Raw genomic sequence first — 57,466 nt, 5'->3', positions numbered from 1 at the left:
ATGAAGAGAATAAAGCCGCTTTGGAAACTGATGCGGCCCGTGAGCATAAGGGCCAGCAGCGCCACCAGCAGCACCGTGAAGCCCAGCCACAGGTAGCCCAGCAGGTCGTCGAGGTAAGTAGGAACGGTGGTGCGCCGTTCGCGCCGGAAGTTGTGCACGGCGGCCACCACGCCACCCAGCGGCATAAGCACGGCCCACGGCAGCCAGGGCTGCGCCGTGTGCCCCCAGAGCAGCGCGTAGTGGCCCAAAGCCGCCACCAGCACCAGCCAGCCCCAGAGCAAAAAATCAAAAGAGTTGTCTCCGAGGTTGGCTTTGGTGGTGTCAATCATGCGCTGCACCACCCGGTAGCTGGCGGCGCGTTCCGGCTCGGCAGCCTGCAGTTCCTGCTCGGAGCGCATGGGAGCCAGGGAAAAAGGATTGGGCAGTTGCATGGCACGGCGGTTTGAGGGCTCAAGTTAGGCCCGACAGGCGGTGGCGCAAGGCGCGGGGCGGGTGCGCCGGAGCGGTTATGCGCTTTCGGAATTTACTTATATTTGAAGCCCTCTGCCCGGCGCTGCCGGGCATTGGCGTTTCTGTTGCTTCTTCTTGCGTAGGGCGAGGGGCTGTGGGGTTGGCCGCTGGGCTCCACTGCGCCGCGTTCCTGGCTCAGGCGGAGGCACAGAAACCATGACCTTGGGCAAAGACGGCCGCAACCCCAACTGGCCGGCCTTTGCCCCGCTATTCTGCCCTTTTTTCCCTTTTCCCCAACCATTTCCCCGGACCGAAATCCTGTATCTTTAGGATTGGGATTTCAACCTCCGCCCTAACAACTGGCCCGCATGAGCACAAAGCTGCGCCTTACTGTACTAAGTTTCCTCCAGTTCTTTATCTGGGGTTCCTGGCTGATAACGATTGGCGCGTACTGGTTTCAAACCAAGCAATGGTCGGGTGGCGAATTTGGCGCCATCTTCTCCACCATGGGCATTGCGTCCATCTTCATGCCCTCGCTCATGGGCATTGTGGCCGACAAGTGGGTAAATGCCGAGAAGCTCTACGGTGTGCTGCACATTCTGGGCGGCGCGGTGCTGTGTGCGGTGCCGCTCGTCGACAACCCCAGCACCATGTTCTGGGTGATGCTGCTAAACATGATTTTCTACATGCCCACGCTGGCGCTGTCCATTGCCGTGTCGTACTCGGTGCTGAAACGCGAGGGGCTGGACGTGGTGAAAGACTACCCGCCCATCCGCGTATGGGGCACCATCGGCTTCATTGCCGCCATGTGGACGGTGAGTTTGCTGGGCATCGAGAAGTCGGCCAACCAGTTCTACGTAGCCGCCGGCGCGGCCTTCCTGCTGGGTATCTACTCCTTCACGCTGCCCAAGTGCCCGCCCACCGCGCGCGACACCCCGAGCCGCTCTTTGGTTGATGTGCTGGGCCTGAAATCCTTCGCCCTGCTGCGCGACAGAAAGATGCTCACCTTCTTCCTGTTTGCCATGCTGCTGGGCGCGGCGCTGCAGCTCACCAATGCCTACGGCGACACCTTTCTGCACGATTTCGCTGGCAACCCGGCCTACCAAGACACCTTGGCAGTGAAGTACCCGGCCATCATCATGTCGATTTCCCAGATTTCGGAAACGCTGTTTATCCTGGCCATTCCGTTTTTCCTGCGCCGCTTCGGCATCAAGCAGGTGATGCTGTTCAGCATGATTGCCTGGGTGCTGCGCTTCGGTTTGTTCGCCTACGGCAACCCCGGCGGTGGCCTGTGGATGATCATCCTGTCCTGCATCGTGTACGGCATGGCCTTCGACTTCTTCAACATCTCCGGGTCGTTGTTCGTCGAGACGCAAACGGCTCCTTCTATCCGCGCCAGTGCGCAGGGCCTGTTTATGATGATGACCAACGGCTTCGGGGCCGTGCTGGGTAGCTTGGTAAGCGGCGAAGTCATCGAGCGTTTTTTCACCAACGCCGACCAAAGCAAGGACTGGCACAACATCTGGTTGACGTTTGCCCTGTACGCTTTGGGAATTGCCGTGCTCTTTGTTCTTTTGTTCCGCCACAAGCACAACCCGCAGGAGGTGCGCAACGCCGAACATACCGAGCCGGTGCTGTCGGTTGAGCAAGCTTAGGCCGACGTTACTCGCCAGCGGCACACCGCTTATGGCAAGCTCGGCAGTATAAAACCAGTACAAAAACAGCATAAATAAAAACCCGCTTTGCACAGTGCAAAGCGGGTTTTTCTGCATTTAGTGCGGCCGAGCAGCGGCCGGCAGCTAGAATTGCTCGTTGGCGGGGAAGTAGAAGTCGCCTTCGATCTGGGCGTTTTCGTCGGAGTCGGAGCCGTGTACGGCGTTGGCTTCGATGCTCTTGGCATACTTCTTCCGGATGGTGCCTTCGGCGGCCTGGGCCGGGTTGGTGGCACCGATCAGCTCGCGGAATGCAGCTACGGCGTTGTCTTTCTCCAGAATGGCAGCGTAGATGGGTCCCGACGACATGTACTTCACCAGGTCGCCGTAGAACGGGCGCTCCTTGTGCACGGCGTAGAACTCGCCGGCGCGCTCGGGCGTCAGCAGGGTTTTCTTGAGGGCAACGATGCGGAAGCCGGCTTTCTCGATGTCGGCGAGGATGGCGCCGGCGTGGCCGTCTTGCACAGCGTCGGGCTTAATCATGGTGAACGTGCGGTTCGTGGCCATGGGGATAAGGGGGGTTATGTGAAGATTGGCCGGCAGTGGCCAATCGGCTTCAGGAAAAAAGTTTTGCGGCCGCAAAAGTAGCAGCTACGCCCGAAAGCGCCACGCAACGGCTCAAATAGCCGCCGCGTCGAACCAAGCGTAGCCGGCGCGGTGTTCACCCAACACAACTTTGCAAATCATTCCCGAAATTTACCCCCTTGCGCGTCATTTAAGACCCGCAAAGTCAGTCAACTATCAGCCGACAATGCACGACGTCACGGCGCTGAAAGAGCTTCTGCGGGAGCCGAAGCACGTTTTCATCACTACCCATCACAAGCCCGACGCCGATGCCCTGGGCTCGTCGCTGGGCTTGGCAGGCTACCTGCGCAAGAAGGGCCACCACGTGACGGTGGTCACGCCTTCGGACTACCCCGATTTTCTGAGCTGGATGCCCGGCAACGAGGACGTGGTGGTGTACGACCCACGCCGCAACGACCGGCAGGTGCGCGAAATCATTGGCACGGCCGAGGTGCTGTTCTGCCTCGATTTCTCGGCCCTGAGCCGGATTCACGAGCTGGGCGAATACGTGCGCCAGGCACCGGGAACCAAGGTGCTCGTCGACCACCACGAGCAGCCCGAGCCTTTCGCCGACATTGCCTTTTCGTTTCCGACGGCGGCAGCCACGGCCGAGCTGATCTTCGAAATTATCCGCGACCTGGGCGACCAGGCGCTGATTACGCCGGCCATTGGGGAATGCCTCTACGCGGGCATCATGACGGATACGGGCTCGTTCCGGCACCCGAGCACCTCGCGCAACGTGCACCTGATTATTGCCGAGCTGCTCGACGCGGGCATTGACCTCTCGTCGGTGCACCGCCGCATCTACGACTCGCACTCCGAGGAGCGGCTGCGCTTCCTGGGCTTTGTGCTGAAGGACAAGCTGCGGGTGCTGCGCGAGTACAACACGGCCTACATTGCCATTACGGCCGACGAGCTGAAGCAGTATCACTCCAAAACCGGCGACACCGAGGGGCTGGTAAACTTCGCCCTGAGCATCGAGGGCATTGTGTTTGCCGCCATCCTCATCGACCGGGTGCAGGCCGTCAAGATTTCCTTCCGCTCGGTGGGCTCGTTCTCGGTGAGCGAGTTTTCGCGCCGCCACTTCAACGGCGGCGGGCACCACAACGCCGCCGGTGGCATCAGCCACGAGCCGCTGGAAGCCACCGTGCAGAAATTCCTGAGCTTGCTGCCCGACTACCAGGCCGACCTGGTGACGGCGCCGCTGGCCGTGGCCCCGCCCCAGTAAGCACGGCGGGAGTCGTTGGCCGGGGAAACGCCCCGTAGGGCACTCGGCCCGCCAACTCACCGCTTGCTACCTTCGCCTCCGCTTTTTTTCATCCCTTCTCTTTTTCATGCTCCGCACATCCCTTCTGTTGTGGCCCGCCTTGGTGGCCGGTGCCCTTAGCCTGCAGTCCTGCGACAACGCCGGCGGCGCCAACTTCGCCAAAACCAAATCGGGCATCGAGTACAAAGTCTTCAAAAACGAAGGCGGCAAGTACACCAGCCGCACCATTGCGGCCGACGGCGACACGGCGGGCTACCGCAAGCGCCTGGGCCAGATTATTGCCCTGCACGTGGAGTACCGCACGGCCAAGGACTCGGTCTTGTTCCAGTCGCGCAAGCAGCAGATGGGCTACCCGGTGCGCGTGCCGCTGCAGGCTGTAGCCCGCAAAGGCGGCCTGGAAGAGGCTATTTCGCTGCTGCAAGCCGGCGACTCGGCCGTGTTCCGCTTCAACGCCGACTCGCTCTCGATTAAGACCACCGGCCAGCCGGCTCCCGCGCCCATCAAAAAGCACGGCAACACCATGACGCTCTACGTGAAAGTAGACGCCATTCAGAGCCAGGCCGACGCCATGGCCGCGCAGCAGAAAGCCATGCAGGAAATGCAGGTGAAGCAGCAGCAGCACGGCGAAGCCCAGAAGCCCAAAGACGACGCCATCATTCAGGAATACCTGAAGAAAAACAACCTGACGGCGCAAAAAACTGCTTCGGGCCTGTACTACGCCGTGACGCAGCCCGGCACCGGTGCCAAGCCCACCCAGGGCCAGACGGTGGCCGTGGGCTACCGCGGTACGCTGCTCAGCGGCAAGGAGTTCGACTCGTCGGCCAAAGGCAACGGCGGCAAGCCCATTGAATTCCCGCTGGGCGTGGGCGCCGTAATTCCCGGCTGGGACGAAGGCATTGCCCTGCTCAATAAAGGCTCCAAAGCCGTGCTGCTGGTTCCCTCGGGCCTGGCTTACGGCCAGCGCGGTGCCGGGGCCGATATTCCGGCCGATGCCGTGCTGCGCTTCGACGTGGAGCTGGTAGACGTGAAGGCTGCGCCGGCCCCCGCGCCCGGCATGCCGCAAGGCGCTCCTCAAGGCAACCCGGCCAACTAACCGGCGTTGCATGCAACCAATAGGCGGGCGGCCGGCTCTTCTGGCCAGCCGCCCGCTTTTTTTCTTACTCTCATGCGTACGCTTTTCCCATTTCCTTTCCCGTCCCTCAGCCGCTCACTTTGTGGGTTGCTGGCCTTGCTGCTGCCGCTGGCTCTGCTGACGGCCTCCTGCAAAAAAGACGATGACACCTACACCAAGCTTATCGAGGAGCACAAAGCCCTCGACGAGCAGGCGTTCAAGGATTACCTGGCCAAGCAGAACTACTCGCCGGCCGATGTGGTGCGCCGCGAATCGGGCCTGTACATCATCTACACCAAGCGCAACCCCAACGCCGTGCAGGTGCAGGTAGGCAACAAAGTGAAGGCCCAGTACGTGGGGCAGTTTCTCAACGGCAACACCTTCGACTCGTCCTACGACAACTCCATTTGCCAGTGCTACGGGTTCCAGGTAGGAGCCGGCACCGTCATCAAAGGCTGGGAAGAAGCTTTTCCGCAGCTGCGCAAGGGCGAGGAAGCCAAACTCCTGGTGCCCTCGCACCTGGCCTACGGTCCCTCGGGCACCGGTAGCATTCCGCCCTACACGCCCATCATGTTCGACGTGGTGGTGGCCGACGTAGTGAAATAGCCGCTGTGAGGCCGTTTTTCCTGCTGGGGCTGTGGCTGCTGCCGTTGCTGGCTTCTGCCCAAGCCTTGGTTTCGCTACCCGATACCCTGCGCACGCCCAACGGTGTGCGCTACGTGCTGCACCACCCCGGCATTGGTCCGGCTGCGGGCCCCGGGGCCCGCGTGGTGGTGCACTACTCCGCGTTCATGCCCGACGGCCGGCTGTTCGATTCGTCGGCTACCGACGGGCGGCCCCTGCGCCTGCGGCTGGGGCGGGGCGAAGTCATTCCGGGTTGGGAAGAACTCCTGCCCCTGCTGTCGGCCGGCGCGCGGGTGTGGGCGCGGGTACCGGCCGCGCTGGCCTACGGCCCGCTCGGCCAGCGCGACCCCGACAACGACCGGGAATACCGCGTGCCGCCCAACACCGATTTGCTGTTTGAGCTGGAAATAGTGCGCGTGAACTAACTGCCGGCCGGAATGCTACTTAGCGTTCCGGCCGGTGGCTTTTGGGGGCAATGCCGGCCGTTGGTTGGCCGCCCGAGTGCGGCCGATAGTTGCCGCCGCGTTTGCCAAACCCGGCCGGGCGGGTGTAACTTAGTCCGTTGAACCCGCCCTGCATTTTCGCTTTCCATGTTTATAGAACCCCGCGTTGGCAACGGCCGCGACGCCGCTCGCCGCGGCTGGATTGAAGTGGTCGTCGGCTCGATGTTTTCGGGCAAGACCGAAGAGCTGATCCGGCGCCTGAACCGGGCCAAAATTGCCCGGCAGCGCGTCGAAATCTTCAAACCGGCCCTCGATACCCGCTACCACGAGCTGGACGTGGTGTCGCACAACGCCACCAGCATCCGCTCCACGCCCGTCACGTTTCCGAACGAAATTCTGCTGCCGGCCAGCAGCTGCGACGTGGTGGGCATCGACGAAGGCCAGTTTTTCGACGAGTCGTTGGTGGAAGTGTGCAACCAGCTGGCCGACCACGGGGTGCGCGTCATCGTGGCCGGGCTCGACATGGACTACCGCGGCAAGCCCTTCGGGCCCATGCCCGCCCTCATGGCCGTGGCCGAATACGTGACCAAGGTGCACGCCGTGTGCGTGTGCTGCGGCGAAATTGCCACGTACTCGTTCCGCAAGGCCGCCTCGGCCGAGCAGGTGCTGCTGGGCGAAACCGACTCCTACGAAGCGCGCTGCCGCCACTGCTTTCTGGAAGGGCAGCAGGAAAAAACCGAGCTGCACGCCGCCGACGCCCTCAAGCACTAATTGCGGCCCGGCGACGTTATGCGCGGGCTACTTCTCTCGTCGCCGTCTTTCTTCGACTTATGATTTCTCCGCTACGCGCGCTCCTGTTGGTTCTGGTGGCCATGGCGAGTTTGCTGGCCCTGCCCGCCCGGGCACAGCGCACCGCCGGCTTTGGCGACTGGCAGTTGCACCTGCCCACCACGGCCAGCCGCACCATTGCCGACGCCGGCGACCGGCTCTACGTGGCTGCCGACAATTCCTTCTACGTCTTCGACAAAGACCTGAAGACCGTGCAGCTGCTCTCGCGGCGCGACGGCCTGAGCGACGTGGGCGTGAGCACCGTGGCCTACGATTCGGTGAGCAAGCTGGTGGTGGTGGGCTACCGCACCGGCACCGTCGATATTTTGCGGCCCGACGGCCGCTTGGTTACCAGCATTTCCGACATTCAGCGCAAGCCCATTCAGGGGGGCAAGGAAATTTCGGAGGTAAATTTCAGCGGCCGCTTGGCGTACTTGGTTACGCCGTTTGGCTTGGTGGCGCTGGACATGCAACGCCTCGAAATCCGCGACACGTACATCAACATTGGGCCGGGTGGCACCATTCCGCGCGTGTTTGCCACTGCCGTAGTGGGCGACACCCTGTTTGCCGCCACCAGTGTCGGCGTGCTGGGCGGCCGCCTCAACACCAACCTGCTCGACTTCAAGCAGTGGCGCCGCACCACGCCCACCCAGCTGCGGTGGCTGGTGACGCACGCCGGCCGCGTGTACGGCACCGTCAACGGGGAAGTATACCAGCGCAGCACCACGGGCCGCTGGACGCGCATGAGCTACAGCACGGACGACATTCGGCGGCTGCGGTCGTCGGCGGCGGGTTTGCTGCTTACCGAGCCAGCCAAGCTGACCGTACTCGACGGCAACACCGGCGCCGTGCGCTACCAAGTGCAAGGGCCAGCCGTTACCAATGCCTTTGATGCCGTGCGGGCCCGGAGCGGGCCGGCTTATGTGGCAAACCTGGGCAGTGGGCTGGTGCAGGTAGACCTCAACGGTCAGAACGCAGCTACGTACGCCGCCAACGCCCCAGCCAGCACCAGTGCTTTTGGCATTTCCACCGACGGCGGCCTGGTGGACATTTTCACCGGCGGCTACAAGCTCAGCCTGGAGCAACTGGACAGCTACGCCGGTTTCTACGAGTTTGACGCCGACGGACGCTGGACCACGTACGACCCCGCGCGGCTGCCGCCCGCGCAGTTTCCCCGCGTGCAGGACCTGCTGCACGGCACCCGCACGCCCGACGGCACCCTCTACGTGGCCAGCTACGGCAACGGGCTGCTGGAGTGGAAAGGCCCCGGCGAGTTTCGGCAATTTACCCAAGGCACCCCCGGTGTGCCGCTGCTCAGCACCATCCCCTCGAACCCCAACTACACCCGCGTAACCGACGTGGCCAGCGACGCCGACGGCAACGTGTGGGTGCTCAACCGCCACCAGCTGGCGGGCAGCGTGTCGGGCCTGTTCCGGTTCACGCCCAGCACCAACACCTGGCGCACCGTTCCGTACTTCAGCGGCTCGCAGAGCCTGGGCCGCATTGCCGTCGACGATTACGGCCAAGCCTGGGTGGCCTCGGACCGCCGCGCCGACGTGCCCCGCGTGACGGTGGTGAACCTAGATGGCAACGCCCGCTCCTTCGGCACCACCGAGGGGCTGCCCAATACCACGTTCTACGACATTGCGAAGGACCGCCGCGGCTACATTTGGGTGGCTACCGAAGCCGGGGTGGCCTATTATAACGAAGACCCGTCCGACGTATTCAACAGCACTTCGGGCTTCACCACGCCCACCGTGCTGCGCGGCGAAGGCAGCGGTTTTCAGCTCTTGTATTCCGATGTGGTAAACGCCATTGCCGTGGACGGCGGCAACCGCAAGTGGTTCGGCACCAACAACGGCCTGTGGCTGTTCAACGAAAACGGCGACGAAGGCCTGCTGCATTTCACCACCGCCAACAGCCCCTTGCCCTCCAACAAAGTGCTGGACGTGGCCGTGAACGACCGCACCGGCGAAGTGTGGGTGGCCACCGACGGCGGCGTGGTGGTGTACCGCGGCTCGGCCACCGTTACCGAGGGCAAAGTGAGCTGCGCCAAGGTATTCCCGAACCCCGTGCGGCAGGATTTTGCCGGCCAGGTGGGCATCACCGGTATTGCCAACAACGCCGAGGTCAAAATCACCGACGTGAGCGGCACGCTGGTGTACCAAACGCGCGCCACCGGCGGCACCGTCACCTGGAACCTGGCTGACTACAACGGCCGCAAAGTGCAGTCGGGCGTGTACTTGGTCATGACCTCCGACGCGGAAGGCGAAAACGGCTGCATTGCCAAGGTGGCCGTGGTGAACGGCCGCTAATAGCCCGCAATACCGCCCAAAAAAGCGCCGGCAGCTTTGGTTGCCGGCGCTTTTTTGCCGTTTGCATTGTTGAGTGTTTTCCGCCTTTCCTAGCTTTCGGCTATGCTGATAAAAACCCGGGGCATCGTCCTGAACTACCTGAAGTACCGCGAAACCAGCATCATTGCCCGCGTGTACACCGAGCGGCGCGGGGTGCAGTCGTACATCGTGAACGGGGTGCGGCGGGCCAAACCGCCGGGCCGCATCGCGCTGTTTCAGCCGTTTACCTTGCTTGATCTGGTGGCGTACGTGTCGCCGCGCGGCGGCCTGACGCGCCTCTCCGAGTTCCGTTGCGCCCACCCCTACCGCACCATTCCCTACGATTTCAGCAAGAGCAGCGTGCTGCTGTTTCTCTCCGAAGTGGTGGGCCGCTCGTTGCGCGAGGAGGAGGAAAACCCCGAGCTATTCGCCTTCCTGCACGACTCGCTGCTGGCCTACGACGCGCAACAGGAGCACTACGAGAACTTCGCCCTGCTCTTTTTGCTGCACCTGGCCAGCTACCTGGGCTTCGGCCCCGAGTCGGGCCGCGAAATTACCGAGCAGGTAGCCTTTGCCACCGACATCAACCAGTCGACCACGGCCCGCAGCACGGTGCTGCGTTTCCAGGAGTTCGAGCACCACTTCGACGAGCTGCTGAGCAAGACGCCCAGCCCGACTATTCCGAACGGCCGCGTGCGCCGCGACCTCCTGAACATTCTGCTGCGCTACTACCAGCTGCACGTCGAGGGCCTCGGTGACATTCGTTCGTTGGACGTGCTGTCGGACGTGCTGGCGGAATAACACCCCACTGTTCAACAGTACCGCACGTGCGGCAGCTTGGTGGCTTCGGGCACGCGGCCCACTACGTCGCCGCTAGGTAGCTGGGCCTGGCAGGTGAGGCGCGCGGTGAGGGCGAGGCGGCCGCGTTCGTGGTAGCGCTGTTCGGCGGCCGTGGGCGGGGCCAGGCTTTCGGCGCCGCCGAGCACGTCGAGGCGGCAGGTGGTGCAGCGGCCGCGGGCCCCGCAGGCGTGCATCCAATCGTGACCGGCTGCGTGTAAGGCTTGCAGGAGCGTCTGGCCGGCTTGAACCGGAATGGGCGCACCGGGCAGATTTTGAACCGTCAATGAAGCCATTTGGCGTAAATTGCCTGCTAAAGCAGGTTTTTCAGGAGTGATGCAAGATACATACAGCAGCGCGCAGCTGCAGGATTACGGCCGCCGCCTCGCGGCCCGCGTGTGCGACGCCCACTTTTCGGCCCAGCCCGTGGGCGCGACGCTCGACGGCCCGGCCGTGCTGCGGCTGACGCCCGTGCGCCAGCTCAACCTCTTTGTGGTGCAGCAGTTGCTGGCCCAGTGGACGCGCGAAATGGCCCAGCTGCGCAGCCCCTACTTCGATTTTGAGGACGCCGCCGTGCGCCAGGCCCTCACCCAGCTGATGAACCTGTTGTCGCGCCGCATCCGGCTCACGCGTGCCACCTACGAGCCGCTGCTGGCCCAGGCCGCTACCGACACGCTGCGAGCCGTGCTCGACCCCGCCGCCACGTTTGCCGACAAGCTCTTCCCGGTCGAGCAGCCGTCGGCCACGCCTACGCAACTGCGCGACGCACTGCGCTACGTGGACATCAACAAGCCGCTGTTCGAGTCGTTTATCGAGAGCCTGCCCGCCGACGTAGCCCAGGAGCGCGACTACCTTCTGAACCGCTTCCGCTTGCACACCGAAGCGCACTACAAAGAGCTGCAGAGCGTCGACCAGGTGTTGCACGAGCTGAGCGCCCTGCTGCCCGTGTACGCCGCCGATCTGCGCGAACCCGCCGCGGCACCGGCCAAGGCCACTGAAGCCTCCGCCCCGAAACCAGCTCAGGTTCCAGCAGCCCCAGCGCCGGCAGCGGCACCTGCGCCCGTTGCCGCTGCTCCCGAACCGGCAGCTGCCCCTGCGCCAGCTGCCAAGCCAGCGGAAGTACCAGAAGCACAGCCTGCTGAGCCCGTGGTAGCCGAAGTTGCACCCGCGCCGGCGCCAGTGCCAACGCCCGTCGCAACGACCGAAGCTGCTCCCGCCAAACCGGTGGAGCGTGTTTTCTCAGCCGAACCGGCGGCACCGGTGCCCACGCTGGCCGAGAAGCTGGCGGCTACGGCCAAAACCAGTACGCTGGCCGACAAGCTGGCGCAATCGGCTCCGGCGGCCTCCACGCTGGCCGATGTGCAGCCCAAGGTGGAATCGTTGCGCAACGCCATTTCCATCAACCAGCGTTTCAGCTTTATCAACGAGCTGTTCAATGGCGAAAACATGGAATACCACGCCGCCATCGAGCACCTCGACACGCTGCCCACGGCCGACGCAGCCCGCCGCTACGTGCAGGAAGACCTGACCAACCGCTACCAGTGGGTGCGCAAAGACGAGCACTTGAACAAGCTCCTTCGCCTCATCGACCGGAAGTTTGCTTAAGCCAAGCGGGTGCCTACCAAATTTGCCCCCCCCGGAGCTCGGGCGCGCCTGACGTGGCGGCAGCTGGTGCTGGTGTACACGCTGGCCGTGGGCTTGCTGGCCGGCAGCGCCTACACCATGTACGTGCATTTCGACTTCTCCCACTCGCCCGACACGCGCAGCTACCTGCGCATGGCCCGCGGCGAATTCAAGAGTGTGCGCATTACGCACCGCTACCGCGTGCTGGTGCCGCTGGCTGCTGCCGCCGTTGCTGCGCCCGTGGAGATGGTATACGCCCGCCTGTGGCCGCAGCGGGCCGCCACCGAGTGGCCGGTGCGGTTGGGCTTTTACCTCGTGAATACCCTGCTGCTGGCCGGCGCCGGCCTGCTCATGTTCCGCACCTGCCTGCTGGGTGGCGCTTCGCCGGGCGCAGCGGCTTTGGCGCTGGCGGCCGTGCTCAGCAGCCGCTGGGCCGTGTACATTGCCGGCCTGCCCCTCGTCGACAGCCTTTACATGCTGGTGTTTGCGTTGGCGCTGTATGCCAGTGTCAGCGGCTCGGCGGTGGCGCTGGTGGCGTGCATCGTGCTCGGTCCGCACGCCAAGGAGTCGTTTGTGTTTCTGATTCCGTGGCTGCTGGTTTTTGGCCGCGGCGCGGTGCGCTGGCCGGTGCAGCTGGCGTGGCTGGCTGGGTCGTTGGCCGTGGCGTATGGGGTGCGGAACTACATCGACGCGCAGGTGGGTGCGCCGCCGCAGGAAAGCGTGACCAATGCGCTGGCGCACCTCGAAAACCTGGGCTACTCACTGCGGCGCCTGTTTTCACCGAAAGGTGCAGGTGAGCTGTTCAGCATCTTCGGCTTCTTCAGCCTGGCGCTGGTGGCCGGTCTGCAAGGTGGCAGGGCCGCGTGGCGGCGCTGGCCGCAGCCGCTCACGTGGGCGTGCCTGGGCTTGGTGGCGGTGGTGCTGGTGCACATGCTGCTTTCCGGCGACCTAGCCCGCATGGGCTACCTGGCGGCCCCGGCGTTTACCGTAGCCTTCAGCCGCTTGCTCACCTACCATCCGTGGTTTGCGTGGCTGCGGCTGGGCGCGGCTACTGAGCCTGCCATGTAGCTGGTTTCTCGGTGCGCTTTACCGAAGACGCAGGCTTTTGCAACGGTCTAAGGCAAACGGCACGGCGAGCAGCAGCAGCGGAAAGACGGGAACGGCGAAGCGGGCTGCCCCCAGCGGGCCGGTCAGAAACGCCACGTAGAATACCAAAGCCCCCGCGGTAATACGAAGCGTTCGGGGCGCCGCACTACTCGTCAGAAACGCCAGGAAAGCGCCCAGTCGCACCAAATTGGCAACGGCCACCGCCAACAGCAGCGCCAAAAGCCCCACCGGTGCCGTGCGCAGGAAGTGCCAGATAGCGGCGTAGCCTTCGGCATTGAAACGCGCCAGCAAGCCTTGGCCGGGCGGCTCGGGCACGGCCAGAAAATGCACCACATCGAAACGGCCGGGGTCGAGGAAGAAGTTGGCCATACCCTGCGCGTGCAGTACACCGTAAGCCACCGGATGCTCGCGCAGCACCGCCAGGCTTTGCTCTTTGATGTAGCGCTGCTGCGCGGCAAAACCAAGTTGGTTTTCCGCCGCCCGGATTATGCCCAGCACTACCCGCTCGGCCACTTCCGGGCCTTCGGCTTTGCGCAGGGCACCCCGCACGTTGTAACGCAGCAGGTTGATTTCGGCGATGCTGGAGAAGTGGAAGTAGCCCGTGCGCTGCCAATTCCAGCCTTGGTAGAGCAAGGCCAGCACCAGCGGCACGGCCGCCACCGCGGCCAGGGCCACGCGCCGCTGCTGCCAAGCGGCATACAGCCCAGCCAGCAGCACGACCAAGCAAAACGGATAAAATACCGGCTTGATGAGCATGGCAGCCGTTGCCCACGCAGCTACGCCTGCCAGTTGAGGCCAGCGGCGCGTTTGCCAAAAGGCGAAGCCGCTGCTGCACAGCCCCACCACGGCCGTTTGCAGCAGCATTTCGCTCATCAGCACGTTGGCGTATATCAGTTGAGCTGGAAAGGTAACCACTAAGGCCAGCCACCAGCCCCAGCGCGGCGGGGTATAGCGTGCCGCCAGCCGCGCCACCGCCGCCAGATTGAGCAAGCTGAGCAGGTTTTGCGCCAGCAGCATCCACACCACGTAGCCCTGCGGCGTACCCAACGCGGCCAGCAACAGCGGGTATGCCGGCGTCCGAATGGTGTATTCTTGCGCCCGAATGGGCTCGGTGAGCGGCGAAGCATAGAACTCGCCGTGGCGCGTAATATTGGCTGCCTCGGCGAGGTAACGGTCGGAATCGGGGAATAGATAGTGGTGCTGCTGCAACTGATAGAGCAGACCCGCGGCGTGCAGCAGCACCAGTACCATACATACCCAACGCGGTACCGGTGCCGCGATAGTGCGGGCGGCGGGAGCGGGTACGGAAAATGGCGCGGCAGACATCGGCGGCGAAGGTACGCTACGGCCTCAACCCGATGCTAGCGTACCAAGTCCTGCTTGCGGTAGGCGTCGATGGCCAGCAGGATGAAGAGCAGGATGGTGAATGACCACAACGACGAGCCGCCGTAGCTGAAAAACGGCAGCGGAATGCCCACCACGGGCGCCAGGCCGATGGTCATGCCCACGTTCACCACAAAGTGAAAGAAAATGATGCTGGCCACACAGTAGCCGTACGTGCGGCCAAAAACGGATTTCTGGCGCTCCGCCACGAAAATGATGCGGCCCAGCAGCGTCATAAAGAGGATGATAAGCGTCATGGTGCCCAGCCAGCCCCACTCCTCGCCCACGGTGCAGAAAATGAAGTCGGTGCTTTGTTCGGGTACGAAATCGAAGCGCGTTTGGGTGCCTTCGAGGAAGCCCTTGCCCAGCAAGCCGCCCGAGCCGATGGCAATTTTCGACTGCGTGACGTTCCAGCCCACGCCCAAGGGGTCGGCCGAGGGGTTCAGCAGCACCTCGATGCGCTTGCGCTGGTGGGGCTGCAGCACGCTGTTGTAGAAGAAATCGACGCCGAAAACCATGCCCAGCACCACGGCCCACACGCTCACGGCCAAGGGCAAATGGTGGCGCAGCACGCGGGTGTTGAACACGAACACCAGCACCAGAATGATGGTGAAGGCGCCCACGAGCCAGACTTTGGGCACCAGCAGCGACAGGATAAGCACCACGCCGGCGGCAGCCAGAATCAGCAGAATGAGCGGCGACATGCCTTCGCGGAAGTACGCCAGCAGGAAGGCGCCGAACACTAGGGCTTGGCCGGTTTCGTTGGAAGCAATGATGAGCAGCGGCGGCAAGAGCGTGAGGCCCGCCAGCACCAGCTGCTGCTGAAAAGCCTGCTGGCGCAGGTTGATGCCTGCCATGAAGCGCGAGGCCGCCAGCGCCGTGGTGAACTTGGCAAACTCGGCCGGCTGCAGGCGCATGGGCCCCAGCTCCAGCCACGAGCGGGAGCCCGCAATGGGCCGGGCCACGACCAGCGTAACGAGCAGCAGCACAATCATACCCCCGTAGAGCACGTAGGCAAATGTGTCGTAGGCCTTGTAGTCGATGACGAGCAGTACGCCGATGAGCAGCACGCTGACGCCGATCCAGACCAACTGCTTAAACCAGTTGAAGGCCATCAGCCCGCTCCAGTCGGCGGCAAACACGCGCGAAAACGGCACCTCGGCCGAATACGAAGCCGCGTATACGTTGAGCAGGCCCAGCCCTACCAACAGGACGTAGAGCCCGAGGGTAAACCAGTCGATGCTGCGGCTGTAGCGAGCGGGAGAAGCGGGCATGGGGTGGTAGCGGTGGTAAGGGCGCGGCGGCTTAGCGGCGGTGCGTGATAAAGCGGCTGGCGGGGCCGGGCAGCCAGTACTCCCAGCGTTTGCGCCACGGTGCAATGTGGCCGCGTAGGTATTTCTCCATCATCAGGCCGGCCAGCGGCGCGGCCGAGCTGCCCCCGAACCCGGCGTTTTCGATGAACACGGCAATGGCAATTTTGGGGTCTTCGGCCGGGGCAAAGGCGGCGAAGGTGGCGTGGTCGTCGCCGTGGGCGTTTTGCACGGTGCCGGTTTTGCCCGCTACCGAAATGCCCACGTCGAGCAGGCTGGCGAGGTTGCCGGTGCCGCCGCGCCCGTCCACCACGGCCTGCATGCCGGGCACGATGGCGTTGAAGTGGCTGGAATCGACGGAAGTGTAGTGCTTTTGCAGGTACTGCGGCAGCGGGCCGCCGTTGCCGATACCGCGCACAAAATGAGGCGCGTAGTACCAGCCGCGGTTGGCAAAAATGGCCATCAGGTTGGCCATTTGCAGGCCCGTAATGCCGATTTCGCCCTGCCCGATGCTGAGCGAATAGATGGTTTTGTAGCTCCAGCGGTTTTTGCCGTAGCGCTTGTCGTAGAAATTGGGCGAAGGTATCAGCCCCATCCGCTCGCCCGGCAAATCGACGCCCAGGTGCTGGGCCAGCCCAAACGTGACGACGTGCCTGCGCCAGTCTTCCAGGCCCAAGGCCACGTCGCGGAACTTGCTGGTGGAGCGCCCGCGCCGCACCGTGGCAAACATCACCTGGTAGAAGTAGGGGTTGCAGCTGTTCTTGATGGCCAGTGTGGAGTTGGCCGGGTACTCGTGGCGGTGGGTACAGCGCACCAGCTTCCAGTTACACGGAAAACCGGTGTAGGGCGTCACCACGCCTTCCTGCAGCGCAATGGCTTCGTTGACGAGCTTGAACACCGAGCCCGGCGGGTAGGTAGCGGCCAGTGGGCGGTCGAACAACGGCTTGGTGGTATCGTTGAGCAACGCCATGTAGCGGTTGCCCGAGCCTTTGCCCGTGAGCGTGGCCGGATTGAACGTGGGCGCCGACACGAAGGCCAGGATTTCGCCGGTTTTGGGGTCGAGGGCCACAATGGAGCCGCGCTTGCCCTGCATCAGGTACTCACCGTACTGCTGCAGTTCGGTGTCGATGCTAAGGTGCAGGTCTTTGCCGGCTACCGAGAGCGTGTCGAACTCCCCGTCGCGGAAAGCGCCTTTCTCCACGCCGCGCACGTTCACCATGCGGTACTGCACGCCGCGACGGCCCATCATTTCCTTCTCGTAGAACGATTCCAACCCCGTAATGCCCAGAAAGTCGCCAGCTATGTACTTGGCGTACTTTTCTTTCTCCAGCATCACGGGCGTGATGGAGCCCACGTAGCCCAGCGCGTGGGCCATGTTTTCGGTGCGGTAAGCGCGGGCCATGCGGGCCTTGATGCTGAAGCCCGGGAAGTCGACGAGGTTGTCCTGAATAGCGGCCAGTTCGGGCGTGCTCAGGTTTTGCACCAGCGGCGAGGCCTTGGAGCGGGAATACACCTTGGCCGCGTGCAGGCCGGTGCGCAGCTCCTCAATGGGCATCTGCAGAAGCTGGCAGAACCGCGCCGAATCGAGGTTTTTAACCTCGCGCGGAATCACCATTAGGTCGTACACCGGCGTGTTCTGCACCAGCAGCTGCCCCTTCCGGTCGTAGATGAGGCCGCGGTAGGGCACCTGCACAATGCGCTGCAAGGTGTTTTTGTCGGCGGCCAGCTTGTAGCTGCCGTCGAGCACCTGAATGTGGAAGAGCCGCACCGCAAACACCAACGCCACCGACAGGAAAATTCCCTGCACCACGTATTTGCGACCTTCTAAATACTGCAAGACGCGTGAAGAACTGAAAGTGAGCCAACTGCCCGGCCCCTGCCGGACTCACAAAGGTACGATGCTTGGGCCCGGCTTCCGAACGGTCGTTTTGGGTTTTGCGCCCAGCCAGCACCCGCTGCCGACCCTGCCGCCCAAACGAATTGCAAGGCCGGGTTTGTTCCGGTTCAGCGTGCCCGCAGGCCGCGGCAGCCCTTAGCGCCGGCGGCGGGCCGGGAAGAACACCAGCTGCACAATCAGCAGCGTAATGCCCGTAAAGAGCGTGCTGACCAGGATTTTGAGCAGCGTAAGGCCCACCACGCGCAGGCTGCCCAGCTCCAGGAAGAAAAAAACAGTGTGGTGCAGCACCAGCAGCAGGGCCGTGTACACGAGGTACCACTGCCAGCCCATCTGGTGAATGTTCACCGAATCCTGCGCGTCGTAGCCGTCGCGCGGGGTGAGCAGGCGCAGCACCCAGGGGCGCAGGTAGCCCAGCAGCACGGCCGCCGCCGCGTGCACGCCGCCGGTGTCGTAGAACAAATCCATGGCAAAGCCGGTGGCAAAGCTGAGCACCAGCAGCGCCACAATGGGCGTGGCAATGGGCAGAAACAACAGAAAGCCCACGTAGAAAAAGCACCAGCCCACGCCAAACAACGACGGCAGCCGGCTCACAATGAGCATGTGCACCAGCACGTACAGCAAAAAGCGCAGCACCTGCACCACTATGGTTCCCAAGCCCTGCATCATGGCTGCTCCTCCTCTCCCTTTGCCGCAGCCGCGGGTCGCATGCCCGAGCGGGTTTCCAGCGTGTCGCGCTCGGCCGCCCGTGGCTGCGGCCCGATAACGTACACGTAGGACAGGTTCGAAAAATTGACGGCCAGGTGCACCTGCACCGTCCAGAAGTTCTTGTCGGGCTCTTTCGTGAAGCGGTCCACCGTCCCGATCATCACGCCTTCGGGGAAAATAGCGTTGTAGCCGGAGGTAACCACCGTGTCGCCGCGCACCAGCACGTTCTGGCGCGGAATGTAGTCGAGCGAGGCGTGTGTGGGGTCGTCGCCCAGCCAGCGGATGGTGCCAAAGGTGCCGTCGCGCTTGAGCTTGGCCGAAATGGTGGTTTTGGAGTGCAGCAACGACGTGACGGTGGCGTAATGCTCGCTCACCTGCCGCACCCGGCCCACCACGCCCGCCGTCGTGAGCACGCCCATGCCGGGCTGCACGCCCTGGGCGCTGCCCACGTTCAGGGTCAGGTAGTTGTCCACGCGCCGCAGACTTTGGTTGATGACGCGGGCCGGAATCAGCGGGTATTCCGTGGGGCGGCTCGGCAGCAGGCGCAAGCCCAGCATCAGGCTGTCGGCCTTCAGGCGTGTGCCCGTTGAGTCACCGGGCATAGCCAGGCTGTCGGGCATGCGGCTGCTGAGCTCGGAATGGTAAAGTTGCTGGCGCAGCTGGGCGTTTTCGGTCACCAGGGCTTTGTTCACGTCTACGAGCCGGAAGTAGTCGTAGATCTGGGTGCGCACTTCCAGCACGCGGCCGGTGTAGGCATTGGCCGAGTTGAAGAACGCCGCCCGCTGATAGGCGCTGTTGCGAATCAGCAGCACCAGGCTCACAATTTCCAACAGCACGAATACCAGGATGCCCCGGTAGCGGAAGAGGAAAGTGAGCAGGTTACGCATGGGTGAAGAATTGTCAAATGGCTGAATGGTTAAATGGCTGGTCGTTCTAGCGCATCAGAACAATCAGCCATTTAACCATTCAGCCATTCGGCCATTTACGTCAGCAGCACGCTGCGGAAGCCGACGATGTTTTTGATGGCGGCGCCGGTGCCGCGCACCACGGCGCGCAGCGGGTCTTCGGCCACGTGAATCGGCAGCTTGGTTTTCACGGCCAGGCGCTTGTCGAGGCCACGCAGCAGGGCACCCCCACCGGTCAGGTGGATGCCGTTGTCGTAGATGTCGGCCGACAGCTCGGGCGGGGCAATTTCCAGGGCCTTGAGCACGGCTTCCTCGATTTTGGCCACCGACTTATCCAAGGCAATGGCAATTTCGGCCGAGGTAACCTTGATAACCTTCGGAATGCCGGTCATCAGGTCGCGGCCGCGCACTTCGTAGTCGGGCGGGGTTACGTCGAGCTCGGTGAGAGCCGCGCCGACTTCAATCTTGATTTTCTCGGCCGACCGCTCGCCGATCAGCAGGTTGTGCTGGCGGCGCATGTAGTCGAGGATGTCCTGGTTGAACACGTCGCCGGCCGTTTTGATGGACTGGTCGCAGACGATACCCGACAGGGCAATAACCGCAATTTCGGTGGTGCCGCCCCCGATGTCGATGATCATCGAGCCCACAGGCTGCTCCACGTCGATGCCGATGCCGATGGCGGCGGCCATGGGCTCCTGAATCATCCAGACTTCCTTGGCGCCGGCGTGCTCGGCGGAGTCGCGCACGGCGCGTTTCTCCACTTCCGTAATGCCCGAAGGAATGCAGATAACCATGCGGTGCGATGGCTGAAACAGGCGCGTGCGGGTGTCAATCATCCGAATCAGGCCCTTGATCATTTCCTCGGCGGCGTGGAAGTCGGCAATAACGCCGTCTTTCAGCGGACGAATGGTTTTGATGTTGTCGTGGGTCTTTTCGTGCATTTGCTGCGCTTGCCGGCCCACGGCAATGATTTTATTGGTTGTACGGTCCTTGGCAATGATGCTCGGCTCGTCGACCACAATCTTGTCGTTGTGGATGATGAGCGTGTTGGCCGTGCCCAGGTCAATGGCGATGTCGCTGGTAAGGAAATTGAAGAATCCCATTGAGTTGCGGCGAATTGGAAAAGCAGCGCGGGTTGCGCTTGGAAAAGTCCGGCAAAGGTAAGCAAGCTTCGGCGAAGCCCAACCCTTTCCGGTAAGCCGCTTTGCCGATCGGGCCCCTAAACGCAACCGGGCCGACTGGTATTCCCCAGCCGGCCCGGTTTTCTGCTAAGTGCCTCGCAATTTAGTGCTTAAAATGCCGCACGCCGGTCAGGACCATGGCCATGCCGAGGCGGTTGCAGGCGTCGATGCTGTCATGGTCTTTGATGGAGCCGCCGGGCTGCACCACGGCCCGGATGCCCGCCTCGCCGGCAATTTCGACGCAGTCGGGGAAGGGGAAGAACGCATCGGAGGCCATGACCGCGCCCTGCAGGTCGAAGCCGAAGGCGCGGGCTTTTTCAATGGCCTGCTTGAGGGCATCGACGCGGGAAGTTTGACCCACGCCCGAAGCCAGCAGCTGGCCTTCCCGCGCCAGCACAATGGTGTTGCTCTTGGTGTGCTTGCAGACTTTGAGGGCAAATTCCAGCGCGGCGGTTTCGGCGGCCGTGGGCGCGGTAGCCGTTACGTTGCGGAACTCGGCGCGGCCTTCCATGGCGCGGTCGAAGTCCTGCTCGATGATGCCGTTGAGCAGGGTCTTGATTTGTTTCTGCGGGAAGCTTACCGGCTTTTGGCGCAGCAGAATGCGGTTTTTCTTGCTCTGCAGCGTCGGCAGGGCATCGGCGGCAAAGCCGGGCGCAATGAGCACCTCGAAGAACAGCTTGTTCAGCTCCTCGGCCGTGGCAGCATCCACTTCTTTGTTGACAATGATGACGCCGCCGAAGGCGGAAATCGGGTCGCAGGCCAGGGCATTCAGGTAGGCCGCGTGCGGCGTATCGGCCTGGGCCACGCCGCACGCGTTGGTGTGCTTGAGAATGGCGCAGGCGGCCGGGCCGTCCTGAAATTCCTGCATCAGCAGCACGGCCGCGTCCACATCTACCAGGTTGTTGTAGCTGAGCTGCTTGCCGTGAAGCTGGTCGAAAAGGGCCGCAAAGTCGCCGTAGAAGGCGCCTTGCTGGTGGGGGTTTTCGCCGTAGCGCAGCGGCGTGGCCTGCCGCTGGCTCACTTTCAGGGTGCTGCCGGCCACGTCGGTTCCCTGGCTGAGGTAGCCGAAGATGTGGGTGTCGTAGTGCGAGGTTTGCTCGAAGGCGGCGGCGGCGTAGTGGCGGCGCTGTTCCAGCGTGGTGGCGCCGTTTTGGGCCTGCAGCAGCTCGGTTACGGCCGCATACTGGTCGCGGCTGCTGACAACGAGCACGTCGCGGTAGTTTTTGGCGGCGGCGCGCAGCAGCGAAATGCCGCCGATGTCGATTTTCTCGATGACATCGTCTTCGGCGGCGCCGCTGGCCACGGTTTCCTCGAAGGGGTACAAGTCGACTACCACCAAATCAATGGGCGGAATCTGGTGCTGCTCGGCTTCCTGCAGGTCGCCGGCTTCGTGGCGGCGGTGCAAAATGCCGCCGAACACCTTCGGGTGCAGGGTTTTCACGCGGCCACCGAACACTTCCGGGAAGCCCGTCAGCGACTCGACGGCGGTGACTTCGGCGCCCAGCTCCTGGATGAATTTGAGCGTGCCGCCGGTGGAGTAGAGCTTCACGCCCTGCTCGTGCAACAGGCGCACGAGCGGCTCGAGCCGGTCTTTGTAGTACACGGAAACAAGGGCGGCGCGAATGGGCTGCTGGGCGGCGGTTTCGGCTGCCTCTTGGGCGGGCGCGGGGGCAAGTGACATGGGCAACAGGCTTGGGTGAAATGCTGGGCGAAGGTAGGCCTTGGCGCCGGGCCGCAGGCGCTGGGCCACGTTACCGAATTGTTACCACCAGCTAGATAAGGCCTTCAACGCTCAATAGGGCGGTTTTTTCCAACCGAAAGAGTACGCTCGGCGTTACACCACCACACCGTTGCCGCATTCCGCATGTTCGATTCCGTTTCCGCTGCTGCGTCGCCCATTTCGGCAACGCTGCCGGCTGCACTTGTTGCCGCCGCTGCACACCTGGTGCCCCGCTTGGCCGCACACGCCGCCGAATCTGATTACGACGGCGGGTTTCCCAGCCGCGAGTTTGACTGGCTGCGCGCGGCGGACCTGTTGACGGGCCCGTTGCCGGCGGCTCTTGGTGGTGCCAGCCTGGTGCAGCCCGAGCACACCCTCCCGCTGCTGATGCTGCTCAAGCACCTGGGGCGCGGCAATCTGGCAGTGGGCCGCGTGTACGAAGGCCACACCAACGCCCTGCAGCTCATCGGCCGTTTCGGCACCCCGGCGCAACAGCAGCGCTACGCCGCCGATGCCCACGCCGGCCACCTTTTCGGCGTTTGGAACACCGAAGCAGCCGACGGCGTGAAACTGGAGCCGCTGCCCGGCGGCCGTTACCGCCTGCAGGGCAGCAAAACCTTCGGCTCGGGGGCCGGGCACGTTACCCGCCCCTTGCTCACGGCAGCCCTGCCCGATGGCGGCTGGCAGATGCTGGTACTGCCCGCCGATGCGCAACCGCCCACTTACGATGCCAGCTTCTGGCAGCCGCTGGGCATGCGGGCTTCGGCCAGTTTTCGGGTCGATTTGAGCGGGCTGGAAATCGGTTCCGACGATTTACTGGGCCAGCCCGGCGACTATTACCGGCAGCCGTGGTTCAGCGGCGGGGCCATCCGATTTGCGGCCGTGCAGCTGGGCGCGGCCGAGGCCTTGTTCGACACCGCCCGCGACTTTCTGCGCGGCCTGGGCCGCACCGATGACCCCTACCAGCGCCAGCGCCTCGGCGAAATGGCCATTCTGGTGGAAAGCGGCCACCAGTGGCTGCACGGCGCGGCTGCACACGCCGGCCGGCCGGCCGCCATAGAGCAAGCCGAAGCCACCGTGGCCTACGCGAACATGGTGCGCACCGCCATCGAAGAGGTGTGTTTGCGCGTGCTGCAGCTGGCTGAGCGCAGCGTGGGCGCCCGGGGCCTGCTGCGCCCGCACCCGCTGGAGCGTCTGCACCGCGACCTGACGCACTACCTACGTCAGCCCGCCCCCGATGCCGCCCTGGCCGATGCGGGCCGCTTCGCGCTGCTCCAAACCGCTCCGGCTCACGAGTTGTGGCACGTCGACTAATTCATTCTTGCTTGCATGGGTTTTGATTCCCCGCCCCCGTTGCGCCCCGCGGCGCTGCTCGACTTACCGTTGCGTCCCCCTGGCTACGCCGCTTCGCTCGGCACCACGGCTGTCATCATTCCTCACCCCGACGACGAGTCGTTGGGCTGCGGCGGGCTGCTGGCGCTGCTCCGCCAAGCCGGGCAGCGCGTGGTGGCCTGCCTGGTAACCGATGGCACCATGTCGCACCCCCACTCCGTGCGCTTTCCGCCCGATGCCCGGCGGCAGCTGCGGGAACAGGAGCTGCGCGAGGCCCTGCGCATCTTGGGCGTCGCCGACGACTATCTGCTGTTGCTCAACCTGCCCGACGGCAACGCCGCCGCTTTTGCCGCCGATTTGAGCAGCGAAAACCCCACAAATTGCCTGCGTCAGTGGTTGCTCCGGCATCGACCGGCCACACTGCTCTTGCCCTGGCGGCGCGACCCGCACCCCGACCACCGCGCGACTTACTATTTGACTCACGCTGCTTTGGCGGACTTCCCGCACCCGCCGCGCGTGCTGGAGTACGTGGTGTGGGCCTGGGAACGAGCCGCGCCGGATGACCTGCCCCGCCCCGACGAAGCCACCGGTTGGCGCCTCGACATCAGCCCGGTGCTCGGCCAGAAGCAAGAGGCCATGGCGGCGCACCGCTCGCAGCTCACCAATTTAATTGACGACGACCCCAGCGGCTTCCGGCTCAGTTCGCAGATGCTGGCTCATTTCGCGCAGCCTTTCGAAACGTACTTCGAAGGGGCCAAACCTTCCTTGTAAACCCACTCCCCCTTCGCCGGTTCGTGGAGGCCACGCCTGTGTTTGGTCCCGCCCGCCACCGCCGAACTAGTTTCTGCTCTTCTGTTTGCTGCTTATGAATCCCAACCAGCCCCACACGCTCGGACCCGGCTACTTCGACGACGTATACCGCGCCAACGCCGACCCGTGGCACTTCGAAACCAGCCCCTACGAGCACGCCAAGTACGCCGACACCCTGGCCGCGCTGCCGCGGCCGCGCTACGAACGAGCGTTTGAAATTGGCTGCTCACTGGGCGTGCTCACGGCGCAACTGGCTTCGCGGTGCGGGCACCTGCTGGCTGTCGACGTGTCGGAAGCGGCCTTGATGCGGGCGCGGCAGCGGTGCGCCGCCTTGCCGCAGGTAAGGGTGCAACGCCTGCAGGTGCCCGACGCGTTTCCCGCCGGCCACTTCGACCTGATTCTGCTTTCCGAGGTCGGCTACTACTGGGACGAACCAACCTTACATCGCGCCGCTAACGCCATGCTCGCGGCCATGCCCGCCGGGGCGCACCTGCTTCTAGTGCATTGGACGCCCGAGGTGCACGACTACCCCCTCACCGGCGACGAAGTGCACGATTATTTTCTCTCCCTCACCGGCGACGCCGGCCCGCTACGCCACCTCCACGGTCACCGGGCCGATACGTACCGCCTCGATTTGCTGGAACTCCGCTAGACGCCGCATAGATTACTAAGGGCCAGTATTTTCGGCAATGTTTCCTGCTTAGCGGCCGAATACCGCAACCAGCTTCCGCAATTCAGCGGTTGCTGCTGACAGAGGCAGCGCGGGCCAGCGTAGCTGCCAGGCGGGCTGCGCCGCGAGCATGAGTTGTTCCCACATCGTCCCGAACGTTAGGCCGCTGCCCAGGTGCGCAAGCAAGGCCGTGGGCGTTAGGTTCAGCGCGGCGGCCAGTTCCAGAACACGGCCGGAAGCCTCGGCGTGGTTTTCGGAGGGGAATTGCCACAGCTGCCGCAACTGACGGCGCAGCGTCCATTCGGCCAGCAGCCGCACCGGGTTGTCGACGAGCGGCTCCCGGCCCTCGGCGCAGTACTGGGCCCATTCGCGCAGTTGCCACGAAAGTCCTACGGCCACGCGCCCCTGCTGCCGGGCCGAGGTAACAACCCGCACGTGCGGGCTGTGACGCAAGCGCAAATCGTGGTGGCGAAGCAGGCGGCACAGCGCCTCGTCTTCCAGAAACGGGACTACAGGCAGGCCGCCTACGCGGCGGTAGGCCGCGGCGGTGAGGGTAAGGCTGCCCCCGAAGTGCTGGTGGTGGCGCGGCCACGGGTCGTGGTCGAGGGGGTCGATGAGGACTTCGAGACGGGCGCAGAGCAGGCGGTAGGCGGCATCGCGCAGGTGCAGGCGGCGGGTGGGGCAGCCGGGGGCAGTGGTTTCGGGCAGAATGCGCCCGCCCACGGCATCGGCCCCGGCGGCTACTTCGGCCAGAGTAGCGGCCAGCCAGGTGGCGGCTACGCGGGTGTCGGCGTCGGTGGAGGCAATGAGACCGAGCGGACGCCCCACGGCTTCGAGGCGGCGGCAGGCAGCGTCCATCAGCAGGCGCCGGGCGCGGCCCACGTGGGCTTCGGCGGGCGGCAGCGTGGTTTCGAGCACGTGGAGCGCGAGGTGCGGGTGCCGGGCGGCAAAGCGGCGGGCCACGGCGGCGGTGTCGTCGCTGCAATTGTTGGCCAGCAGCAGAATTTCGTAGCGTTCGGGTGCAAACGGCTGGCCAGCGGCTGTTACCTGCTGGGCCAGCGCCAGCAAGGTGGCTTCTACCCGGTCGGCCTCGTCTTTGGCCGGCACAATCACGCAGATTTCGAGCTCGGCGGCCGGTGGCGCGGGTATTTGCAACTCGCGGGGGGCGCGCGCAAAGGAGGCGCCGATGGCCTGGAGAAATCGGGCAGGTAGAGGTAGGGGCATACGGTGCGGCAACTGGCTAGCATGTACGCACCGCACAAGAAAAAAGGTATGCCGCGGCCGGGGCTAAAATGCCTCGTTGAAGGCGAAATACAGCCCGCTCGATTGCCCCGAGCCCACCGCATAGTCGATGCGAATAGCCAGGCGGTCCTGCCTGTTGACGGCGATGCGCAGGCCCGCCCCGGCGGCCACGTTAAAGTCGTTCGGGCGGAAGTCGCCGAGGCTATTGTGCACCTGCCCGGCGGCGCCGAATACCACGCCGCCGAGGCGCCAGAATAGTTTTTGGCGCAGCTCCAGCTGGGCGGCCACCATCTGCCGGTCGCGGAACCGGCCTTCGTAAATGCCGCGCAGCATCTTCTCGCCGCCGAGATTGGCCAGCTCGCGAAACGGTACCGTGCCGGTGTGAAACTGCCCTTGCACCTGCCCCGCCAGCACCGTGTTGGTGTTGCCGCGCCTTAGTGGCCTGAAATGGCGCGCATCGAGCTGAAAACGGGTGAAATTATTGTCGCTGCCGAGGTAGCGGCCCATCAGCAGCGCGGTGGTTTCGAGGTAGCTGCCGCGCCAGGTGCTGAGCACGTTGTCGCGGCTGTCGTAGAGAAACGTGGGGCCGAGGCCGGAGGTGAGGGTGGTTTGCCGCTCGCGGGCCGGGCGTTCCAGCAGCAGGTTGGGCTTTTGGCCGTCGTCGGTCAGCGGGTCGTCGAGGCGAATGTGGTGGAGGTCGGTGAGGCGGAAACTGAGGCCGGCGAAGGTGTGCGGGCGCAGGTTCTTGAGCACCCGTTGCGTGACGATGACCACCTTGTAGGAAATGTCGCTCTTCTCGGCCTTCCGGGTGTCGTTGCCGACGCCGTAGTAGTAATAGGGAAAGTTGAAGTAGAAGGCCTCACCGTTGAGTGCCCACCTTTCGCCGGGCGTGAAAATGGTGTAGGTCAGCGACACGCTCGACTGCTTGCGCTGGGTGTAGTAGCCCAGCAGGCGGGCCGTGGAGCTGCGCGTGGCTGTGTCGGTGCCGAAGCGCCACACCGGCAGCACGGCCGCGCCGTAGGCAATGCCGGTTTCGGGCTGCGAAAACACGATGGGCAGCGCGGCCACCTTCACCTTGCGGGCCGGCTTGGCAGGGCGGGCCGCGGCGGAATCGGCCGGCACGACCCGGGCTTGGGCTTTGCAGAAAACAGGTGCGGCCAGCACACCCAAGGCTAGCAACAAACAGTGGCTACGCATCGACGCAATAAAAAAGCAGCCACCCGGGGCGGATGGCTGCTCAATGTACTGAATAGAAGTCGAGCTTGAACGACGGAGGCTGGGCAGATTTTGCCAGCCCGGATTGCCTGCTAAAACGCTTCGTTTACGCCGAAATACAGCCCGCTCGATCCGCCCGAACCCACGCCGTAATCGAAGCGGATGTTGATCCGGTCGCGGCGGTTGAACTGGAAGCGCAGGCCGCCGCCGGCCGCGTAGTTGAAGTCGCTCAGGCCGAAGTCGCGGAAGCGAGGCGCTACTTGCCCGACGCCGGCAAACACGGCCCCGTTGAGGCGCCAGAACAAGTGGTGGCGCAGTTCGGCCTGGCCCATCAGCAGCTGCCGGTCGCGGAATCGGCCCTCGTAGATGCCGCGCAGCACGGTGATGCCGCCCAGGCCGGCCAGCTCGCGGAAGGGCACGTTGCCGCGGTTGAACTGGCCCAGCACTTGCCCGGCCAGAATGGTGCGGTTGGAGCCTTTGCGCAGCGGCTGAAAGTGGCGGGCGTCCAGCTGGTAGCGGGTGAAGTTGTAGTCGCTGCCCAGGCCGGAACGGTTCAGCAGGGCCTGCACGTCCACGTAATTGCCGCGAAACGTGCTCAGCACGTTGTCGCGGGTGTCGTACACCACGGCCGGGCCCAGGCCCGAAATGCGGGTATCCAGGCGCTGTTCGGCGGGCACCTGAGTGAGCAGCAGGTTGGCTTTGTCGCCGTCGTTCACGGTGGGCTTGTCGGCGATGATGTCGCGCGTGTCGGTGTAGCGGTAGGTCAGGCCCAGAAACAGGCCGGGAATGAAGGCCTGCTTCAGCCCGCGCTGGTTGAAGGTGAGGACCTTGTAGGAAATTTCGCTTTCGTCGTCGATATCGGTGTCGTTGCCGATGCCGTAGAAAAAAATCGGGTAGTCGTAGAACAGCAGGTCGCCGCTCACCAGCCAGGCTTCGCGGCGGGTGAAGATGGTGTGGCTCAGCTGCAGGTTCAGCTGCTTTTTCTGCGAGTACCACCCGCCGATGCGACCGTTGGACTTGCGCACGGTGGTGTCGCGGCCGTGGCGCCAGGTAGGCAGAAAGGTGGCGCCGGCCGCAAAGCCGGTTTCGGGTTCGTAGAAAATGACCGGGGCCGGAATAAAGCTGGGGCGGTCTTCGGGGTTCTTGGCCGGCTGGCCCAGCCGAATGTCGCGCTCTGTGCGCTTGGCCGAAGCCGTATCGGGCGTTTGGGCGGAGGCAGCCGTCAACAGGCCAACGGCCAGGGCGCCGGTGAGGAGAAGGTAGCGAAAAGTCATGCAGTACGGCAACTGGAAAGGCCACGGCGACAGCGCCGCACCCACTACCCGCCTAACGGCCTTGGGCACGTTCGGGTTATTGCATACGCGGGAGCCTAGAGTGCTCCTAACTACTATATTGACCCACGAAAGTTCTATTCATTCCCTACGACATGCTTTTAGTCTTCCGTTTTCAGTTGATTATGCTGCTGCTGGCTGGCGCAGTGTCGCTCCAAGCCCGGCCCTACGACCCGCTGCTACGCACCACCAAATGGAACTGCATGATGTATGATTTCCAGACGCGGTATCCGTTTAGCTACTCCCTCGGCGGACAGGTCATCCGCAATGGCACCACTTACTCAACTCTACTGGGTGGCATCGGGCCCTTTTTGGTTCGCGAAGATTCTGTCGCGCAGCGGGTGTATGTCATTTTCCCAAACGACCACACCGAGCGGCTGCTCTACGACTTTCGCGTAAACGTGGGGCAACAGGTTTCGCTCACTTTTGGTCCAGGGACCGGCTTTATCCGGACCTGCCAAGTCGTGCGGACCGATTCGGTTCTGACCGACGCCGGTTACCGCCGCCGTATCCTCTTGTCAGGTTCCCCAAGCGGTTCGCTCGAGTGGATCGAAGGCATGGGCGACACCCACTCCCCGGTATACCAAGCCGATGCAACCGCAACCGACCCCAGCCCGCAGGTGCAATGTGCTTACCGGGGCGCGCAGCGCTTCTACTCTAATGCCTTTGCCACTGGCTGCCCGCTTATCCTGAACGCGGCAGTTGGCGCCGCCGCAGTCCCCGTGTTGCGTCTAGCGCCTACCGAGGACGCACTGCTTGTAACGGCCGGTCAGCCCCTGGCCAACCTCACCGTCAGCACCCTCACCGGCACTTGCGTAGCTGCGCTCGGCTCCCCTGCAGCTACCGTGCGGTTGCCCACTACTAATTGGGCAGAAGGGCTTTATGTAATCAGCGCGCAACAGACCGATGGCCGGCGCATTCACCGCAAGTACTGGCACCGCGCCCGGTAGGCTTAGCGCCCAATCACCAGCATTGAGAGTACGCCGCCCAGCATGATGAGCTTGCACAAGGTGCTGAGGCGGGCAAAGTCGCGGCGGCGGTCGGCGCGGGCGAGGCGCACGCCCAGCAGCACCAGCGGCCCGAGCACCGTGCCCAGTAGCCAAAGGGCCAAGCGCCATTGCCCCTCGGCAAAGCCCTGGCCGATGGCCACGGCTACCACCCAGAGCAAACTCAGCAGAAACACGGCCACCACCCACTTGCTGCGCGCCACGCCCACCACAATGGGCAGCGTGCGGCAGTCGTGCTGGGCGTCGCCGCGCATGTCTTCCACGTCCTTGATGATTTCGCGCACCACTGTGAGCAGAAACGCGGCTAGCGCATAGCCCCACACGGCCGTGTGGCCGGTGCGCAGCAGCAGCTCGGGCAGCAGTACCAGCGCCGCCGTAAGCAGCCCAATGCTGAGGTTGCCCACCAGCGCCACCCGCTTGAAACGGGCCGAATAGCCCCACAGCAGCAGCGCCGCGCCCACCGTTACCACGCCCACTGCGGGCGCCAACGTTCCGGCCACCACAATGCCTTCAAACGAGAGCAGCAAGTGCGCCAGCATAGCCGGGCGCCGCCCTACTACCGGGCCCACCACCAGTTGCCCCGGCCGGTTGATGGTGTCAATCTTGACGTCGTAGTAGTCGTTGATGATGTAGCCGGCGGCGGCCACGCACAAGGTAGCCAGCAGCAGCAGGGCAAAGCGCACCGACAGCAGTGCCGCCAGCGGGTCGGTGGGCACCAGCAGGCAGGTTTGCGTCAGGGCCATGCACAAGGCCATGATGAGCAGGTTGGGAAGGCGCACCAACCGGGCCAGCATGGTACCGGCACGCCCGGCAGGCGGGGCAGCAGCAAGAGCAGAGGAACCTGACGCGGGCATGGGACTGAAACCAGAATGCGGTGGGCACAAAGGTAGCCGCCCGCGCCGGGGCAACGGCATCAGAAGCAAAAAACCCCTTCTGCACTGGCAGAAGGGGTTTTCCGAAGTCAAGGCAATTTATCGTGTAGAGAATGTGCCCCTTATAGCTTCTTTACGTTGACGGCATTGATGCCTTTGCGGCCTTCGCGGGTGTCGAACTCCACGCGGTCGTGCTGCTGAAGCTGCAGACCGCTCAGGCCAGTTATGTGCACGAAGAAGTCTTCTTTCGTGGCGTCTTCCGTAATGAATCCGAAGCCTTTCGAATCATTAAAGAATTTGACGGTTCCTGTTTTCATGGCAAGCTAACGGGGGTGAAGAGGTGAATGGATGCAGGGGTAAAAATATCGGAATATCTCAAACCTCCAACCCCTCTTCGGCCGGGCGCTGCGTTACCAAATGATGACCCCAGCCGCCGCTACCAGGTGCCTTGGGCTTTCATTACGGCTTCTACCAGCTCGCGCACCGCGCCGCGCCCACCGGGCAGCGTGGCCACGTAGTTGCTGATGGCGTACACGTCGGCGGCGGCATCGGCGGGGCAAGCGGCAACGGCGCAGCGGCGCATCACCTCCAGGTCGGGCACGTCGTCGCCCATGTAGGCAATGCGGGCCGGGTCGAGGCGGTGCAGGTTGATGTAGGTGTTGAAGATTTTCATCTTGTCGTCGACGCCGAGGTAGATGTCCTGCACGTCGAGCGACTCTAGGCGCTTGCGCACGCCCACTTCTTCGCGCCCCGAAATAACGATGATGCGGTAGCCCTTGGCCAGCGCGTGCCGGATGGCGTATCCGTCGCGGATGTGGAAGGCGCGGGCCTGCTCGCCGGTGTTGAGCGCCAGCAGCGTGCCATCGGTGAGTACCCCGTCGACGTCGAAAATAAAAGCCTGAATGGCGGACAGATCAACCATGCCGGGGGCTAGCCTTTCTGGTTGTCGCGCCACTCGTACACCCACTTGGCCTGAATTTGCTCCAGGTGGCCTTCGTTGGCTTGCTCGCGGGTGCCTTTGAAGTTGGGCAAGCTCAGCACCCAGTCCAGCAAATCGGTGAAGCGGATGCGGTAGATGCGGGCTTCGCCGAAGTCGTCGCCAAACTTTTCGTACAGGGCCATGGCAATGTCCTCGTGGTCTTGCCAGTGCATGGGCGGCTCGAAATGCGTCATGTATGTAAGGGGCTGATGTGGGGAATATGCTGCTGTGCGAATGGGGGAAACGTGCTGGTGCGCCAATCAAACGGTGTTGCTTACCGCATCAGCGCAATGCCCACCTTCGCACAGCAGCACAGTAAAAATTAATGGCCCAGGAAATCCTGCTTGGGTATTTCCACTACCAGGTCCTCGTTGCCCTGCGTTACGCACTGGCAGGCAAGGCGGGAGTTGAGGCGCGGGTTTACGGCGCGGTCGATGAAGTCCTCTTCTTTGTCGCTGATTTCCGGCAGGTCGTCGGCGCCGCCGTGCACGTAGATGTGGCAGGTGCTGCAGCCGCACACGCCCCCGCAGTTGTGCTGGAGCTGAATGCCGTTGTTGAGGGCCACGTCGAGCACCGATTCTCCTTCGGCCGCCACGTGGGTCTGTTCGGGCTGACCATCCGAGAACTTGAAGGTGATGTTAATGGCTTTCACAGGCAGGAAGTATTAAAACGGGCGAAATGCGGCTGCAAAGGTAGGCACGCCGTTGCACAATGCCCGAACCGGCCCTAATGTTTGCGGAACCTCCACCGTTAATCCGGCTGGGCCGCGGCCTGGGCCTGAATACTATCCGTCAGGTGAGCGTACAAGGCCTGCCAACCGGGATGCGCGGCCAGCAGCCGTTGGTGAGCGGCCAGCGTCGATGCATCCCGGCGCACGGCCGGCCCGGTTTGAACCGCAAACGGCGGGTTTTGCAAGGCTTTGTCTACGGTTTCGCGCACCAGCGGGGCCAGCATATCGGCGGGCAGGCCGGCTTCGGCCAGCAGCGCGTCGGCAATGCCCAGCAGGTGGTTGGTGAAGTTGGAGGCAAACACCGCCGCTACGTGCAGTTCCCGGCGCTGGCCCGAAGCCACGTTTACCACTTTGCCGCTCAGGGTATGCGCCAGGCCCGTCAGCACGGCCAAATCGGCGGCGTTGGTGGCTTCCAGGCACAGCGGCACGGTCGCCCAGTCGATGGTGCGGCCGGGGCTGAAGGTTTGGAGCGGATAGAACACCCCGCCGCGGATATCGGGACGCGCATCGAACACGGCCAACGGTAGGGCCCCCGAGGTATGAGCGACCAGCGCGCCAGCAGGCAAAGGCAGGGTTGCCAGCACGGCGGGCGCGGCATCATCGGGCAGGCAGAGCAGGAAGAGGTCGGCGGATGGCAGGGGCCACGCGGGCGCCGGGCCGCTGAGGGCAACGGCACCCACGGCTGCCGCCAGCGGCTGGGCGCTGGCGGCGGTGCGGCTCCACACGGCCGTTACGTGGTGGCCCGCCTGGCGCAGCGCCGGGGCTAGCTGAGCTGCTACGCGGCCGGCTCCCAACAAGGCAATGCGCAAGGCCACCGGAGAAGATATAGCCATACTATAATACACGCTCAGAAGGTGCAGCGGCAAATTACGGTCGATTTTTGGTGGGTTTGCCGAACGGGCGTTTGCCAAAAAATTAGCAACTTGAACTCGCGAAATCATATTCCCGGACGCCCGTTCGTCCGGAAGTCTTTTCTCAACGCTGTTTTCACCCTTTTCTTTTCTTACCACATGACACATTCCTACTCTCGGGGTCGGAACACAGGCCGCTGGCGCGGCCTGGCCCTGGCCGCGTTGCTGGCCGTGGGCGCCACCTCGGCGCATGCACAGGCGTTTAACTATTTCGTGTCGGGCGCGGGCTCTGTGGCCGGCACCTACACCGACCTGGGCACCGCCGGTACGGCCATTTCCACGGCCAACACCGACGACGCCAACTCGGCCGCTACACCCATCGGCTTCACCTTCAACTACAACGGCCAAGCCTTTACCGATTTCGTGCTGAACACGAACGGTTTCGTGCGCCTGGGCACGGCAGCGCCCAGCGCAGCCGCCCTGTTCTTCTCGGGCCCGGCCGTGGTTACCGGTGGCCCCATCAACAGCACCGACGCGGCCGACGTGAACCTGCTGTTGCCCTTCAACCACGATTTGACGGCCGGCTCCAGCCCCGCCGAATACCGCGTGGCCACCACCGGCACGGCCCCGAACCGGGTGTGCACGGTGCAGTGGAAAAACGTAGCCGACAAGACGGCGCAGCAGCAGTACGCCAACTTCAGCTTCCAGCTGAAGCTCTACGAAACCACCAACGCGGTGGAGTTTGTGTACAGCGCCGCGACGCCCGGCGCCGGCACCGACGGCGCCAAAGTGGCTGGTGTGGGTATCAAAGGCAACTCCATTGCCCAAACCATCCTCGCCGTTAAGCCCTCGGCCGATGCGTGGTCGAACACCCAGTTTCAGGTAGGCCCGCTGGCGGGCAACGGCAACAACTTCCGCCGCACGGTTTCGCCGGACGCTGGCCGCACTTACCGCTTCCTGCCACGTCAGGCCAACGACGCTGGGGTTATCAACGTGTACACCCTGGGCAAGCTGCCCATTCCGTACGCTGTTCCGCACGTGGTGAAAGCCCGTGTAACCAACGCTGGCACCAACGGCCGCACCGCGCTGGCCGTGACGCTGACGGTATCGGGCGCTACGACCTTCACCAACACCCAAACCGTGGCCACCCTGGCCGCCGGTGACTCGGCGCTGGTGACCTTCGCCCCCTACACGCCCACTACCACCGGCACTAACACGGTAACGGTGAGCGTGGCCGGCGACGACAACGCCAACAACAACTCGAAGGTGGTAACGCAAGCCGTAACCTCCGACGCTATAACCTACGTGGACCCCAACACCCCCGCCGGTGCCTTCATCCTGGGCGGCTCGGGCAACATCATCTACGCCAGCCGCCACACGCTCACGCAGTCGGCTACCATTACGCAGGTGAAAGCCGACATCACCAACGACGCAGCCCGCAACAACGGCCGCTCGGTGTACGGTGTGGTATTGGATGCCCAGGGCACTATCGTAGCCCGCTCGACCGACCGTGTACTTGCCGCTGCCGACAACGGAGCACAGGTAACGTTCACGTTCCCCACCTCGCCCATCATTCCCGCTGGTGACTTCTTCATCGGTATGGGCATTGTGGTTCCCACCGGTGGTACGGCTTTCTACCCGGTAAGCATTCAGGCTGAAACGCCCGTACGTCCCGATCCGTCGTACTTTGTATTCCCGGCTGCTGGCGGTATTGCCTCGGCTACGGAAAGCAAAACCGGCCGTCTGCGCTTCGAAGCTACGCTGGCTCCCCTGGCGGCCTGCAGCCCCGGTTCTACCACCATTGCTACGTTCCCCTACACCGAGAATTTCGACGGTGTGACCAGCGGCAACCTGCCCTGCGGCATCACCACGCTCGACGCCAACGCCGACTCGAACCCGTGGATCAACCGCAGCACTGTGCCCACTACGGCCGGCCAAACGCCGGTTAGCGCCTCGAACCCGAACGCCATGGTGTACTTCTGGAACACCAACGGCACCACGGCAGCCAACGACTGGTTCTTCACGCCGGCCCTGCTGCTGCGCACCGGTTTCCGCTACCAGCTGGCCTTCAAATACCGTTCGAGCGGCTCGTACCCCGAGGGCCTGGAAGTGAAGTACGGCACCGGCGCTACGCCGGCCGACCAAACGACGACCATCTGGACCAACACGGCTATCAACAACTCGGCCTACGCCACCACGGGTGTAGCTGGTGCCACGCCGGTAACGAGCATCACGCCCACGGCCAACGGCCTGTACTACATCGGCTTCCACGCCATCAGCGCCGCCGACAAGTTCTTCCTGGCCGTTGACGACCTGGAAATCACCGCCACGCCGGTGTCGGCTACGTCGGCGGCTCTCGACCGCGCCATCAGCGTGTACCCGAACCCCTCGAAAGGCGAGCTGACGGTGGCCGTGCAGGGTGTGAACGTGAAAAACGGCCTGCAGATTGACATCACGAACATGCTCGGTCAGAAAGTTCTGAGCACTTCGGTAGACAAGCTGCAGAGCACGATCAACGTATCGAACCTGGCCAACGGCATGTACCAGATGCGCGTGACGAACGGCAGCGAGTACATGACGCGTACCATTGCCATTCAGAAGTAATTTTTGTCTGACGGCTTCGGCCGAAACCAGCAAGTGGGCGGTCTGCGCAAGCAGGTCGCCCACTTGTTTTTGGGGCGGCAGAACCAGGCTTGGTTGCCGCCATGCGGGCAGAATTTGGCATCTTGCCGCATCATCCGGTGGCGTGCCCGAACGTCATTCTTTACCCTTGCCTCTTTTCACCCTTTTCTTTTTATGACGCAGTCTTACTTGTTTCAGCGGCTTCTGCGCCGCCCCACGCTCACCCTGGCCGCTGTGCTGGGTTTTGGCGTGTTGGGGGCTCAGGGCCAAGCCCTAAACTACTCGGCGGCCGGAGCCGTCAACACCGCCGGCACCTTCAGCGCGCTGGGTGCCACCGGCACCGCCATTGCGGTGGGCGACCCGGACGATGATAACTCGGCCGCGCAGAACATCGGTTTCACGTTCGTTTTCAACGGGCAGTCGTTTACGCAGTTCGTGCTCAACACCAACGGCGCGCTCAAGCTCGGCAACACCGCTCCCAGCTCCGACCTGGACGATTTCGTGAGCAGCACCGACCCGCTTGACCGCAACATGCTGCTGCCGTTCCTGGGCGACCTGGTAGGCACGGCTACCAGCTTTAAGGTAGCCACCACGGGTACGGCTCCCAACCGCGTGTGCACCGTGGAATGGAGCAACATGACCGAGTACACCGACGGCTCGACCCAGCCGCAGTTCACCGGCTTCGCGTTCCAAACCAAGCTCTACGAAACCAGCAACCGCGTGGAGTTTGTGTACGGTCCTTCCACGCCGGGCACGGGTCCGGCCGCGCTGACTTACGCCATTGGGGTGGGCCTGAAAGGCTCGGGCAGCAACGCCGGGCAGCTGGTTGTTGCCACCAAATCGGTCGGCCAGGCATGGTCGGCGGCTACGTTCCTAAACACGTACTACCCCGATCCACTCAACCAGACGTTTGACTTTGACAAGACGACGCTGGCCGATGCGGGCCGCACGTTCCGCTTCACGCCGGCCAGCTGCTCGCCGCCTTCCTCGGTTACCTTCACGGGCACTACCACCACATCCACAGCCCTGAACTTTACAGGCCCGGCCAACGGCACGTCGTACACCGTTATCTACGGTCCGACGGGCTTCAACCCGGCTTCGGCGGGCACCACCATTACTCCGGCGCCCACGGCTTCGCCCGTCAACATCTCGGGCCTGGCGGTGGGCACGGCCTACGACGTGTACCTGCGCGCCAACTGCGGCGCTACCGACCAGAGCGCCTTGTCGGGGCCGTTTACGATTACGACCAGCTGCGGCGCTGCTACGGCCGTAGCCACGTTCCCCTACACCCAGAACTTCGATGCCGCCGTGAACGGCACGCTGCCCTGCGGCATCACCACGCTTGATGCCAACGCCGACTCGAACCCGTGGATCAACCGCAGCACCGTGCCCACTTCGGCCGGGGAAGTGTCCATTAGCGCTTCGAACCCGAACGCCATGGTGTACTTCTGGAACACCAACGGCACCACGGCGGCCAACGACTGGTTCTTCACGCCGCAGCTCCTGCTGCGCACCGGTTTCCGCTACCAGTTGTCGTTTAAGTACCGCTCGAGCGGTGCCAGCTACGCCGAAGGCCTGGAGGTGAAATACGGCACCGGCATGACGGCGGCCGATCAGACAAACCTGCTGTGGCTCAACAACAGCATCACCAACCCGGCTTACGTTACGGCCAACGGTACCGGCATGCTGCCGGTAACGAGCATCACGCCCACGGCCAACGGCCTGTACTACATCGGCTTCCACGCCATCAGCGCCGCCGACAAGTTCTTCCTGGCCGTTGACGACCTGGAAATCACCGCCACGCCGGTGTCGGCTACGTCGGCGGCTCTCGACCGCGCCATCAGTGTGTACCCGAACCCGAGCACGGGCGTGGTAACGCTGGACGTGCGCGGCGCCAGTGCCAAAAACGGCCTGCAGGTAGAAGTAACCAACATGCTGGGCCAGCGCGTGCACACGGCTACCGTGCGCGACAACTTCGAGAACAAGCTCGACCTCTCGGCCCTGGCCAACGGCATGTATGTGCTGAAGGTGCAGTCGGGCAGCGAGTTCAGCATCCGCAATATCTCGGTTCAGAAGTAACGGCTAACTCAATCCACACGCATAACAAAAGGGCGGTCTGCTGCGGCAGGCCGCCCTTTTGCATGCTATGATGCAGCCATGAAACCGCGCAACACCTGCCAGATGCCGGCCGACGCTTTCCAGAGCCAATGATTCTGATGGCAAGCAAAAAGCCCCGCGGCCGAATAGCTGCGGGGCTTTTTGCTTGGATTGATGCTTTAAGCGACTTGCGGAGCCTTTGAGGTGCGCGGTACCTTGGTGGCCGGCGCCGGCCGGGGCTTGCGGCCACGCTGCCATACGGCCATGCCGAAGCCGAGGCCCATGAGCAGCGTGCCGCTCCAGAGCAGGTTGATGAAGGGCTTTTCCATGGCCTTCAGGATGACGTAATCCTTCTGGGTGGTGCTCACGCCGAAGGTGAACTTGCCGCTCGTCGGGTCAAGGTTGTTGAAGGAGATGCGCAGGCCAAGGGCTTCGATTTCGTCGGGCACGCGGCCCACCAGACGGTCCTTTACCACAAAAATGGGGTGGGCGTGGTACTGCTTGCCGCCTTCGCCCGACACAATTAGGTCGGCTTGCACGGCAATGTCGTCCTTGCTCAGCCCTAGACCGGCGAGGTTGGTTGCCGGCTCGGCTTCCTTGAACACGGCCACGTAGTCGTTGAGAATGAGCGTGTCGCCCATGCTCACGGTGTACTCTTTCACTTCGCTCCAGTCCTTCTCTTTCGAGGGGTCGGGCACGGAGGACACGTGCGAGTAGATGTCGTGGTCCCAAAACAGCTTGATGTCGGGCGAGGCGAGCAGGCCCCCCATTTCCTGGTTGACCTGGGCGCGCGGGTAGAGCACGAACTGCTTGCCCGACTCCTTATGCTTGTACTCGACGCGGTAGTAGGTGTCTTCGGGGCGGATTTCAAGCGTGTCGCCGGCTTTGTAGTAGGTCTTGCCGTCTTCCTGCTTGATGTCGGCGCGGGCTAGGGCCTTGTATTCGTCGGCGGTGCGGAAGAGCAGCTCCTTGTTGACGTAGCCGGGCACGCCGGGCACATCGTAGAACTGGCCAGTGTAGGTGAGCTTGTAGGGGCCCATTTCGGCGGCTTGGTTGCGCCACAGCAGCACGTTGTCGCGGTTCAGGTCGTCGGGGAACTCGCGCGAGTAAAGCAAACCGGAGGTGTTCTTGGAAATGATGTTGGAGTAGCCGGCCGAAGCCAGAATGCCCAGCAGCATCAGCGCAATGCCAATGTGCGACACCGCGCCGCCCGAAATGCGCACGCCGCGCCGGATGAGTTGCAGCAGCATGCTCAGGTTGGCCAGCACCCCGAACAAGCCCGTGGTGAGTACTGCAATGAAGGGCAGCGACATGGGCAGGCCGTTGTTGCGCACCAGCAGAATAAACAGGCTGGCGAACAGCAGCGTCAGAATCGTGGGAATCGTGAGCGTGTTGCTGATGGTTTCCTTGGAGTTCTTCTGCCACCAAAGCAGCTGCGCAATGCCCGAGAACAAGGCCACGAACACGCCCATCCAGAGCTGAATTTTGGTGTAGTGGGCAATCTGGTCGGCGGGCAGGGCCACGTTGGTTTTCACGCCAAACAGGCCCATCAGCGCGTTGTAAACCGGAATGCTGGTCGTCACGAGCACCTGAAACGCGCCTAAGCACAGCACCGTAGCGCCGATGAACACCCACAGCTCGGCGTTGTACATCGTCAGCTCTTTCTCCGATACCGGAATCTGCTTCCAGCGCCACACCAGCATGGCCACGCTCAGCACCACGAAAGCCCCGAGGTACAGCAGCAGTTGGCCAGAAAGGCCGAGGTCGGTGAAGGAGTGCACCGAGGCGTTGCCCAGCACACCCGAGCGGGTGAGGAACGTTGCGTAGAGAATCAGCAGGAAGGTGGCAATGACGAGCGAATAGGCCGTGCGCAGGCCGGTGCGGCCGCGCTGCCAGAGCACCAGCGCGTGCAACGCGGCCACCAGCACCAGCCACGGAATGTACACGGCGTTTTCGACCGGGTCCCAGTTCCAGTAACCACCGAAGTTGAGGGTTTCGTAGGCCCAATAAGCCCCCATCATCACGCCCACGCCCAGCACGCCGCCGCCCACTAAGCTCCAGCGAATGGCCGGCTGCACCCATTTGGTCAGCTCGCCCTTCCAAAGACCGGCAATGGCGTAGGCGAAAGGCACCAGCGTGAGAGCAAAGCCCAGGAACAGCGTGGGCGGGTGAATCACCATCCAGTAGTTCTGCAGCAGGGCATTCAGGCCTTTGCCGTCCTCGGGCACCCAATCGGGGTTGAGCTTGTAGACCGGCAGATCGGGCATAAACTCGCGCATCAGAATAAACGGCGACGAACCCAGCTTGAGGCTGCCTATCACCACGCCCAGAATCATGGACACGAGGAACAGCTGCACGAAGGCGAATACGGCCATGACGGGCGCTTCCCATTGCCGCGAACCGCGGATGATGAACGCGCCCAGTACCACGTGCCAGAAAATCCAGAGCAGGAACGAGCCCTCCTGCCCTTCCCAGAAGCAGGAAATCATGTAGTACACCGGCAGGTGGTTGCTGGAGTGCGACCAAGCGTAGTAGTACTCGTAGCGGTGCCCGTGAATGATGCCGAACAGGGCCACAATCACGCCCACCACAGCCAGGCCGTGCACGATAAACGCGGTCCGGCCCAGCCGCAGCCACGATTCGTCAGCCTCGCCCAAGGGGCGTTGCCGAGCCGCCATGAAGTAGCCCAACGCCGCCACCATGGCCGCGGCAAAGGCTACAATGACGCTCAAATGTCCCCAGTCGCCGATGTTCATTTCTTCTTGAATTCTGAATGATAAATTCGGAATTCTGAATTGGCGTTCATCCCAAATTCCGGCCCTTGAAGAGAGCGACGCAATTCAGAACTCAACATTCAGAATTCGTAATTGGGCGCACTAGCGCGCGGCGGTAGCGCCCTTCACTTCGTTCTCCACGTACTTCGACGGGCACTTAAGCAGGATTTTGTCGGCCACGAATACGTCGTTGCGCATGTTGCCGGTAATCACAATCTGCTCCGACTTCTCGAAATCCTGCGGCTTGGGGTTGAAGTACACCACCTGCTGGGCAATGCGGTTGGTATCCACCAGCGTGAAGGAGAAGTAGTTCGGGTCGAGCGTGGGGTTATACTGCAGGCTGGCGGGGTTGCCTTGCGCGTCGTGCGGCAGGCGGCCCACCACGTGCACCTTGCGCAGGTCGCCGTCGGCGGCCAGCTCTTTGGCTTCTTTGAAGGAGACGTACACCGAAGCGTCGCCGGCGGTGGCCATAACGATGCCAATGGCAATGGCAATGACGACGAGGGCGAGTAAATGCGTTTTTTTCATGGTAGCAGAGGCAAAAGCCGCCGAAAAATTGGACCAACCGCTCGGCAGCCAGCCCATTGAAACAACCGCAACGAGGCAAAAAAATCCGCCCCGAAGCAATGATTTTTGTTAGTCGCGCAGTTCCCGCTCTAGGCGGCCCACTTTGCGGTCGATGGAAACGAGGTAGGCCAGCAGGCCCAGCAGCACGATGACGATGACGCCCACCACGACGTAGATTTTGCCGTCCTGGCGGAATTGGTCGGCCATTTCGGGGCCGGCGGGTTGCTGGGCTACGGCCGCCAGCGCGGGCAGCAGCACGGCCGCAAGCAGCAGCACGGCGCGGCGACCAATGTGGCGCAGCGCTTCGGAGAGCAGGTTAGGCCAGTTGTTTTTCATACAGCTTGTGTTTGACGAGGGTGAACCGCACGGCCACCTGCGTAATCCAGACGCCGAGGAGCGTCCAGCCGATAATGGCCGGGTAGAACACCAGGCGCATGTTGTTGTCGAGGTCGTACTTGCTGAAGCCGGGGTTGCCGCCGGCGCCGGGGTGTAAGGAATCGGTGAGGCGCGGCAGGATAAACAGCAGCGGAATGGCCGCGCAGTAGGCGAAAATGTTGTACACCGCACCAATGCGGGCACTCTGCTGCTCATCGGTGATGGAAGAGCGCAGCACCAGATAGGCCCCGTAAATGAGCACGGCAATGGCTGCCCCGTTCAGGCGCGGGTCGGAGGTCCACCACGTGCCCCAGGTAAAGCGGGCCCACAGACTGCCGGTGGCCAAACCCAGCACCGCCATCAGAATCCCGGTTTGCGCCGACTCGTAAGCCAGCACATCCAAACGGTACGAGGGCTTGTAGAGGTAGCGCGCCGAATTGACGGCCGAGGCGGTCAGGATGATGGTCATCCCGAACCACATGGGCACGTGGAAGTACAGGTTGCGGATGGTTTCGTTGAGAATGGGCAAGCGCGGCGCCGGCCCCAACAGGCCCATGACGACCGTGTAGAGCAGCAGAACCGCAGCCAGCACTTTCCACCAATTTTTCATAAGCTGTTGGCCAATGGCTGTTAGCTGTTAGCGTTGGGGTAAAAAGCCAATAGCCAGCAGCTATCAGCCAAAAGCGTCTTCACGTTCGCCACAAAAACGGGTAGAGCAAATAGGAAACCGCCACCACCATCAGGTTCAGGCCCAGCAGCATGTAGATGGGCTGCGGCGAGGCATCGAGGCCGTCGAGGGCGTTTTTGGCGGCTTTGATGAGCTGGAGCAGAATGGGAATGACCACCGGAAAACCCAGCACCGGCATCAGGGTGTTGCTGTTTTGGGCCTTGGCGGCAATGCCGGAAATCAGCGTCAGCGACGAAGCAAAACCCAACGCGCCCAGGGCTACCACCAGCGTGAAGCGGCCAGGCTGCTGCACGGGGTTGCCCAGCACGAGCGAGTAGGCGCCGAATGCCACCAGACCCAAGCCCAGCAGCAGAATGGCGTTGTAGGCAATTTTGGCCAGGATTACCGCCTCGGGCCGCACCAGGGCGTAGTAGTAGAGCAGGCGGCCGCGGCTTTCCTGCAGGAAGCTTTTCGCCACCGCGTTGATGGCCGTGAAGAGCAGGATAATCCAGAGGAGCGCGTTCCAGGCCGGGGCCGGCAGCACCCCGCCGCGCACGAAGCTCAGGTAGCACACAAATACAGTGCTGCCCACGTACAGCAGCATGCCGTTCAGAGCCGCACGCTGGCGCCATTCCAAACGGAAGTCCTTCTGCATCAGATACCAAATCTCGCGTAACAGCTGCACGGCCGGTCGGTGGGTGAACGGGACGGCAAAGATACAACCCACGGGCCGGAAGCGGGTCATGCCCACCCGAATATGTGAGCGGGCCGGCTCCTCGCGCAGAGAAACCGGCCCGCAGTCAGACCCCGTAATGTGATACTTCGGCGCTTACTCCACCGCCAGGCGGCCCGAGGCAAGGCGGCCGTTTTGCTCGGCCTGGTACACGTACAGGCCCGGCTTCAGCCCGGCCAACACCAGGACGGCGCGGCCGTCGGGCGTGGCCGTTACATCGGCTTCGCGCACGAGGCGGCCGGCTACGTCGCGCAGGGCTACGTGCACCCGGCCGGCGGCTGGCAGTTGCAGCGTAGCCTGGTTGCGGGCGGGGTTGGGGTAGAGCGCGGCCGTGAGCGGTGCGGCCGTGCGGGCGGCCAGCGGCGTCAGGAACGGCTGGTAATCTACCAGGCCCAGCGTGGCGTTGTCGGGGTTGTGCACGATGTGGGCTTCCACGGTAGCGGCCACGTTGGTGCCCCAGTCGTTGTTTTCAGCCTTCAGCGCGTCGGGGGCGTTGTTGTAGAAGTCGTAAATGGTGCCCCCGTTGCCGTTGTTCACGAGGCGGTTGCGGCCCACGTTGGTCGAGTCGGTGCTGGTGGCGTCGCCGAAGCTGATGAGCATGCCGTTGGTGGTCGTGCCCGATTTCACCATCGTCACGCCCCAAAGGTTGCCGCTGATGACGTTGCGCGACACCACGCCGGTTTGGGTGTTGCCGGTGAAGTTGATACCGCTACCGCCGGTTGCCGCGTTCGGGTTCGTGTTGTTGTCCTGAATCAGGTTGCGGGTGATGAGCGTGTTGTAGTTCGAACCCGTGACGGTGATGCCGTAGCGGTTGTTGCGGATGATGTTGCCGCGCACCTCGGCTTTGGTTACGCCGCCGCTGCCCAACAGATTGGAGAGGCCAATGCCGCCGCCCACGTTGGTGGAAACGTTCCCCACCACGAGGCAATTCTGAATCAGAATGGTTTGCGCGGGGTTGCCGGGACCGAGGTTGATTTGTGGGTAGTTGCCGTTTTCCACGTTGTTGAGCAGAAACTGGCAGTTGCGAATGGTGGGCGACGCACCGCCGTTGGCCGGCGAGGCAATGGCCGAGCGGGCATTGCGCACAAACCGGCAGCCCTGGATCAGCGGGCTGCTGCTCGAGGCGTTCAGCGCGCCGCTCCCAATGAGGCGGCCGTTGATGGTGGGCACGCAACGGCGGATTTCGCAGTTGAACAGTTGAATATCGGAGCTGATCAGGCGCACGCCGGCGCAGTATTCAATCACCGTTTTGCGCAGGCGCGAGGCGCTGCCGGTCGTCGAAAACGTGAAGCTATGCCAGGGCGTGGCCGTATTTATGGCCGTAAATTTCACCGAATCGGGCGGGTTGATGAGCAACGTGCCGTCGACGTACACCAGCGCGGCGGCGGCCAACCGAATGGTTTCGTTGGTGGTGATGCTCAGCGTGTCGGTGGCGGCCAGGCGAATGGTGTCGTTGATTTGCCATCCGGTGCCTACTTGGGTAACGTAGCCGCCGGAGGCCGCCGCCAGTTGAGCCAACGTGTAGCGGCGGTTGGTGCCGGCCGTTTGGAACTGGGCAAAGCTGTGGCTCAGGCTCAGCCCGAGCAGCAGCAACAGGAGGTAATACTTTCTCATGGCGCAGCTGAAGTAAAAAGGTGTGAACTACCGCGAAGGTAACCGCCCGGCAACGAAAAAGCCGCCCGGTATTCACCGAACGGCTTTTTTGCGGCTGCCTACGCGTGTGCCAGCAGTTGCGGTTAGAAGTCGTAGCCCAGCGTCAGGTAAAATTTGGGGCCTTTCTCCACGTAGTCTTCCTGGCCCCAGGCCACATCGAGCTTGCCGTAGAAGCCCAGGAGCGTGGTGCGGGCCCCGAAGCCGTAGCCAAGCAGCAGCGGATTGCGGAAGTTGATAACCGTGGCCGAAAAGGCGTTACCCGGCTTGAAAATGGGCTGGGTATTGTAGGAGTTATTTTCGTTGAAAGGGTTGGAGCCCGAGTAAGCCGTGCCCGCGTCGCCGAAAGCCGTGAGTTGCAGGTTGCGGAAGAACCCCGAGTAGATGGGCTTGCGCGACAACACCTGAATGATGGGCACGCGCAGCTCGGAGTTGAACAACACGTACTTGGGGCCGTTGCGCTGGTTGTAGTTGAAGCCGCGCAGGTTGGTGGCAAACTGCTGGTAGAAGATGTCGGTAGCCGTGTTATCGACTTGGTCGTAGCGCAGGTCGTCCGAATTCTCGTACTTGGCGTTCAGCCAGTTGTCCATGCCCCCCAGGCGGAACTGCTTCTTGGAGTTGCCAAAAAACTGCCCGTAGCTGGCGCGGTTGGCCCACACAATTTGCCGGTACACTTTCTGGTAATGCCGGAAATCCATGTAGAGCTTGCCGAAGTCCTGGCTGTTGTCGCTTACCGAGTTCATTTTCAGCACGCCCAGCTTGAAGCGGGTGCCTTCCAGCATGTTCACGCCGGTGGAAATGGCGTTGTCGAACACCAGCTCCGAGCTGCCGCCGTAGTACTGGTCGCGCACGTCGGGAATCAGCAGCCGCTCCACCAGCACCGTCCGGATGTTGACGTAGCGCAGGTTGGCCCGCACACTAATGTTGTGCGTGAGCGGGTACACGATGCCCGGCGTCACTTCGTAGCGTCCCAGGCGCACTTCGCTGCCGTCTTTGGCGGCCAGAAAATAGCTCTGCTTCTCGAAGCGCAGGCTCCAGTCGTAGCGGCGTTTGAGGTTGGTGTACTCGCCGTAGAGGCGGTTGGTGCGCAAGTCGGTCAGGGCGAAGATGCCGGCCTGAATGCGCTGGTCTTCAAACAGGTCCGACATGTTGGCCTGCGCAATCAGCCCGATACCCAGCAGCGGGTCGGCGTAGAGCGACGACACCACGTTGTCGAGGCTAAACCGGGTATCGTAGCGCTGGGGCCCGCCAATTGTGAGGCCGGGCGTAACGCCTTGCGGCTTGGCCACCACGGTGCTGCGGCGCTGCGGGCGCTGCTTGGGCGCATCTTCTTCAAACTGGTAGTCGCTCAGGTCGATGCCCTGGCTTTTTTTGGGCGCCGCTTGTTTGGTAGCGGGCGCGTCGGGCGTGGTGGCTGCCGATTGGGCCGGCCGCTGCGCTGCCTTAACCTGCGCCGCCGAACGGTCTTCCAGAATTTCCTGGCGGGCCGTTTTGTACAGTTTTAGGTCCTGCGGCAGCTCGTATTTGGGGTAAGCATACACAAACTCGCGGGCCTTATCGGCCGCCACAAAGCCCAGCGCGCCGGTGGTGGCGTTGTAGTCGAAGTTCGCGAGGTTGTTGAGGAACGAGCTGATGGCGGTGCGCTGGCGGGTAGCCAAGTTGTATCGGAACACGCTGCGCACGCCGCTTTCTTCGCTCAGAAACAACACCTCGTCCTGCGACAAAGCGCGGGGCCGGGTTTCGTTGGAAATGGTAGCCACCAACTGCTCAATGGGCTTGGCGCGGCCGTCGAGGTGGTAGGCAAACAGGTCGTAGTTGTTTACCACGGCATCGAAGCCGCCTTTGGCCGTGCCGGTTGAGTCGAGCCAACGGTTGGAGCTGAATACCAGCGTTTCGCCATCAGGCAAAAACACCGGCTGCACGTCGTCAAACACGTCTTTGGTCAATTGCTCGGGCTGCCGGCTGCCGGCGCGCAGCACGTAAATATCGGCTTGGCCATTGCGCACGCCGGTAAAAGCCAGCGCCTTGCCATCGGCCGAGTAATCCAGATCGAGCACCTGGCTGAAGCTGTTGAGCAAGGACGAGCCTTTGTTGGCGCTGAACGGCAGGGCGTCTTTCACCCGCGTCAGCAGGCCCGAGGCCCCGCCGTCGGCCGCAATCAGCCGCAGCGTGAGCAAGCCTTTGCTTTCGTCGACGACGGCCAGCTGGCTGTTGTTGCGCCACGCCAGCACCGGCAATTGCCGCTCTACTTCCTGGTCGGGCGTTTTGTAGCCGCCGCGGTAAATGGTGTGGCTGCCGCCGGTGCCGTCGGCGTTGGTCACGGTCACGCGGTAGCGGCCGCGGTCGTTTTCGGTGTAGGCCAGCAGGCGGCCGTTGGGCGAAATCACCGGCTCGGCGAAATGCACGTTGCGGCGGTTGCGCGCCATTACCTGGTGCGGCTCGTCGGGCAGTTGGTAGGTGGTTTCGGGCTGGCTGTTGAGCTGGCGGTAGTAACCCAGCCAGTCTTTCAGGAAGGTTTTGTAGGGCACGTTCAGCGACGAGCTGATGCCGGTTTCCACGTCTCGCGTGATGCGCGTCAGGTTCAGAATGTTCTGAATACTGGTGTAGCCGTAGCGCTCGGCAATGTAGTTCCAGAGGCTTTGGCCCGCCAGCTCGGGGTTGCGCAGGAAAAACTGCGGGGCGCGGTCCTTGTCGACCTTCTGCGTCATGTCGCGCATGTAGTCGTCCATTTCCACGCTCCAGCCCTCGGCGGCGTAGCCCGCAGCGCCGGCCACAAACCAGTCGGGTAGCTGCAGCAGGTAGCTGCTCTGGATGACTTCCTTAAGCGAGCCGCCGTACATCATGTCGTTGAGCAGCACGCGGGTAATCTGGTAGCTCAGGTCGCGCTTGAAGGTGGTTTGCTCGCCGCCAAACGCCAGCTGCACCTTGGTCATGCGCAGCAGCGAGGTTTCGCCGCCGGTGCTGAACTTGTCGGCATCGAGGCCCACGTTGCTCTGGCGCAAATCCCCCACCGAGTTGTAGAGCATCAGGGTGGTTTTCGAGTACGGGTAGTAGCCAATGAGCGCCGTGATGCGCTGCAGCTCTTTCTCGGCATACTCGGCCGCACGCCGCGCCGCCAGCTCACCGCCGGCGTAGTAGTACACGTTGAAGTTCTGCGTGCTTAGCAGCTGCCAGTCGAAATTCTTGTACTGGATACGGACGCGGCCAAAGCTTTCCTGCGCCGTTTGGGCACGGGCGCTGCCAACCGCGGCCAGCACGCAAGCCACCGCCACGGCGGCCCCCCGCAGCCCGACCGCCGTAGGCAGCAGGCCGCGCAGGCGGTTATACGAAAAGGACAAGTGCTTCATAAAGCCAGAAAGGGCAGAAACAGGTGAGAATCAGGGCGCGGGTACCGAAGCCGCGGGTGCGACAGGATACAACGCATGATAACGCAGAATATTGACTTCCGGCCACAGCTCCGCGCCATTTTCCAGCGCGTCGGCCAGCAAGCCCGCCAGGCGCGGCGCCAGCAGCACGCCCTTCGAGCCCAAGCCGTTGAAAACAGCCAAGGCAGGCAGCTGGGGATGCAGGCCCAAGAGCGGTTTTCGGTCGCGCACGGCGGGCCGCACCCCCACGCGCTGGCCCGTAATGCGGAACGGCGCTTCGGTCAGCTCGCGCAGGCGCTCGGCTAGCTCCTCGCGGGCTTCGGGGGTGGGTTCTTCGGCGAAGGGCGGCCAGCGGTAGGTAGCACCCACACGCACCCGGCCGCCGTCGCCCACGGGCACCACGTAGGCCCCGCGGTTGAGCACGTAGTCGGTTGGTAGCGTTGGAGCTTCCACGTCGAGCACTTCGCCTTGGTTAGGAGTAATAGGAAGCCACCCAAACCACGGATTGCGCACCGCGGCAGCCCCTTCGCAGAACACCACGCGCCGCACGCGCACCCGCCCGGCGTAGGTGGCGCCGGATGCCTCGGCAACAAGCAGCTCGGGCGCAAAAGTTTCGGCGCGCAGCCAGCCTTTTTGCAGCCCGTCGGCGGTCAGCGCATCGAGCAGCGCGCTGGTATCGACCCAGCCGCCGTGCTGCAGCACCAGGCCACCAAACGGCTGTTTGAGCAGGGGCACGTCGGGCAAGGGTTGGGCGGGGTCGCGCACGTAGTCGCCCCAGCGGCCGTCGGCCGAGCGGGCCAGCACGTCGTTCTGCTCGCGCACCGACGAAAACAGCTTCAGAATGGGCAGCTCGTGAAAAAACGGCTGGCCGAATTCGGCTTCCAGCGCCCGGTACGTGGCGGCGGCGGCGGGCAATAGCTCGTCGATGCGCCACGACAGAGCAAAGCGTTTGCCGGCCACGGGGTTGATGAGGCCGGCCGCTACGCGCGAGGCCGCGTTGGGCAGTCCGGCGTCGAGCACCAGCACGCGCTGGCCGCGCTGCCGCAGCTCCCAGGCCAGCAGGGCGCCGGCCAGGCCGTGGCCAATGATGAGGTAATCGGCGTCAAGTAAGTCGGCGGAAGGCAGCATGGCGGGCAAAATACGCACTTTCCGGGGCTGATTGCGTAACTTACCCCCTCTTATCTGCCCGCGCCAGTTGCGGGCCTTTTCATAGCTGCATGACCGTTTCGGGCTTCACGTTCAACGCCTTTTCCGAGAATACCTACCTGCTACACGACGCCACCGGTGCCTGCGCCATCGTCGACCCCGGCTGCTACGACAAAGCCGAACAGCAGGCCCTCCGCCAGTTTATCGAAGCCCAGAACCTGCGCGTGGAACTGCTTCTGAACACGCACTGCCACATCGACCACGTTTTCGGGAACCAGTTTGTGCTCGACACCTGGCCCGGCACGCCGTTTCTGATTCACCAGGCCGACCTGGCCACGCTGCGCGCCGTACCTACCTACGCGCCCAGCTACGGATTCCCGCTCTACAACCCGGCCGAGCCGACGGGCTTTCTCGCCCCCGAGCAGGCGGTGCGTTTCGGCGAAACCGAGCTGGAAGTGCGCTTTGCCCCTGGCCACGCGCCCGGCCACGTGGTGTTCTACCACGCCCCCACACACGTTGTCATCGGCGGCGACGTGCTATTCCAGGGCAGCATCGGCCGCACCGATTTGCCGGGCGGCGACTACGCCACGCTCATCCGCAGCATTCGGGAGCAACTACTCACCCTGCCCGACGACACCACCGTGTACCCCGGCCACGGCCCGGCCACAACCGTAGGTGCCGAGCGCGTTTCCAATCCTTTTTTGCGTTAGATCCATCGTTTCGTGGCCATCAAACAACACCTACCCAACGCCCTCACCTGCCTGAACCTGCTTTGCGGCTGCGTGGCCCTCAGCATTATCTTGAGCTACGGCGCCGACGACTTTATCGTCCACGGCAAAGAGCTTTCCACCGCCCCCGGTTCCTCGCCCTGGGCGCTGCTGCTGCCGGCGGCTTACCTCATCGGCATTGCCGCCATAGCCGATTTCTTCGACGGTCTGGTGGCGCGGGCGCTGCGCGTGTCTTCGCCCATCGGCAAAGACCTCGATTCGCTGGCCGACATGGTATCGTTTGGAGTAGTGCCGGGCGCCATTCTGTTTAAGCTGCTTCAGCACGTGCTGCCCTCGACGCAGTTGCCCGAAAGCTTGGCCTACCTGGGCTTTGTGGTGAGCATCTTCTCGGCCCTGCGCCTGGCCAAGTTCAACAACGACACCCGGCAATCCGACTCGTTTATTGGCGTGCCCACGCCGGCCAATACCATGCTCATCATGTCGCTGCCGGTCATTTTGGCCGCCGACCGGTTTGGGCTAAGCCGATACATTCTCAATCCGTGGGTGCTGCTAGGCCTTACCTTCGTCATGTCGGGCCTGCTGGTGGCCGAGCTGCCGCTGTTTGCGCTGAAATTCAAGAACTTCAAGTGGCAAGACAATTCGCTGCGTTTTGTGTTTCTAGCATTGGCGGTGGTGTTGCTGGTGCTGCTGCAAGCGGCGGCCGTGCCGCTCATCATCCTGTTGTACGTGGCCTTGTCGGTATTGCGGCCGGCCCGCGGATAGCGGCAACACAATATTTTACCGAGGCAGCAGTTTAGAAGGACGATTCATTGAACGGCGAACCTTTTTCTACTGTTGACGTGCCACCCCTCCGCTCATTAACACCTAGCTGCTTGGCCTACACCACTATGCGACTTTCTACTGCGCTGCTCTTGGTACTGCTGCTGCCCGTTTTCGCGTCTTCGGCGTGGGCTCAGCAGGCCGAAAAACGCCTGAGCCTGAACTGGCACGGCCAAGCAACGCTTTACGCTCCCGGCCGCGAGGTAGCGGTACCGACGTTCGACGGAGCTGCTTTTCCCGCCGGCCCGGCCGGTCAACGCCTGCCGCGCTACACGTTTCGCATCGACGGCTACGTAACCGAGGTGCAGCTGCCGGAAGTTGTGTTTGGGGCCTTCACCCCGCAAGAAGCCAAGGCCTATGCCTCGGCTACGCTACCAACGGTGGTGGTGCCCGAATTGCGCTACGGCTACGAGAAGCACCGCACTGTGACGCTCGTTTCCATCACGCCGGTGCGGCGCAGCGCCCAATCCGGCCAGCCCGAGAAGCTGACGAGCTTCAGCTACACCTACACGCTAGGCACCGCGCCCCAAGCCCGCCGCGGCACGCGGGTTTACGCTCCCAATTCCGTTCTGAACCAGGGCGAATGGTACAAAATCGGCATTGCGGGCAATGTAGCTGGCGGCAGCGACGGCAGCGGCATCTACAAGCTCAGCAAAGCCTTTTTGCAGGGACTGGGCGTGCCGGTACAATCCCTCAACCCGCGCAATCTACAGCTCTACGGCAATGCCCTGGGCATGCTGCCGCAAGCCAACAACATCAAGCGGCCGGACGATTTGACGCAGAACCCGCTGCTGTTTGTGGGCAACCCAGATAACACGTTCGATGACAACGAATATTTCCTGATGTACGGGCGCGGCCCGCACACTTGGGTGCGCGACGCCGCCACGCCCACGCAGTTCCGCCACGTGCTGAACCTGTACGCCGATACGGCCTACTATTTCCTCACGGTGGGCAATTCCGCTGGTTTACGCGTGGCCGCGGCACCGGCCGTCAGCGGCACGCCCACGGCTACCATTCGGCAGTCGGTCGAGCGGCAGTTCTACGAGCTGGAGCTGACCAACCTGCTGCACTCCGGGCGGCAGTGGCTGGGCGAAGGCTTCAACAACGGCACTCAGAAGGAGGTACGCTTTGCGGTCAGTGACCTGGTGCCCAACTCGGCCCTGCAGCTGACCACTTCGGTGGCTGCTACGGCGCTGCCCCGCACCTGCAACGTGTACCCCGACCCCAACGAGGTAACGACTTTTCGGCTGCAGCTCAACGGCTCGACGCTGCAGCCCCAGGATGTATACAACCTGAGCTGCGGCAGCGGTTGTGGCCTCTGCTACCCCGAGGCCGCCAATACCTCCATCAAAACGCAGCGCTGGACCATACCAGCCAGTGCCCCATCCGACATCCGCGTGGGCCTGACCTATGACGGCCGCGGCGACCAAACGGCTTCCGGCTACCTCGACTACGTGGAGCTGCAGGCCCAGCGCAACCTCACGCTCAGCAGCGGCCAGCTTGGTTTCCGTTCCCTCGAAAACATAGCGCCCGGCGCCGTCAGCACGTTTACCTTTAGCAACCTGCCCGCCGGGGCCACGGTGTGGGACGTGACCGACCCGCGCAAGCCGCAGGAAGTAGCCTTGACCGGCAACAGCTTCGTGGCCCGCACCGACACCGTGCGCGAGTACGTGGCGTTTGCCGGTTCTTCCTTCGATTCGCCGCGGGGCTTTGGCCGAGTGGCCAACCAGAACCTGCACGCAATGGGCAAAACGCCCAATTCCGTCAACCTGGTCATCGTTACGCACCCGCTGTTTAAGGCCGAAGCCGAAAAGCTGGCCGCGCACCGTCGTCAGCACGACAACCTGGCTACGGTGGTGGTTACCACCAACCAGATTTACAACGAGTTCAGCTCGGGCGGCCAGGACGTATCGGCCATTCGCGACTTCGTGAAGATGCTCTACGACCGCAACAACGACAACCTCTACGTGCTGTTGTTCGGCGACGCCTCGTACGACTACAAAAGCGACCCGTCGAACGACCCCAACCAGGTGCCCAAAGACTGGTGGAGCAAGCGGCCCATCAAGGACAGCGAAAACCAGAACTTCGTGCCCACCTACGAGTCGCAGGAGTCGTTTGCCCGCATCTACCCCACCCGCGCCAACGGCTCCGATGCCTCGTATTGCTCGGACGATTACTTCGGCATTCTGGATGACGAAGAGGGCGCCTGGCCCGACAACTATACCGGCGACCTGATGGACGCCGCCGTGGGACGCTTGCCGGTGCGTACGCCCAAGGGCAAGCCTACCTCCACCGAAATGGCCGCCACGGTGGTCAACAAGCTCATCGACTACGACAAACCGGCCGCGCAGGGCAAGTGGCGCAACCGCCTCACGTTCGTGGCCGACGACGGCAACTTCGGCCTGCACACCGGCAACTCCGAGGCAGCGGCCAACGGCATTGCGTCCTACCAGCCGGCTTTCAACGACAACCGCGTGTACCTGGCGCTGTACCCGCAGCAGAGCACGGCCGGCGGCCAGCGTTCCGCCGAAACCAACGCCGCCCTCGACGCCGCCATAGAACAAGGCTCGTTGTTTGTGGGCTACGCCGGCCACGGTGGCCCGCGCGGCTGGACCGACGAGCAGATTCTCTCCAACGCCTCGGTGCTGCAGCTGCAGAACCACCAGCGCCTCACGTTTATGTTTACCGGCACCTGCGACTTTGCCTGGTACGACGACCCGCTCTTTAACTCGGCCGGCGAACAGGTGCTGACGGATACCGAAGGCGGCGCCATTGGCCTGCTGACCACCACCCGCCTCGCCGATGCTGGCTACAGCCAAGCATTGGCTCTGCAATTCTACCCGGCCTTGTTTAACCGCAACCCTACCACCGGCCGCTGGCCGCGCCTGGGCGACGCCGTAATAGCCGGTAAAAACAACGACGGCGTCGACGTAAACAACCGCAACTACGCGCTGCTCGGCGACCCGTCCATGCGTTTGGCCATGCCGGAACTGTCGGCCCAGGTGCGCAAAATCAACGGCCGCAACCTCGCCGCCACGCCGCCCGATACCATTCGGGCCCTGCAGCGCATCCAGCTCGAAGGCGACGTAACGAACTCAAGCGGCGTGGCCTCGACCTTCAACGGCACCGTGCAGGTTACGGTGTACGAGAAACCCACCAAGGTGCAAACCCTGGGCGACGAAGGCGACCCAATTGTGTCGATTCCGGTGCAGAAAGACGTGGTGTACGACGGCCAAGCCTCCGTTACCAACGGGCGCTTCAAAGTCGACTTCGTGGTGCCCAAGGACATCAATTACCAGTTCGGTATCGGCAAGATCAGCCTCTACGCCGCCGACCCCACCCAGAACATCGACGCGCACGGCTACCACGGCATCAACGTGGGCGGCGCTGCCGCTACGGCGCTTTCCGACACCATCCCGCCGGTCATTTCGCTGGCTATGGACACCGAGGGCTTCGTGTTCGGTGGCCTCACCCGCCCCAACACCACCCTGCTGGCTTCCCTGAGCGACGACAGCGGCATCAACACCGCCGGCACGGGCATCGGCCACGAGCTGACGGCCACGCTCGACGGCGACCCATCTAAGCTCACCGTTCTCAACGAGTACTACACGGCCGATGTCGACAAGTTCACCAGCGGCCGGGTGCGGTACCTGTTCAAGGGCCTGACCACGGGCCCGCACGCGCTCAAAGTGAAAGCGTGGGACACGTTCAATAACTCCGCCGAGCGCACCGTCGAGTTTGTGGTGGCCAAAGACGAAAAGCTGGCCATTGAGCACGTGCTGAATTACCCCAACCCCTTCGCCACCCACACCACCTTCCATTTCGACCACAACCGCCCCGGCGAAGCCCTCGACGTGCAGGTACAAATCTTCACCGTTTCGGGCAAGCTCGTGCGTACCTTGTCGGCCGTTGTGCCGGCCAGCCAATCGCACGTGAAAGACGTCGAATGGAACGGTCGTGACGAGTACAACGACCAGCTGGCGCGTGGCGTGTACGTGTACCGTGTGAGCGTGCGTACCGGCAGTTCGCAGGTTAGTAAATTTGAAAAACTCGTGCTGCTCAACTAGGCGGCTCCCCGTTTCCCTTGTCTTCCCGCATTTTCTTGTTTTCTATGACTGCTTCACCGTCTACTGTACGTCGGGTTCTGGTACCAGCCCTCGTGTTGGGTGCCTCGCTTGCCGCCCACGCTCAACAGTCAGCCAACGCCATTACCACGGCTGTGCCCATTCTCACCGTCAGCCCCGACTCGCGCGGTGCAGCTCTGGGTGATGCCGGCGTAGCTACCTCGCCCGATGCCAACGCGGCTTTCTACAACCCCGGCAAGCTCGGGTTCGAAACGGCCCCCTACGGCGTATCGGCCTCCTATTCGCCGTGGCTGCGCGCCATTACCGACGACATGGGCCTTGCTGGCCTGTCGGGTTATAAGAAGTTCGGAGAGCGTGGCGCCCTCGCAGCTTCCTTGATGTACTTTGACCTCGGCACTATCAATTTCCGCGGCGAGAAAAACGACGACTTGGGCAACTTCAACCCCAAGGAATATGCCTTCAGCTTGGCTTACGGGCAGCAATTGAGCGAGAAATTCGGTATCGGAGTGGCCGCGCGCTTCATTCACTCCAACCTGAGTGTGGCCAACGGCGCCACCACCGATTCGCGTCCCGGCAATGCCGCCGCCGTTGATCTGGGCGTGTATTACAACACCGACCTTTCGCTTGGCGCGAGCGAGTACAACCTCGCCTTGGGCGGCGCCATTACCAACATGGGCAACAAGATTGCCTACACCAAAGCCGACCAGGCCGACTTTCTGCCCACCAACCTGCGCCTCGGCACGGCCATCACGCGCGAGCTGGACGCCTATAACAAAATCACTTTGACCGTCGACGCCAACAAGCTGTTGGTGCCCACGCCTTACTACATCGACGGATACATCCGGGGCTCTAACGCCGCTACTGACCTGCAGATCAAAGAAAAGAACGACGCCATTGCGCGCAAGCCCGTCTTTAGCGGCATGCTGAGCTCGTTTACGGATGCTCCCGGAGGTTTCAAAGAGGAATTACGCGAAATCAACCTTTCTGCTGGTGCCGAATACTGGTACAACGACCTGTTGGCCGCCCGTGTCGGGTACTTCTACGAAAACCCTGTAAAGGGCGACCGGCAATACCTGAGCTTGGGCCTGGGCCTGCGTTACCAGGTATTTGGGGTCGATGCGGCCTACTTGGTACCCAATTCCCGCAACAACCCGCTCTCCAACACAGTACGTGTATCACTGCACTTCAACTTCAACGGCCAAGACAACTCGTCGCCCGTTGACAGCGGCATCCCGTCGAACTAACCTTTCCGTATGCTCAACCGCGTTATTGCGCCTCCATCCCGTCCTGTAGAGCAAGTTGCCCTACCCACGGCGGAAGTCACCCGACTTTCAAATGGCGCACGCTTACACGTGCTGGCAAACACCGCACAGCCCGTCATCCGCTTGCAAGTAGTATTTCCCGCCGGGCGTTGGTACGATCCAACGCCCGGCGTTTCGTTACTAACCGCCCGTGCGCTGTTAGAAGGCACTACCACCCGCACCGCGCGTCAGATTGCCGATGAAGTTGCGTTCTACGGTGCCTCGCTCGATTGTGAGCAGGGCTTCGACCGCAGTACCCTCACGCTGTATTGCCTCAGCAAATACCTGCCGCAACTGCTGCCCTTGGTTCAGGACGTCTTACTCAACGCTACCTTTCCCGAGGCGGAGCTGGAACTGATTAAGACCCGTACTATCCAGAACATTCGCGTTGAGCGGCAGAAGACCAGCTACCTCGCCGCCGAACGCTTATCGCGTAACCTCTTCGGCCCAGAGCACCCCTACGGCATTTCCTTCGACGAGCAGGCCTTTGCTCTACTATCTGCTAAAGCTGTCCAGGATTTCTATCGTCACAACTACAGCTTAAGCCAAGCCGAGGTCTTCCTTTGCGGAGATGTTGAGGAAAGTCACATAAGCAGCTTAAGCAAACTCTTAGGCGAAACCGTCGCTGAACAGCAACCCCGTTCCATTCCTGCTGTAGCGCCAGTTACCCAGCAAGCCACAGACTATGTGACGGTCAAAGAGAGCCTGCAGGCAACACTTCGATTAGGCCGACTTTCCCCTCCTCCATCACATCCCGATTACCACGCCCTGCAAGTGCTGGTAAAGGTGTTAGGCGGGTATTTCGGATCGAGGTTAATGAAGAATATCCGCGAAGACAAAGGCCTCACTTACGGTATCTACGCCAGTATAGCGCCACGGGAGCACGCAACCAATATTGTTATTGGTTCTGATGTCAATGCAGCAAATGCCTCAGCCGCAATCCATGAGATTAACGTGGAATTAGCTCGCCTACAAAACGAATTGATTCCTGATGAAGAGCTTGAAACTGTAAGGAATTACACTACCGGCAAATTCTTAAATGAACTAGGCACTGTCTTCGAGCAATGTGACAAATACAAAACGCTGATCCTTTTTAATCTTCCCCTCAACTTCTATAGCCATTACCTTTCCACAGTGAATAGCATTGAGCCGAAAGCCCTGCAAGAGCTAGCTAAGCACTATTTATCTACCAACGAACTAATCGAGGTCGTAGCCGGTCCTACCACAGTTTTGACCTAAAAGTTGCCTCTCACAGCACACAAAAATGCCCCTGGTATCTTTACCAGGGGCATTTTTGTGTGCTGTGAGAAGCTGCCAATGTGTTACGTCATCATCGTGATGGATACTACATGCGACGAATCTCCTATCCAATACAGTCCAGTTACTTCCTACGCCGCCGGGGAGCTGCGGGCCCTTGACGCAGCCGCAGTGCCGGGGCGGGGTGGGTGTAAACGGGCCGCGCCCCCCCGCTCGGGTCCGGGCGGGACCAGCGGGGGGG

48 protein-coding genes (1 of these 48 cut by a window edge) are annotated in these 57,466 nt (G+C 62.8%); 21 read left to right on the top strand and 27 right to left on the bottom strand.

Features of this window, described 5'->3' with window-relative positions; all coding sequences use genetic code 11:
- Positions 1–431 carry the 5' portion of a hypothetical protein gene (locus F0P96_RS20125; RefSeq protein WP_151080795.1) on the bottom strand. It extends 211 nt beyond the left edge of the window, so only the first 431 of its 642 coding nucleotides appear in the window; its start codon is at positions 429–431; the stop codon falls past the left edge of the window.
- A 387-nt stretch (positions 432–818) separates the two neighbouring features.
- Between F0P96_RS20125 and F0P96_RS20120 the strand changes: the two genes are divergently transcribed.
- Complete coding sequence (locus tag F0P96_RS20120) at positions 819–2,105, top strand: nucleoside permease (protein ID WP_151080794.1); 1,287 nt, start codon at positions 819–821, stop codon at positions 2,103–2,105.
- 144 nt (positions 2,106–2,249) lie between these two features.
- Here the strand turns inward: F0P96_RS20120 and F0P96_RS20115 are convergent, their stop codons facing one another.
- Positions 2,250–2,669 (bottom strand): nucleoside-diphosphate kinase, encoded by a 420-nt coding sequence (locus F0P96_RS20115; protein ID WP_151080793.1) that lies wholly within the window; start codon positions 2,667–2,669, stop codon positions 2,250–2,252.
- 244 nt (positions 2,670–2,913) lie between these two features.
- Between F0P96_RS20115 and F0P96_RS20110 the strand changes: the two genes are divergently transcribed.
- The 7 genes from F0P96_RS20110 to recO all read left to right on the top strand — a co-directional run bounded on the left by F0P96_RS20110 (position 2,914) and on the right by recO (position 10,133).
- Positions 2,914–3,954, top strand: a complete 1,041-nt coding sequence (locus F0P96_RS20110) for a DHH family phosphoesterase (protein WP_151080792.1) — start codon at positions 2,914–2,916, stop codon at positions 3,952–3,954.
- Positions 3,955–4,060: 106 nt separating this feature from the next.
- Positions 4,061–5,086, top strand: a complete 1,026-nt coding sequence (locus F0P96_RS20105) for an FKBP-type peptidyl-prolyl cis-trans isomerase (protein ID WP_151080791.1) — start codon at positions 4,061–4,063, stop codon at positions 5,084–5,086.
- 72 nt (positions 5,087–5,158) lie between these two features.
- Positions 5,159–5,710, top strand: a complete 552-nt coding sequence (locus tag F0P96_RS20100) for an FKBP-type peptidyl-prolyl cis-trans isomerase (protein WP_151080790.1) — start codon at positions 5,159–5,161, stop codon at positions 5,708–5,710.
- 5 nt (positions 5,711–5,715) lie between these two features.
- Entirely contained in the window at positions 5,716–6,153 is a 438-nt protein-coding gene (locus F0P96_RS20095; protein WP_151080789.1) for an FKBP-type peptidyl-prolyl cis-trans isomerase, read from the top strand.
- Between the two features lie 165 nt (positions 6,154–6,318).
- Positions 6,319–6,942 (top strand): thymidine kinase, encoded by a 624-nt coding sequence (locus tag F0P96_RS20090; RefSeq protein ID WP_151080788.1) that lies wholly within the window; start codon positions 6,319–6,321, stop codon positions 6,940–6,942.
- A gap of 59 nt (positions 6,943–7,001) precedes the next feature.
- Entirely contained in the window at positions 7,002–9,314 is a 2,313-nt protein-coding gene (porZ, locus tag F0P96_RS20085; protein ID WP_151080787.1) for a type IX secretion system anionic LPS delivery protein PorZ, read from the top strand.
- Between the two features lie 102 nt (positions 9,315–9,416).
- Positions 9,417–10,133 (top strand): DNA repair protein RecO, encoded by a 717-nt coding sequence (recO, locus tag F0P96_RS20080; RefSeq protein WP_151080786.1) that lies wholly within the window; start codon positions 9,417–9,419, stop codon positions 10,131–10,133.
- 11 nt (positions 10,134–10,144) lie between these two features.
- Here the strand turns inward: recO and F0P96_RS20075 are convergent, their stop codons facing one another.
- Entirely contained in the window at positions 10,145–10,465 is a 321-nt protein-coding gene (locus F0P96_RS20075; RefSeq protein WP_151080785.1) for a 2Fe-2S iron-sulfur cluster-binding protein, read from the bottom strand.
- Between the two features lie 37 nt (positions 10,466–10,502).
- Between F0P96_RS20075 and F0P96_RS20070 the strand changes: the two genes are divergently transcribed.
- Positions 10,503–11,774: a hypothetical protein gene (locus F0P96_RS20070; RefSeq protein WP_167291262.1), complete on the top strand. Its 1,272-nt coding sequence runs from the start codon at positions 10,503–10,505 to the stop codon at positions 11,772–11,774.
- A gap of 9 nt (positions 11,775–11,783) precedes the next feature.
- Positions 11,784–12,860 (top strand): hypothetical protein, encoded by a 1,077-nt coding sequence (locus F0P96_RS20065; RefSeq protein WP_151080783.1) that lies wholly within the window; start codon positions 11,784–11,786, stop codon positions 12,858–12,860.
- Positions 12,861–12,878: 18 nt separating this feature from the next.
- Here F0P96_RS20065 and F0P96_RS20060 read toward each other — a convergent pair whose 3' ends face one another.
- From F0P96_RS20060 to purH, 7 genes are all read right to left on the bottom strand, one after another.
- Positions 12,879–14,225, bottom strand: coding sequence for a hypothetical protein (locus F0P96_RS20060; RefSeq protein WP_151080782.1), 1,347 nt, complete (start codon positions 14,223–14,225; stop codon positions 12,879–12,881).
- Between the two features lie 35 nt (positions 14,226–14,260).
- On the bottom strand, positions 14,261–15,556 hold the full coding sequence (gene rodA, locus F0P96_RS20055; protein ID WP_151080781.1) for a rod shape-determining protein RodA: 1,296 nt from the start codon (positions 15,554–15,556) through the stop codon (positions 14,261–14,263).
- 31 nt (positions 15,557–15,587) lie between these two features.
- Positions 15,588–17,429 (bottom strand): penicillin-binding protein 2, encoded by a 1,842-nt coding sequence (mrdA, locus tag F0P96_RS20050; RefSeq protein WP_151080780.1) that lies wholly within the window; start codon positions 17,427–17,429, stop codon positions 15,588–15,590.
- A gap of 195 nt (positions 17,430–17,624) precedes the next feature.
- Complete coding sequence (locus F0P96_RS20045; protein WP_235917541.1) at positions 17,625–18,155, bottom strand: hypothetical protein; 531 nt, start codon at positions 18,153–18,155, stop codon at positions 17,625–17,627.
- The gene (gene mreC / locus F0P96_RS20040; protein ID WP_151080779.1) at positions 18,152–19,081 is read right to left on the bottom strand and encodes a rod shape-determining protein MreC; all 930 of its coding nucleotides are present in this window, start codon (positions 19,079–19,081) and stop codon (positions 18,152–18,154) included. Before mreC ends, F0P96_RS20045 begins: the two co-directional genes overlap by 4 nt.
- Before the next feature lie 95 nt (positions 19,082–19,176).
- Positions 19,177–20,202 carry a rod shape-determining protein gene (locus F0P96_RS20035; RefSeq protein ID WP_151080778.1) on the bottom strand — a complete coding sequence of 342 codons (1,026 nt, stop codon included), beginning with the start codon at positions 20,200–20,202 and terminating at the stop codon, positions 19,177–19,179.
- Positions 20,203–20,383: 181 nt separating this feature from the next.
- Entirely contained in the window at positions 20,384–21,961 is a 1,578-nt protein-coding gene (purH, locus tag F0P96_RS20030) for a bifunctional phosphoribosylaminoimidazolecarboxamide formyltransferase/IMP cyclohydrolase (protein ID WP_151080777.1), read from the bottom strand.
- 183 nt (positions 21,962–22,144) lie between these two features.
- On the opposite strand from purH, the gene F0P96_RS20025 reads away from it, so the two are divergent.
- The 3 genes from F0P96_RS20025 (at position 22,145) to F0P96_RS20015 (ending at position 24,794) form a co-directional block, all read left to right on the top strand.
- On the top strand, positions 22,145–23,314 hold the full coding sequence (locus F0P96_RS20025) for an acyl-CoA dehydrogenase family protein (RefSeq protein WP_151080776.1): 1,170 nt from the start codon (positions 22,145–22,147) through the stop codon (positions 23,312–23,314).
- 15 nt (positions 23,315–23,329) lie between these two features.
- Positions 23,330–24,103: a PIG-L deacetylase family protein gene (locus F0P96_RS20020; protein ID WP_151080775.1), complete on the top strand. Its 774-nt coding sequence runs from the start codon at positions 23,330–23,332 to the stop codon at positions 24,101–24,103.
- 94 nt (positions 24,104–24,197) lie between these two features.
- Positions 24,198–24,794 carry a class I SAM-dependent DNA methyltransferase gene (locus F0P96_RS20015; protein WP_151080774.1) on the top strand — a complete coding sequence of 199 codons (597 nt, stop codon included), beginning with the start codon at positions 24,198–24,200 and terminating at the stop codon, positions 24,792–24,794.
- Between the two features lie 48 nt (positions 24,795–24,842).
- Here the strand turns inward: F0P96_RS20015 and F0P96_RS20010 are convergent, their stop codons facing one another.
- From F0P96_RS20010 to F0P96_RS20000, 3 genes are all read right to left on the bottom strand, one after another.
- Complete coding sequence (locus F0P96_RS20010) at positions 24,843–26,036, bottom strand: glycosyltransferase family 2 protein (RefSeq protein ID WP_151080773.1); 1,194 nt, start codon at positions 26,034–26,036, stop codon at positions 24,843–24,845.
- Between the two features lie 63 nt (positions 26,037–26,099).
- Positions 26,100–27,251 carry a BamA/TamA family outer membrane protein gene (locus F0P96_RS20005; RefSeq protein WP_151080772.1) on the bottom strand — a complete coding sequence of 384 codons (1,152 nt, stop codon included), beginning with the start codon at positions 27,249–27,251 and terminating at the stop codon, positions 26,100–26,102.
- Positions 27,252–27,361: 110 nt separating this feature from the next.
- Positions 27,362–28,543, bottom strand: a complete 1,182-nt coding sequence (locus F0P96_RS20000) for a BamA/TamA family outer membrane protein (RefSeq protein ID WP_151080771.1) — start codon at positions 28,541–28,543, stop codon at positions 27,362–27,364.
- A gap of 152 nt (positions 28,544–28,695) precedes the next feature.
- On the opposite strand from F0P96_RS20000, the gene F0P96_RS19995 reads away from it, so the two are divergent.
- Entirely contained in the window at positions 28,696–29,550 is an 855-nt protein-coding gene (locus tag F0P96_RS19995; protein ID WP_151080770.1) for a hypothetical protein, read from the top strand.
- 2 nt (positions 29,551–29,552) lie between these two features.
- On the opposite strand, the gene F0P96_RS19990 is transcribed toward F0P96_RS19995, so the two are convergent.
- The 6 genes from F0P96_RS19990 to F0P96_RS19965 all read right to left on the bottom strand — a co-directional run bounded on the left by F0P96_RS19990 (position 29,553) and on the right by F0P96_RS19965 (position 33,021).
- A complete protein-coding gene (locus F0P96_RS19990) occupies positions 29,553–30,461 on the bottom strand; it encodes a geranylgeranylglycerol-phosphate geranylgeranyltransferase (protein ID WP_235917540.1) in 909 nt (302 codons plus the stop codon).
- 140 nt (positions 30,462–30,601) lie between these two features.
- Positions 30,602–30,796 (bottom strand): cold-shock protein, encoded by a 195-nt coding sequence (locus F0P96_RS19985; RefSeq protein ID WP_151080769.1) that lies wholly within the window; start codon positions 30,794–30,796, stop codon positions 30,602–30,604.
- Between the two features lie 119 nt (positions 30,797–30,915).
- Positions 30,916–31,401: a KdsC family phosphatase gene (locus tag F0P96_RS19980; RefSeq protein WP_151080768.1), complete on the bottom strand. Its 486-nt coding sequence runs from the start codon at positions 31,399–31,401 to the stop codon at positions 30,916–30,918.
- 8 nt (positions 31,402–31,409) lie between these two features.
- Entirely contained in the window at positions 31,410–31,652 is a 243-nt protein-coding gene (iscX, locus tag F0P96_RS19975; protein ID WP_151080767.1) for a Fe-S cluster assembly protein IscX, read from the bottom strand.
- 128 nt (positions 31,653–31,780) lie between these two features.
- Positions 31,781–32,110, bottom strand: coding sequence for a 2Fe-2S iron-sulfur cluster-binding protein (locus tag F0P96_RS19970; protein WP_151080766.1), 330 nt, complete (start codon positions 32,108–32,110; stop codon positions 31,781–31,783).
- 98 nt (positions 32,111–32,208) lie between these two features.
- On the bottom strand, positions 32,209–33,021 hold the full coding sequence (locus F0P96_RS19965) for a Rossmann-like and DUF2520 domain-containing protein (protein ID WP_160620153.1): 813 nt from the start codon (positions 33,019–33,021) through the stop codon (positions 32,209–32,211).
- A 177-nt stretch (positions 33,022–33,198) separates the two neighbouring features.
- On the opposite strand from F0P96_RS19965, the gene F0P96_RS19960 reads away from it, so the two are divergent.
- Together F0P96_RS19960 and F0P96_RS19955 are read left to right on the top strand one after the other, a co-directional pair.
- Positions 33,199–35,643 (top strand): T9SS-dependent choice-of-anchor J family protein, encoded by a 2,445-nt coding sequence (locus F0P96_RS19960; protein ID WP_151080764.1) that lies wholly within the window; start codon positions 33,199–33,201, stop codon positions 35,641–35,643.
- A gap of 192 nt (positions 35,644–35,835) precedes the next feature.
- Entirely contained in the window at positions 35,836–37,740 is a 1,905-nt protein-coding gene (locus tag F0P96_RS19955) for a T9SS-dependent choice-of-anchor J family protein (RefSeq protein ID WP_151080763.1), read from the top strand.
- A 197-nt stretch (positions 37,741–37,937) separates the two neighbouring features.
- On the opposite strand, the gene ccsA is transcribed toward F0P96_RS19955, so the two are convergent.
- The 8 genes from ccsA to F0P96_RS19915 all read right to left on the bottom strand — a co-directional run bounded on the left by ccsA (position 37,938) and on the right by F0P96_RS19915 (position 49,017).
- Positions 37,938–40,514 (bottom strand): cytochrome c biogenesis protein CcsA, encoded by a 2,577-nt coding sequence (gene ccsA, locus F0P96_RS19950; RefSeq protein ID WP_151080762.1) that lies wholly within the window; start codon positions 40,512–40,514, stop codon positions 37,938–37,940.
- 120 nt (positions 40,515–40,634) lie between these two features.
- Positions 40,635–41,060, bottom strand: a complete 426-nt coding sequence (locus F0P96_RS19945; protein WP_151080761.1) for a cytochrome c maturation protein CcmE domain-containing protein — start codon at positions 41,058–41,060, stop codon at positions 40,635–40,637.
- A gap of 108 nt (positions 41,061–41,168) precedes the next feature.
- Positions 41,169–41,435, bottom strand: a complete 267-nt coding sequence (locus F0P96_RS19940; protein ID WP_338074405.1) for a CcmD family protein — start codon at positions 41,433–41,435, stop codon at positions 41,169–41,171.
- Positions 41,416–42,084 carry a cytochrome c biogenesis protein gene (locus tag F0P96_RS19935; RefSeq protein ID WP_151080760.1) on the bottom strand — a complete coding sequence of 223 codons (669 nt, stop codon included), beginning with the start codon at positions 42,082–42,084 and terminating at the stop codon, positions 41,416–41,418. Before F0P96_RS19935 ends, F0P96_RS19940 begins: the two co-directional genes overlap by 20 nt.
- Before the next feature lie 79 nt (positions 42,085–42,163).
- Entirely contained in the window at positions 42,164–42,796 is a 633-nt protein-coding gene (locus F0P96_RS19930; RefSeq protein WP_151080849.1) for a heme exporter protein CcmB, read from the bottom strand.
- A gap of 174 nt (positions 42,797–42,970) precedes the next feature.
- Positions 42,971–44,488, bottom strand: a complete 1,518-nt coding sequence (locus F0P96_RS19925) for a T9SS type A sorting domain-containing protein (protein WP_151080759.1) — start codon at positions 44,486–44,488, stop codon at positions 42,971–42,973.
- Positions 44,489–44,610: 122 nt separating this feature from the next.
- Positions 44,611–47,871 (bottom strand): PD40 domain-containing protein, encoded by a 3,261-nt coding sequence (locus tag F0P96_RS19920; RefSeq protein ID WP_151080758.1) that lies wholly within the window; start codon positions 47,869–47,871, stop codon positions 44,611–44,613.
- A gap of 30 nt (positions 47,872–47,901) precedes the next feature.
- The gene (locus F0P96_RS19915; protein ID WP_151080757.1) at positions 47,902–49,017 is read right to left on the bottom strand and encodes an NAD(P)/FAD-dependent oxidoreductase; all 1,116 of its coding nucleotides are present in this window, start codon (positions 49,015–49,017) and stop codon (positions 47,902–47,904) included.
- An 89-nt stretch (positions 49,018–49,106) separates the two neighbouring features.
- On the opposite strand from F0P96_RS19915, the gene F0P96_RS19910 reads away from it, so the two are divergent.
- The 5 genes from F0P96_RS19910 (at position 49,107) to F0P96_RS19890 (ending at position 57,207) form a co-directional block, all read left to right on the top strand.
- Entirely contained in the window at positions 49,107–49,745 is a 639-nt protein-coding gene (locus F0P96_RS19910; protein ID WP_151080756.1) for an MBL fold metallo-hydrolase, read from the top strand.
- 12 nt (positions 49,746–49,757) lie between these two features.
- Positions 49,758–50,525 carry a CDP-alcohol phosphatidyltransferase family protein gene (locus tag F0P96_RS19905; RefSeq protein ID WP_338074404.1) on the top strand — a complete coding sequence of 256 codons (768 nt, stop codon included), beginning with the start codon at positions 49,758–49,760 and terminating at the stop codon, positions 50,523–50,525.
- Between the two features lie 125 nt (positions 50,526–50,650).
- Positions 50,651–54,649 (top strand): type IX secretion system sortase PorU, encoded by a 3,999-nt coding sequence (gene porU / locus F0P96_RS19900; protein WP_151080755.1) that lies wholly within the window; start codon positions 50,651–50,653, stop codon positions 54,647–54,649.
- A gap of 44 nt (positions 54,650–54,693) precedes the next feature.
- On the top strand, positions 54,694–55,911 hold the full coding sequence (gene porV / locus F0P96_RS19895) for a type IX secretion system outer membrane channel protein PorV (RefSeq protein ID WP_151080754.1): 1,218 nt from the start codon (positions 54,694–54,696) through the stop codon (positions 55,909–55,911).
- A 9-nt stretch (positions 55,912–55,920) separates the two neighbouring features.
- Positions 55,921–57,207, top strand: a complete 1,287-nt coding sequence (locus tag F0P96_RS19890; protein ID WP_151080753.1) for a M16 family metallopeptidase — start codon at positions 55,921–55,923, stop codon at positions 57,205–57,207.
- Positions 57,208–57,466: the final 259 nt, after the last annotated feature.

The sequence above is a fragment of the Hymenobacter busanensis genome (assembly GCF_008727865.1).
In the GTDB taxonomy this organism is placed as follows: domain Bacteria; phylum Bacteroidota; class Bacteroidia; order Cytophagales; family Hymenobacteraceae; genus Solirubrum; species Solirubrum busanense.
This window is presented reverse-complemented; position numbering and strand designations above follow the sequence as displayed.

Excerpts from the sequence above, each read along its gene's own strand:
- F0P96_RS19910 (WP_151080756.1), top strand. The coding sequence starts at position 49,107 with ATGACCGTTTCGGGCTTCACGTTCAACGCCTTTTCCGAGAATACCTAC.
- F0P96_RS20115 (WP_151080793.1), bottom strand. The coding sequence starts at position 2,669 with ATGGCCACGAACCGCACGTTCACCATGATTAAGCCCGACGCTGTGCAA.
- F0P96_RS20060 (WP_151080782.1), bottom strand. The coding sequence starts at position 14,225 with ATGTCTGCCGCGCCATTTTCCGTACCCGCTCCCGCCGCCCGCACTATC.
- mreC (WP_151080779.1), bottom strand. The coding sequence starts at position 19,081 with ATGCGTAACCTGCTCACTTTCCTCTTCCGCTACCGGGGCATCCTGGTA.
- F0P96_RS19955 (WP_151080763.1), top strand. The coding sequence starts at position 35,836 with ATGACGCAGTCTTACTTGTTTCAGCGGCTTCTGCGCCGCCCCACGCTC.
- ccsA (WP_151080762.1), bottom strand. The coding sequence starts at position 40,514 with ATGAACATCGGCGACTGGGGACATTTGAGCGTCATTGTAGCCTTTGCC.
- porV (WP_151080754.1), top strand. The coding sequence starts at position 54,694 with ATGACTGCTTCACCGTCTACTGTACGTCGGGTTCTGGTACCAGCCCTC.
- porU (WP_151080755.1), top strand. The coding sequence starts at position 50,651 with ATGCGACTTTCTACTGCGCTGCTCTTGGTACTGCTGCTGCCCGTTTTC.
- F0P96_RS19930 (WP_151080849.1), bottom strand. The coding sequence starts at position 42,796 with ATGCAGAAGGACTTCCGTTTGGAATGGCGCCAGCGTGCGGCTCTGAAC.
- F0P96_RS19980 (WP_151080768.1), bottom strand. The coding sequence starts at position 31,401 with ATGGTTGATCTGTCCGCCATTCAGGCTTTTATTTTCGACGTCGACGGG.
- F0P96_RS20015 (WP_151080774.1), top strand. The coding sequence starts at position 24,198 with ATGAATCCCAACCAGCCCCACACGCTCGGACCCGGCTACTTCGACGAC.
- F0P96_RS20100 (WP_151080790.1), top strand. The coding sequence starts at position 5,159 with ATGCGTACGCTTTTCCCATTTCCTTTCCCGTCCCTCAGCCGCTCACTT.
- rodA (WP_151080781.1), bottom strand. The coding sequence starts at position 15,556 with ATGCCCGCTTCTCCCGCTCGCTACAGCCGCAGCATCGACTGGTTTACC.
- F0P96_RS19940 (WP_338074405.1), bottom strand. The coding sequence starts at position 41,435 with ATGAAAAACAACTGGCCTAACCTGCTCTCCGAAGCGCTGCGCCACATT.
- F0P96_RS20000 (WP_151080771.1), bottom strand. The coding sequence starts at position 28,543 with ATGACTTTTCGCTACCTTCTCCTCACCGGCGCCCTGGCCGTTGGCCTG.
- F0P96_RS19935 (WP_151080760.1), bottom strand. The coding sequence starts at position 42,084 with ATGAAAAATTGGTGGAAAGTGCTGGCTGCGGTTCTGCTGCTCTACACG.
- F0P96_RS19985 (WP_151080769.1), bottom strand. The coding sequence starts at position 30,796 with ATGAAAACAGGAACCGTCAAATTCTTTAATGATTCGAAAGGCTTCGGA.
- F0P96_RS20020 (WP_151080775.1), top strand. The coding sequence starts at position 23,330 with ATGGGTTTTGATTCCCCGCCCCCGTTGCGCCCCGCGGCGCTGCTCGAC.
- F0P96_RS19965 (WP_160620153.1), bottom strand. The coding sequence starts at position 33,021 with ATGGCTATATCTTCTCCGGTGGCCTTGCGCATTGCCTTGTTGGGAGCC.
- F0P96_RS20005 (WP_151080772.1), bottom strand. The coding sequence starts at position 27,251 with ATGCGTAGCCACTGTTTGTTGCTAGCCTTGGGTGTGCTGGCCGCACCT.
- porZ (WP_151080787.1), top strand. The coding sequence starts at position 7,002 with ATGATTTCTCCGCTACGCGCGCTCCTGTTGGTTCTGGTGGCCATGGCG.
- F0P96_RS20025 (WP_151080776.1), top strand. The coding sequence starts at position 22,145 with ATGTTCGATTCCGTTTCCGCTGCTGCGTCGCCCATTTCGGCAACGCTG.
- F0P96_RS20105 (WP_151080791.1), top strand. The coding sequence starts at position 4,061 with ATGCTCCGCACATCCCTTCTGTTGTGGCCCGCCTTGGTGGCCGGTGCC.
- purH (WP_151080777.1), bottom strand. The coding sequence starts at position 21,961 with ATGTCACTTGCCCCCGCGCCCGCCCAAGAGGCAGCCGAAACCGCCGCC.
- F0P96_RS19960 (WP_151080764.1), top strand. The coding sequence starts at position 33,199 with ATGACACATTCCTACTCTCGGGGTCGGAACACAGGCCGCTGGCGCGGC.
- iscX (WP_151080767.1), bottom strand. The coding sequence starts at position 31,652 with ATGACGCATTTCGAGCCGCCCATGCACTGGCAAGACCACGAGGACATT.
- F0P96_RS20010 (WP_151080773.1), bottom strand. The coding sequence starts at position 26,036 with ATGCCCCTACCTCTACCTGCCCGATTTCTCCAGGCCATCGGCGCCTCC.
- F0P96_RS20045 (WP_235917541.1), bottom strand. The coding sequence starts at position 18,155 with ATGATGCAGGGCTTGGGAACCATAGTGGTGCAGGTGCTGCGCTTTTTG.
- F0P96_RS19925 (WP_151080759.1), bottom strand. The coding sequence starts at position 44,488 with ATGAGAAAGTATTACCTCCTGTTGCTGCTGCTCGGGCTGAGCCTGAGC.
- recO (WP_151080786.1), top strand. The coding sequence starts at position 9,417 with ATGCTGATAAAAACCCGGGGCATCGTCCTGAACTACCTGAAGTACCGC.
- F0P96_RS19945 (WP_151080761.1), bottom strand. The coding sequence starts at position 41,060 with ATGAAAAAAACGCATTTACTCGCCCTCGTCGTCATTGCCATTGCCATT.
- F0P96_RS19990 (WP_235917540.1), bottom strand. The coding sequence starts at position 30,461 with ATGCCCGCGTCAGGTTCCTCTGCTCTTGCTGCTGCCCCGCCTGCCGGG.
- F0P96_RS20090 (WP_151080788.1), top strand. The coding sequence starts at position 6,319 with ATGTTTATAGAACCCCGCGTTGGCAACGGCCGCGACGCCGCTCGCCGC.
- F0P96_RS20110 (WP_151080792.1), top strand. The coding sequence starts at position 2,914 with ATGCACGACGTCACGGCGCTGAAAGAGCTTCTGCGGGAGCCGAAGCAC.
- F0P96_RS20035 (WP_151080778.1), bottom strand. The coding sequence starts at position 20,202 with ATGGGATTCTTCAATTTCCTTACCAGCGACATCGCCATTGACCTGGGC.
- F0P96_RS19915 (WP_151080757.1), bottom strand. The coding sequence starts at position 49,017 with ATGCTGCCTTCCGCCGACTTACTTGACGCCGATTACCTCATCATTGGC.
- F0P96_RS19890 (WP_151080753.1), top strand. The coding sequence starts at position 55,921 with ATGCTCAACCGCGTTATTGCGCCTCCATCCCGTCCTGTAGAGCAAGTT.
- F0P96_RS20120 (WP_151080794.1), top strand. The coding sequence starts at position 819 with ATGAGCACAAAGCTGCGCCTTACTGTACTAAGTTTCCTCCAGTTCTTT.
- F0P96_RS19995 (WP_151080770.1), top strand. The coding sequence starts at position 28,696 with ATGCTTTTAGTCTTCCGTTTTCAGTTGATTATGCTGCTGCTGGCTGGC.
- F0P96_RS19920 (WP_151080758.1), bottom strand. The coding sequence starts at position 47,871 with ATGAAGCACTTGTCCTTTTCGTATAACCGCCTGCGCGGCCTGCTGCCT.
- F0P96_RS20075 (WP_151080785.1), bottom strand. The coding sequence starts at position 10,465 with ATGGCTTCATTGACGGTTCAAAATCTGCCCGGTGCGCCCATTCCGGTT.